A 57,671-nucleotide genomic window follows, 5' to 3' on the forward strand; every position below is an offset into this window, starting at 1 on the left:
AAAACACCTTTAGTGGCAGCCTGCAAAAACAGCTACCAACGACCAGTCTGAGTGGCAGTGCATCGCGCAGCCCGGGTTACTGGCAAGGTTCAGCCAGTGCTCGTGGCTCGGTCGCATTTCATAGTGGCGGCGCCACATTAGGCCCATACCTGAGTGATACTTTTGCGCTGGTAGAAGCCAAAGGGGCCAGTGGTGCCAAAGTGATGTATGGACAAGGGGCGAAGATTGACGGCAATGGTTATGCCTTGGTGCCGACGCTGACCCCTTACCGCTACAACACCATTACCCTCGATCCTGATGGCATGGATTTCAATACCGAGCTTCAAGATGGTGAGCGGCAAATTGCCCCCTATGCTGGCTCTGCGGTGAAAGTGACCTTTAGAACCCTTAGCGGATATCCGCTATTAATTAGCGTCAAACTGGCTGATGGCAGCCAACTGCCGATGGGAACCTTGGTTTATAACCCCGAAAGCAAAGCGGATAACGAGAGTGGTGATAGTCACCAAAATCGCGAGGTTGGTATGGTCGGCCAAGCCAGTCAGGCGTATTTACGCGCTGAAAAACCGCGCGGCACCCTTCTTTTAGTTTGGGGGGATGCGGCCAACGAACGTTGCCATTTGGATTACGATTTAGGCAAGCCCAATAACGATAGAGAGCTCTATAAACTCGATGCCTTGTGTGTCGTTACCCAGCATTGAATCAGAGAAAAAGTATGAATTCGATTACTCACCACAGCGCTAATCTATCCCCTCGCCGACCCCTGCTCTGGCGAGGATTACAACTATTTTTATCCCTCGGATTGCTCGCTATTGCTTTACCCAGCTATGCACAATGTGTTTGGAAAGGTGCCAATATTGGTGGTGATAACTATGGTGCCTCATTGCAACTGGGCAATATCAATATAACTAGCGATTACATTCAGCCGGTTGATTCAATTCTGGCCTCCAGCATGATTAGTTTGGTCCCTGCCCGCTTTTGGTCAGATCCTGAAGCCGTCATCTATGAATGCGACTTGGCTGATAAAGACAGCTTATTCGAAGTCTTCGCCACGAACGGTGACAGCAATGTCGGCGGCTATACCAATATGGGCGATAACTTTTTTCAGACTTTCTTTCCTTTTACCGCGCTGAAACTGATTCATGTTGATTCAGGTATCGAATTCACCCGTATTTGGCAGCAAGTTCCGCTACGGAAATACGACGTCGCCGGCAATAAAATTCAGATTAAAGGCAAGCACTTCAGCCAGATTCGTGCCGAATTGAAAAAAGTGGGCTCAGTCGATCGCACCCCTGGCCCTGCGACTTGGGGCTGCCCTGGGCCGGCAGCTGATAACTACTCCGGCAGCTATACCTGCAATCAACCTAATGGCTATGTGGTTTTCAAAGGCCCCGGCATGCCCGTGCCCGAAACCGGCTATGACTCCGCCACCAATTACCAAACCTGGGGAACAGGCCGCTATATGGCATTTGGCATGAATACCTCGCCAGTTTCCATCCTGACGCGTAAAAATACCTGCGTCGTTCGCAATGTCACGCCCTATGTCGTTTTCCCGATTATCACTGTTAATGAACTTATTGATAATCAAACCCGTAGCGTCAATATCACTGTCGATATCGAATGCCAGGCAGGTGCGGAATCAGGGGTTAATAGTGGACAAACCGCCCTCGGCATCCAAACCTCATTACCCGGATACCTAAAAGCTCAAGGTTTAGGGCTGGTCAATTCTGCTGGCGGCGTGAGCTACTTACTTTCTGACCATTATGGGACTGACAGCCGTATTGCCACCGGCGTCGGCATCAGCTTGAGTGATAGCAGCGGAGGTGCCATGAACTTTGTTGGCTGGGGTGGGTGTGTCAAGGATTGTGCTTCCACCGCCAGTGCCGGTTGGTATCCTGTGCTCACCGGGGCTACTGGTACAGGCAGCAGTGCCGCGGGCTTCAACAACTATTCACACAACTTCACCGCTACATTAAAAAAGCTGCCTAATGGCACACCTACCGCTGGCAAGGTGGATGCCACTGCTTATGTTCTGGTGAAAATACAATGAGATATCTTTGCCTATTGTTACTGATGTTCAGCATCCATCAACAGGCCATCGCCGGTCTGGTCGCCGGAGCAACACGGATGATTTATCAGCCTGAGTCGAGGGAGCGCACTCTGATGCTGGCGAATACCAATGATTACCCGGTAGTGGTACAAACCTGGGTTGATGATGGTGATGTCGACAGCACACCGGATCAAGCCAAAGCCCCTTTTATGGTATTACCAGCGGTATTTAAGATGCAACCGGGAGCCGCTCAGGGGCTGCGGATCATCAATAAAGGTGACAATCTGCCCACCGACCGAGAGTCGGTCTATTGGCTTAACCTTTATGAAATCCCACCCAAATCGCGGCGCAATGACGATGCCTATGCGCAAGTTGCCATGGCGATGAATACGCAGATGAAAATTTTCTATCGCCCTGCGGGTCTGACGCCAAAACCATTGGAAGCGATGAAAAAAGTGAGTTTTACCCTACACAAACAAGATAAAAAATATGTTCTCGTCGCTAAAAATCCCTCGCCATACCATGTTTCATTCGGCCAAATTCAACTACAAAACCGACAACAAAACCATCCACCGCAAAACTATGCCATCGCCCAACAAATGGACATGATGGTTTCTCCATTCTCAGAACGCCAATATCAATTTGAACAGCAGCCAACATCACTCAGTGGCGAACTGACAGTGGATTACGTCTACTTTGACGATGCCGGGAATCAAGTTAAAAACAGTCAGTTAGTGAAAGTGACACCGTAACACGCAGCAATCTTTTGCTGCTCAGCCAATAACTTTCTGTCAATGGGTATACAATCAGTGGGATAAATCGCGGGAAAATAGACAAGTTTGCTGAAAAACAAGCCAATAAGCTCATTCTCTCAGCAAACGCGCATTTTTAGTGTTTTTCTACTTTGACAAACACCAGCACCCCCGCTATTATTCGCCTCGTTCACACGATTCCTCTGTAGTTCAGTCGGTAGAACGGCGGACTGTTAATCCGTATGTCACTGGTTCGAGTCCAGTCAGAGGAGCCATATTAGAGAAGCCCGCTCAGGGAAACCTGAGCGGGCTTTTTGCTTCTGGTGGTTTCTGTCCGTTGGCTAAAAACGTGAAACAGGCTGTCATATTGGACTGACCCACCCCGGTAGACGATCCTGTCGTTGGCAGAGAATTAACATGGAATTAGAAACGATTGGCCTTGTGTGCGTAATGTACGCTACGGCGATCTGGGTGTTACTGCATGGTATTAGAGGGTTTCAGACAGGTGTTATTATTGAACCGAGAAAAGGTTCCTCTATAAAAGATTACTATTACCGTGGGGACTTGGGATTCTATGTTAACGTTTTTATGTATATCGTCGCAGGTACCTGGATGATCGGTTTTGCTACTTGGTTTCTTATGACTGCCTTGGGTTATTGGTAATTTCGCCCGCTCTTAACGTGCAGATAATTCATTCAATCACTCAGCCCCTTAATAAATAGCCTCAGGCTGCTTATCCGTTTGACTATTTTAACCCTGCCTCCCTTGTGATTATCCTTACCAATGTCCGCTGCTGACATGAACTCATCGACAGAAATCCACCTCGTCAGCTATGAGCGAAAAACGGACATTTCTCAGCCATTCATTTCAATGATCAACTCTCTCACCCAGCGATGCCCAGCGTGACTGTGGCTGCGTTCGTGCCAGATCAGACAAATATCAAATTGTTCGGCAAGCCAAGGTAGTTCTGTGACACTGAGTAGTCCCGAGTGTGCTTGCACTAAACGTCGGGGAATAAGCGCAACAAGGTCACTTTTCTTAACAATTTCAGGAAGAAATAAAAATGAAGCTGCCGACATCACCACGTTACGTTTATGCCCGAATGCTTTAAGTGCGTCGTCAATCGGCGTAGTAAAACTGCCCCCTGAGGGTGAGACGATGACGTGCTCCAGTTTCACAAATTCTTCCAGTGACAGATTAGTTTTAAGTGCAGGGTGGTCATGTCGTCCAATCAGTACATAACTTTCATCAAACAGGTAGCGGGTTCGTAGCTGCGTGTGAAAGGAATCATGAGAAGCAAAGACAAGATCCACCTCGCTGCGAGCTAACTGCTGGTCTAACTGTGCCATATCGAGATGCCGGACAGCGATACGCACTCCCGGCGCTTTTTTTCGCAGAGCAAGCACCAGCGGCATGATCACAGCTGCCTGGATGTAGTCAGTGCAGGCAATAGTCACTGTCAGGTTGGCCCGTTCAGGATAAAAATTCTGATGTGAATATAGCGTGTGGCGTAGTTTCTCCAGTGATTCGCGCAGCGGAATCAACAGCTCAAGGGCTTTATCTGTTGGCGTCATTCCTCGCCTTGCAGGGAGCAATAATGGGTCATCAAACATTTCTCGCAGACGATTTAACTGGGCGCTGACAGCAGGCTGGCTAAGGTGCAATCGCACTGCCGCTTTTGTCACATTTTGTTCAGCAAGCAATGCTTCAAGTGTGAGTAACAGGTTTAGATCAAGCTTTGTGGTATCCATATGGTGGATTCCTAAATATAAAACAATCGATTTTACTTATCCCTCACCGCTTCTGATAATTCAAGCTCAATATCAAAAAAGTCAGGAATAAAATTATGCAAGTGAATACCAAACCTCTCATCACCGTGGTCGGCGCACTCAGCAAACAGGGGCGCAGCGTTGTACGCTCATTGCTGGAAAGCCATCGTTATCGTGTTCGCGGATTAACTCGTCGTGTCAGCTCACCGGAAGCGAAAGAACTGATAAATTTGGGCGCGGAACTGATTCAGGTCCCCCTTTCACTCGGCCACAAAGCGGAGTTCATTGAGGCTTTTAAAGGCGCTAACGGGGTATTTATGATGACTCCAGGTATCACGCCAGACGCGCCACTCGCCCTAACGCACGAAAGAGAATTAGGACAGGAGATTGCCGATGCTGCGGTGGAAGCGGGTGTGCAGCATCTGGTTTTTACCAGCCTTGAGAATGTGGATAAAATTACCGAAGGCAAAAAATGGGTGCCACATTTCACGGATAAAGCGCAAGTTGAGGAATATATTCGCACGCTGCCAATCAAGAGTTCGTTTGTTTATATGGGGTTCTTTTATACGAATTTAATGGAGTATTATCCGCCGTATCAGGAGGGTGACACATTAATTTTCCCTCTCTATTTACCCGAAGATTTCTGTGCGCCTTTTGTTGACCCGCTGACGGCAACCGGCCCGGCAGTGCTGAAAATTTTTGATAATCAAGATAAATACGCAGGTTGTTCGTTGCCGGTTATTGGCGAAATTCTTTCGCCTCGAGAAATGGTCGAAACATTCACTCGTGTGACGGGGATAAAAGCGCAGTACCGTCCAGCCATCACCCTCCAGGAATTATTGCACCATTTCCCGTCATACTCAGGCATAGATGGCTTAACGGCAGAAATTGTGGGCATGGCTGAATACGCATTTGAATATGGTTATTACCATAAAAATCGTGATTTGCTATGGAGCCGGAAAATTAACCCCCAGACTTTGACCTGGGAGCAATTTCTGCGTACTACAGGCTGGCAAGGACAGTCAAAATCTTTCAGTAACTAGGTACATGTATGGTGGGTAGATTACCCGCCATTGTTTCACTTACCAAATCAATGAATCTTACAATGTTGCTCTTTACGCACCACTTACCTCGACCGGATGACGATAGCACCAACTTCTGTTTTTGGCACAAAGGCGCTCGCAGCCGCGATTGTTGGCAGCTAAGAACGAAATCTTGATGGTTTACAAACCCGAATGTTAATCAGCGGGGATAATTACCCACCGCGCGATTTACTGCCGCCCATGCCGTCATGACATCTCGTTGGCTCATGGCCAACGCCTGCCTTGCCTGGATATTGCTGCGCTGCGCATCCAGCACATCGATAAAATTGCTGAGTCCGCCATCGTAGCGTGCCTGGATTAGCTTCAGTGCTTGTCCGGCACTGTCTGCGCGGGTTTGTTGCTCAATGAGTTTTTGCTGCGCCGCTGCATAACGACTCAAGGCATCATCAATTTCCTGCCACGCCTTTAGAACTGTTTTGTGATAATCGACTGCAGCCTGCTGCTGATCAGTTTCCCGTAAAACCACCGTCGCTTTACGGCGACCTCGGTCAAACAGCGGCAGATTCAGACTAGGCCCTACTGACCAACTGCGGCTGCCCCACTCCGTGAAATTATCCGCGCTGTAAGTATCCATACCAATACGAGCGCCCAATGTGATGCTCGGATAAAGCTCAGCCTCGGCGACACCAATACGTGCCGTTGCCGAATGCAGCTTTGCTTCTGCTGCTCGAATATCAGGTCGGTTACGCGCCACTTCGGACGGGATCCCCATTTGCAGTGGCGGCAATTTGTCTGATTTAAGGGTATCTGCGTGATATTGCAACTGTTGTTGTAGCGCGCCAGGACGTTCGTCCAACAGCAACAGGAGCTGGTTCATCGCCACACCTTCCTGCGCCTGAAGGTCGATCAGATTCGCCCGGGTAGCAGCCAGTTCGCTGCGTTGTCTTTCCTGACTGATTTCATCCAGTTCTCCGCCTTCTGTGCGCGCCTGAATCAGAGACAGGCGTTCATCCAGTGCTTTTTCATCCTGTTTGGCGAGCACGATTTGCTGCTGAATGCCGCGTAGATTGAAGTAGTTATTCACCACATCACCGACAATACTTAGCCTTGCCATCTCCAGCATCGCTTGCTGGGATTGGACATCGGCGTCAGAGGCTTCTATCGCGCGACGCACGTGCCCCCACAAATCGATCTCCCATGAGAAATCCAGTCCGCCCTGATACCAGTTCGATGGTGCTGCCATCAGAGTGATAAGTTCATCCGGGTTCGGCAGCGCTTCTTTCAGTGCGCGTGTCGAGGGAGCGTTTTCGCTTTGCTGGGTTCGGGTGGCACTGCCCGTGGCGTTCACCGTTGGCGTTTGCTGCGACGAGGTTATCTGCTGCTGGGCACGGGCGCTGGCAAACCGCAACGTTGCTGTACGGATATCGGGGCTTGCCGATAAGGCTTTCGTCACCAGTGCGTCAAGTACGGGGTCGTTATAGCGTTTCCACCACTGGTTATCTGAAACGGCGCTCCCTCCCGGTAGCGAGTGCAACTCGGCATCACCGCTGCGCCAGGTTGTCCAGTCTGTTGGTGCATCTGCCTTTGGTTTTTTGAAATCCGGACCGACTGTACAACCACTGATGAGGGTCAGTGCAGTCATTGCCGCCAGCGCGGATAATGCATGACGATTGAAAAAGGAAAAACGGTTATTCATCTGGATTCCTGCATCAGTAAAGTCGGTTGCGAAACAGCCACGCGGCCAACGGCATGGTGATGACTGCCATCGCTATCATGGGAATAAAATCAAAGGCGACGTCGCTAAACCCGGCACCTTCGAGATAGACCCGCCGCACGAGGTCAATGGCAAAACGCAGTGGGTTGGCATATGTCAGGGTATCAAGTACCGCTGGCATGGTTTGCACCGGCGTCAGTAATCCGGAAAGCAACATCAACGGCATGATGAGTAAGAAGGTGTAGAGCATGGCCTGCTGCATGTTGATGGAAACGGCTGAAATCGACAGCCCCAAGCCGACCGCGGCAATATTGAAACTGAGCAGCCCGAAATAGAGAAGAAACAGCGACCCGTTCATTGGGATCTGGAACCAGAATAATATGACCAACAGGATGATGGTCGACTGTACCAGTCCAACCAACACTGGCGGAATGGCTTTGCCAATCAGCAACTGCATGGGTGTAAAAGGTGTGACCAGTAGTTGGTCAAAGGTCCCCTGCTCCCGTTCTCTTGCGACCGAAAGTGCCGACAACAACAGCGTTTGCATCATACTGATTGCCGCAATCAGTGTGGGCATCAGTCCCCATCTGGATTCAAGATTGGGGTTATACCAGGCGCGAACCTCAACATTTATCGGTGAAAGGTTGCCTGTCCTGCGCTGGTTAAAGTCGTTGACCACCGCGCTGATATATCCTGCTGCCGCACCTGCGGTGGAGGAATTACGGCCATCGAGGATCACCTGCAACGGTGACGTCTGTCCCTGGTTTAGCTTACTTTCAAAATCAGGCGGGAATGTCAGCACCATCAGGGCTTTTCCGTCCATCACTACCTGCTGAATTTGCGACGCCGACGTCAACGTGGCGGTTCGATTAAATACGCCAGTCCCGTCCAGATGCGAAATAATTTGTGTTGAGGCCTGACCACGGCTTTGATCCAGTACGGCATAATCAACGTGGTTAACATCGTATGTGGCGGCATAGCCGAACAGTAATGCCTGCATAAAAACGGGAGCAATCAGGATCACTCTGTTGGCGGGTTCTTTAACGATGGTCAGGATTTCTTTTCTTATCAGAAAGCTGATGTGCCGCAGCCATTGTTGGAGTTCAGATATCATGCGCTACCTCAGCCGTTTGCGAAGGGAAAGCCGTGAGGCATTAATCAGGATAACCGCATAGATTAGCAGGATGCCGCACTGGCGGAAAAACATCGACCAATCGTCGCCGCCAAGAAACAGCGTCTTGATAAGTGACATGAAATGGGTAGCGGGTAAAATCTGGCTAACAACCTGAACGACTATCGGTAAGTTGCGGATATCAAACACAAAACCAGAGAGCATCATCGCAGGCATAAAGCTCGCAATCAGTGCAATCTGGCTTGCTAAAAACTGGCTTGGCGCGAAGCCCGATATGGCCAGCCCCATCCCCAGCGAAACCAGCAAATACAGTAGTGAAGATGTAATAATGGCAAAGAGAGAGCCTCTGATTGGGATCGCAAACAGATAATGCGCGGCAAGCAGGCAAATAACGAGATCGACCGCGCCAATCACCATATACGGGGCAAGTTTGGCCAGCACCAGTTCCAGCGGGCGAACGGGTGTGACAAACAAGGCCTCCAGCGTTCCCCGCTCGCGTTCACGAGCAATCAGTAATCCGGTCAGGAAAGCGCCAATCAGTGTCAGAATAAGCACAAGGATCCCTGGCACAATAAACCAGGTACTGATACCCGCTTCGTTGAACCACATGCGTTGTTCAATGGATACCGTTCCCGTCGTTGACGCGAGGTTTTGTCTGTCAGAGTCAATCGCCGCCTGAATACCTAATGCGCCGGTGATATAACTCTGTGCCGCAGAGGCGACGCTGGTGACGGCTCCGTTGAGCAGTACCTGCAACTTGCCCTTTCCCGACGCTGCGTTTTCGGCATAATCGGAAGGAATACGCACGATCGCATCCGTCTCACCCTTTTGAAGCGCTGCCAGCGCCGCAACGAGGCTCGGATACTCCTGCACGGAGAGATAACGGCTGCCCTGCAATGCGATAATCACCTGATGACTCTGGGCGGTATGTTGCTCCTGCACCACCGCGACACGCGCTGTGCTCAGGTCAAAAGATACGCCGTAACCAAACAACAGAATCAGTATAATGGGCAGCAGAAACCCGACCGCGAGGTTGCTTTTATCGCGTACCAACTGGCGGGTTTCTTTGCGGGTCAGCGAGATCAAACGACGAAGGAACGTAGACTCATTCATTGCTGTGCTCCTTTTTCGCCGCCTGCGCGCGGGAATTTTCGACGATGGCAATGAAAGCGGTATTCATATCTGCGGTATGATCCAGCCCTGCGAGCTGGCGGACTTCTTTCGGGGTTCCCAGCGCCAGCAATTTTCCCGCATCCTGAATCGCTATCCTGTCGCAATATTCGGCTTCTTCCATAAAGTGCGTGGTGACGATAATGGTGATGCCCTTATTCGCCAGCTCACCGATGGTGTACCAGAACAGACGCCGCGCCAGTGGATCGATACCGCTGGTTGGCTCATCGAGAAAAACAATTTCCGGTTCATGCAACAAAGCTACTGCCATGGATAAACGCTGTTTGAATCCTCCAGGTAGTTCGCCGCTAATGGCATCCGGGCTCAGTTCAAATTGCTTCAGAGAAGCCTCTATCTGGCGGTTGAGCTTTTCACCGGATAAGCCATACGCCCCACCAAAGAACGTCAGGTTGTCCCGCACACTGAGATTGCCGTAAAGGGCAAACTTCTGCGAGACGTAGCCAATACGGGCGCGCGCTTTCGCCCGTGCCGTACGCAGGTTCATCCCGGCGACTTCCAGTTGCCCGCTGGTCGCAGGCAGCAATCCACACAGCATACGGAAGGTGGTTGTTTTCCCCGCGCCATTCGGGCCCAACAGACCGAAAATTTCGCCGCGTTTGACGTCAAAAGAGGTGTTCGCCACCGCGGTGAAATCACCAAATTTTCGCACTAGGTCTTTCACGACGATGACAGGTTTGTCACTATCATTGCTACTGCTTTGTGCTGAGACCATTTCCGCCTTTACCGGCCCAGCAGGCGTAGTCGAATCATGCTGTTGCGCCTGATGCAGCAGCAACATGAAACCATCTTCCAGTTCTGCCTCCCTGGGAGTGGCATTGACCTCATGCGGCGTAGCTTTATCATCGGGTGACAGGCAGATAAAGCGGACGGCATCACCTTTTGGTACGGCGTCAGCAATGGCATCGCGCTTTTCGAGCAGATGGGCCTGTAAAATACGTGATTTCGTGCCTTGCGCAGGAACGGCCAGCCATGTCCTGCCTGCGGCCTTCTGACGCAGCATTTCAGGTTTACCCGCGGCGAGGACTTTGCCGTGATTCATAACGTAAATTTGCGCGCAGCGCTCGGCTTCATCCATGTAGGCAGTGCTGATGATCACGCTCAGCTTTTCATCCTGAACCAGCTGTTCGATGATTTTCCACAAGTCACGACGAGACAGCGGATCAACCCCGACACTCGGCTCATCAAGCAGCAGCAACTCAGGTGAACGCACCAGCGTGCAGGCCAGCCCCAGCTTTTGCTTCATACCGCCAGACAGCTTTCCGGCTGGACGTGCCGTAAAGCGGGACAAATCGGTTATCGACAGCAGTCGCTCGAAGCGTTCCTGCCTGACCTGCGAGGGAACACCATGCAAATCAGCGTACAAATCGAGATTTTCCTGCACGCTGAGATCCTCATACAACCCAAATCGCTGTGGCATGTAGCTGATGCGATTTTGCACTGATTGAGGATCGGCGGTCACATCTGTACCCAACACGGTCAGGCTACCGGAACTGGGTTCATAGAGACCGGCAATAAGCCGCTGAAAAGTGGTTTTACCCGCACCATCGGGGCCAACCAACGCAGTTAACTCACCCGCGCGGATATTGAGGCTCAGTCCATCAAGTGCTCGCGTTTCGGGAGCCTTTTTGGTGACACCAGGAAACAGGCGCACCAAGTCACGGGCAATGACGACATCCTGATTATCAGTTACCGGCATCGCGCTGATTCTCTGGCTGAGTATTGATGGTTACCGTGGCGGGTTGACCCATACGCAAAACGTTAGTCGGGTCGTCAACGACGATACGGACTTCATACACCAGGTTGGTTCGCAGATCCTCGGTCTGGACGGATTTTGGCGTGAACTCTGCCACCGAGGAGATAAACCCGATTTTGCCGGTGACCGGTTTATCTGGAAACGTATCGGTGAAAACCTTTGCTGGCATACCCGATTTCACACGGCCCAAATTGCTCTCGTTCAACCACACGCGCACCCATTTCGGCTGGCTAAGCGCCAGAGTGTACACCGCTTTTTGTGGGCCAGTTATATCACCTGGCTCCTGAAGGCGTGCCCGTACAATGGCATCAACGGGAGAGCGTAATTCTGCCTGTGAGAGATGATATTGCATCAATGCCAGCTGTGCCTCGGTAGCACGAACCTGCGCAATTGATGCTTCACGTTGCTCTGAGCGTACCCCTTTCTCCATCAGCGTCAGGCTTGCCTGACGCTCTTTCACGCTGGCCTCGGCAATACGAAGATTGCTACGAGCCGTGTCCAGTTCCTGTTTACTGACCCCCTTTCCACCTGTACTGGCGGAAATACGCTGAATGCGACTGAAGTCTTCGCTCGCTTTCTGTAACTGCGCTTGTGCCGAAGACAACTGCGCCCGGGCCTGTGCCAATTCTTCAGGACGCGCCCCAGCCTGCTGTTCACGCACCGTTTGCTTCTGGGCATCGAGCTGTGCCAGAGCCTGTTGCTCCTGAATTTTGAGCGCCCGGGTATCCAGTGTTGCGACAACCTGTCCGGCGCGAACCTGATCGCCTTCATCGACAGTGAGCGTGCTGATACGGCCGCTATCTTCAAATGCCAGTGATACCTGGCGAATATCGACATTTCCATGTAGCGTTAACTGACTCTTATCTCCATCGTTTCGACTAATCAGCCAAAAAGCGACCGCAGCAATGATGAGAGCGACCACGACAGCCCCAGCGATGATTTTTTTATTCATAAGAGTAGTGTCCTGATGTCCCTGAGAGTCTTAGTTTAAATTAAATTTAAACTTTAGTTGTGTAATAATAAACCCTTCTTATCGAATTATCTTATCTGGACGTTGTGAATTATGAGCAGAGCACGCCGAAGCGATGGGGATATCACCCGGGAAAGCATCCTTGAAGCAGCAGGAGAGCTGATCGCAGAAAAAGGATTCGCGCAAACGAGCAACAAAGAGATTGCCAAAAAAGCCAGTGTTGACCTGGCCGCGATCAACTATCACTTTGGTGGTCGCGACGGGTTATATCTCGCTGTTCTGACGCTTGCTCATCACCATTACCTAGATGGAGATCAACTTGCCCAACTGGCTGCATCAGAGCTATCCGCAGAAGATAAATTAGGCACTTTCTTAGAAACGTTTCTGGCAAAACTGAGCAACCCAGATGACTGGCACGGAAGAGTGTTTGCGCGTGAGATGCTGTCTCCTTCTGCGCAACTCTCGGATTTTATTAATGTTGAAGGCACAAGAAAGATTCAGTCGGTAAGACAGATCGTCGGTGAAGCCGCTGGACTTTCAGAAGATGATCCCCGCCTGCTCCCCTGCATGCTGAGTGTAGTTGCACCGTGCATGATGCTGATGGTGGCGGGTAATCGTATGCCTGGACCGGTACAGGAAATCGTCGCGATGCAAACGAAAGCGCTGACAGCGCATTTTAAACTTTTTTCTCTTGCCGGATTAAAGGCTATACGTGAAAACAACCTTAGCTGAGTGGATCAGCTGCAGTTGATCGCGATGGGGTTGGCTGGAAGTGATAGCATCATTTCAGCAGGCCGTGAGTAACAGTGTAGCACTGACCATCGCCAGATATTTCGGTAAGAGAGTGTTCATCTATGCATCCCAGTTGCCTTTGTTTTGAAAAAGAAGTATCGACAGCACGTGACAATTATTTAACTGGCAAACGTTATTCACGCGGATAACTCTACTCCACACTATTGATACATCATGAGGTTAGAAACGTCTGCCTATAGCACCAAGTCGCCGAAGGAAAGGCTGAAGGGTCAGCTATGAGCGAAGAGCGGACCTTATTGTACAAAGCATGTAGCCAGATTACAGTGAAGCCACTGATTGACAAGTGAGTCAAACCAGACAAGCAGCCAATGAAACAAAACTTCGCCAACTTAACCAAATCTGGATAACTGATCGGTTCATGAGGACAACAAATAATGTCATTCAATAATAAAAAACTGTTAATTACTCTCTTATCCCTCTGCACATTTCAGGCTTATGCAGCACAATGCACTGCGGAAATCTTTGCTAAAAACAAACTGAACAACTTCATCCTTCTGAGCCAGCCGACAAGAACTGAAATTCCCAAATCTGTATCAATCACTATTGATAGTCCTGATGGGTATCTTCGCACATCAGTTCAAAGCAACTTCAGTCAATGCGGTGAGTTAATTGGCGGCCGTATGAAAGAGGTCAAAACCTCAACAGGCCAGAAAGCAGTTTTCACTGCAACCTCTGAAATTCAGTTGAATAAAACGGAATTTGGCTGGCGCATCCAGATGGACTCAAACGGGGTCATAGCCGATAAAAACAGTCAGAAAACCACGCAGGCATATCGGCAGACTCTTGAGGGAATTTACCTGCTTAACGATAAAGGAATTATCAGCCGTGCAGTTAATCGTTCGGTTATCGAGGCCACAAAACCGGAAGATAAAGATAAAACCGTAGTAGGCACAATCGGCTACGACTTCAATTCATCAGGATTACTGGTAAGCGCGGCAAGCAAAGGAAGTATGGCGATAGATAATAATACGATTGTATATAGTTATGATGGTAATCATCGCCTGATCAAAACCCAATCACCCTCAACCATAGAAGAGTATGGCTATGATAACGAGGGCCGTGAGTTGACCCTGAGCAAGACCCAGACGTATTTCACCATCGAAAAAAATCTGACCACTTGCGAGGAGTGGAACTCACATGGAGAATGCACACGCGCCAATATGGATATCACAATCACCCCAACTGATCGGACAGGTAAACAGTATGTGGACAAACATAACGCCGTAATGACGGCGAAATATGAATACTGGAACTGACCATTTCACCTGCTACATAGGAAGTCAAAATGGTATTGGATCCGCATCTGGATCCTTTACTTCATCCAGATTCTGAGCTTAACCGCCCCGGTATAGCTTGGTCGAGAGCCTACTTGAGCCAGTACGGCTGTATGTATCCCTGCAAACGAACCATCAATTTTTAGAGGGCCTCTGGCACTCCAGCTTCCGCTCTTGGCACAAAGCTGCCAGCAACCGTGCTTTTGGACTGCTATGAGCGAGGAGCGGAAGTTCGCAGTTTTCCACAACTGACGACGGTATATTTAATCCTCGTGTTCTAAAATACGGGAAACAAGCCACTGTTTTCGTTTACAAAAATTACACTGTCAGATCAAAGAAGTAGTTAAGCGCTTTTTCCCCGCTGTTGGTGAACACAACTTCCCTATAACCGCTTACTCTGGATATCCATTTTTTTTGCTCGAATGTTTCCAGCAACACCGCACCAGCGCTTCCGCCAAGATGATACCTACGCTCACTCCAGTCCAGACAGCCACATGCACACTTGCGCCTGGTTTGAGGAATACAATTTATGCCAAGCTCCTGAAACTTCCTGATTCCAATGGACGACAACGAATCACGATCAGTGAGTAACCACTTCTGCTCGACCATAAAATCATATATTCCTACAGCGACTTCACCCGCCAGGTGATCATAACAAGTTCTCGCCTTGCGCAAATGTGCCGGAGTTCTGGTATTCAACTTTGGCTCTGATTTCATTGAAACCCCCATCAAGGTTTCAAGTAATGCAGCAATGTCTTGTCCTGAGAGTCTGTAATAACGATGACGCCCCTGAGACAAACAACTCACCAGCTTGTTTTGTAGGAGTTTTGCCAAATGAGCACTTGCTGTTGAGGGCGCAATGTCAGCAACAGCGCTTAATTCCGTTGCCGTCCATGCCCTGCCATCCATCAGGGCGCAAAGAATACTGACCCGGGAAGGGTCAGCAATTGCAGTCGCTATATTGGACATAGATTGTTCGAGACAATCTGCGTCATCGGAAGGCAGGGGCGCCTTAAGAAGCCTCACTGTGTGGAAACATCCCATTTGTGGGTGACCTGAGCTGCCAGTTCATCATTGTCAGTTAAAAGAATCAATTGATTACTATGATCACTGTATTGCACAACAATATTGATGTTGTGACGTGCGAGCACATCAGCTATCTCGCCTAACTCACCAGGGCGTTCTTGCTTGAGCTTTCTGATAAGTGGTTTCGTGACCTTTTCAACATGTAAGCCAACCTTAGCCAGAGCCGTACAAGCCCCTTCTCCATCTTCAACCAGAAAATGAGCGTGGCTTTGTTGGTCTATAGCAAAGACTCCGCCTCCTTCAAGCCCAATTCCGTACTGACCAAGCGTAGTCCCCAACAACGCAAGGCCACCCGGCAAGTTGTTAAAAACGACATGAATATCATACATTCGGGCCACTCCTGTTTTCTGATGAATATTCGCGCAAGACATGTGCGACTCTTATTCTGTAATGGGCAAAGATTGTTTGCTGTCCCTCTTTTTGCGCCGCCTGATGCCGCATGTTTTTTTTCCATTCGAGTACTGCTTCTTCGTTTTCCCACCATGAAAGTGAGAGAATTTTGCCCTCGGTACTCAGGCTCTGAAAGCGTTCGATTGAAATGAATCCTTTTACATTATCGAGCTCAGGTCGAAGTTCACCCGCAAGTTGTAAATACCTTGCCTGATGTTTTGGAACAGCATCTGCTTCAAAAAGTACTGCAATCATGACTATCTCCTCATAGTGAACGAACCCACTATAATGAGAGAAATAATGAATGCTTCGTTGTGGAACGAAATGTTGAAGACTATTACCTGGCTTGTGTTCCCACCATAAGAAATGTACTGAGGCGGTGGTTGGCGGATTTGTAACGTCCGCTTCACGCCCCCAACCAGCAGGCACAGAGTGTCAGCTCAGAGTGAAAGTACAGTAAATGATGTGAAGCTTCCCTGAGACTATTGCAGTAATGTCAAGCTCATCAATTGGCTTACACTTTTTATTCACACCTAAATAGAAATGTTCTTTTATAAAAGATGCATAACCAAGGGTAACCTTGACACTTCCGTGCTGCTAATCATTATCGTGTTTCGTGGTAAACCGCTTCAATATTGTACCCGTCAGGATCAAGGATAAACGCGGCGTAATATCCGTGGTGATACTGAGGCCGGTATCCCGGCGCACCATTATCTTTTCCACCGACCCGGAGGGCGGTAGAGTGAAATGCGTCCACTTCCTCTTTGTTTTTTGCACTGAAGGCAAGATGCATCCGGGGCGTGGAGGGCGTGCCCCGAGTGATCCAGAACGCACCTCCCGGATCTGCCCCTTCATCGGGCCTTGCAGGACCAAAACCTACCGCTTTATCCGGGATTTCAAGCCGGGCAATATGACCAAGGCTTGCCAGAACACGCGTGTAAAACAGTTTACTGTCTTCAAGATTGGTGACGCTGAATCCGGTGTGATCAATCATTCTTGTACTCCTGTCAGCAAAGAAGAGTATGCAGTAAAACATTCAATCACCGGACGATGTTTGATTTGGCATAAGAACAAGCAATTATGTCAGTGCTATTCCTGCGTGAAATTATTCATGCAGGTCCAGTTGAGCTGCTCCCTGTTATTTAATACACCGCGATGCTCGCAATGTCCGGTATTGGCACTGACCAGCCTGCAGTATGGAACGACGTCTCCTATGAGCGAGGAGCAGACGTTAGATCTGTCGATAAATTGCCAAGATAGTTTTGATCAGGGTGTCGTTCCAGACGTTGTTAGCCAACAGGGTATAGGTTAGTGGCTGTTGGCTATTTAAAAACACTAATTTAGAGTTCACCGACGGACCAACAATCTTACCTGCTTACTACGATAGGAAGCATAAGTTTGAAACTGGAAACCAAAACGCTCTGCCAAATAATTTGAACGCTCATTTTCATCATCAATAATGCAGCATATTGGAGAAGAAAAATTATTGTCGGCCCAAAGTAAAATTTCGGCCAGTGCTTCAGTTGCATAACCTTTGCCACGGGCTTTCGAAATTAAAGACCATCCAGCTTCAGGATATTTCAGTTCAGGTGTGCAATCGCGATGTGCATTCTGAAAACCAAACGAACCAACATAACGATTTGTAGCTTTCTCAAATACTGCCCAGTACCCATAACCTAACGCATGCCAATGTCCGATGTAACGGAGTAAACGGGTCCAGACCATTTCAGCTGAAGGATTTTCGCCACCATTAATTTTTGCCATTTCAGGTGTGTCCCAGGATGCCTTCAGTGCAGGAAAATCATCGAGTGTAAACTGCTTCAATATCAAGCGATCTGTTTGAAGTTGAGGTGCTTGTTCAAAAGACATTATTTCTCCTACATCAATAGATGATTAGTCTAATTTATCACTATACGCTGAGCTGCTGCTGACAAATCAACCGTAGGGAGCCTTCACTTCACCTACCTCAGGATAATTCTTACGTACCATTTTACTCATGCCGAAAGCCTTTTTTGAAAGGGAACAAACTTCAACCTTATAATTCCCCTCAAAATGTTCAATTTTGATTAGCATAACGTGAAGTAGGCAACGTCGGCTCCTGCACCAAGCGAGGTGCTGGGTCAGCTAAGAGCGAGGAGCGGACATTCTTGTGCAAAATATGTCGCTAAATTACAGTGAAGTTATTTTCGACCAACGCTATAGCCAACTGAACAAGCAGGAAGTTAAAAAATATGAGCAGGCGATTATGTAGGGATAACCGCACTAAAATACGAAACATTCCCCGTCGTATAAAATCACTTAACCGTTGGTCTGAAACTTCTCATAACCCAGCTCGTGCCGTTTTTCCGGAAGAGCAACATTACTGGAATTACAAGATACCTGTAGAAATTAATATTGTTCAAGGAAAATACAGCAAGCAGAAAGTTAAGGCAGAGTGTGCGCAAGCCATGATCAATGCCTGTTCCAACTTGATGCTCGCCACAGCAGATTGCGATGATATCCCTCGAATTACTGCCGTAATTTGCCTCCCGGATATGTTTACAAGTGAGGTCTGTTTATTTCGTTCAGAGGAATACTTTCAAAGCTTCATTACAGAGGGGAGTTCTGAAAATGGTTCATCGGTACTCCTCAGGGAACGAGGCCTTGCCCGGGAGTGGGAGCTTATTCTTCCAGATGGGGTTCAGGAATTAGGTATTACACTTGACTATTATAGTGGTGACGACCCGGATGAGTGGTTTTCAGGCGAACGCTGGTATTATGGGCAATTATAGTGACCTGGCCATTTAGCGATATAAATGCAAGAGTAACTGAGTACATCTGGAAACTCACCAGACATACTGTCATTACTAGGTTTATCAATTGTCTTAGCAGATGTGTAGCCAATGAAAAAAAAGCTTCGCCAACGTAACCAAACCTGGATCTCACGGCAATTGCGACGTGCACAAAAAGAAGGAATGCCGTTAAGTTTCTTTATTAACTTTCCTTCAATACGCGCAGTTGCATGTAATGGTGAGCGCCTTAAACGACGTGGTCGTCTCAAGCCGGACTGGGATCGCGCATTGTTTCATCCGGGTTGGGGGGAAGTGCCGATTGTTGGGCCAAAAGGAACAGTTTACTGGTTTGAGGGATTTGATAAGGAGCAACTTCCTGTTGAATTGGAGCCGCTGTGGGAAGATACCTGACTGTATTTACTTTGATTTGATAGCTTTCAGTGCAACACTTAATCCACGCTCTAGTCAGCGAGGAGCGGAAGTTAATTTTACGGCTATAGGATATAACCATTAAACTATGTCGGTCGTATTTACCATAACAGATCTATGGCTAATCGACTGCAAAGATATTAAAAGCACATAGAATGTGCCGTGCTCAAGGGGTTACACGACAGGGGTTGCTGGAGGTCATAACTGCAAGGGCAGTTTTTTTAACATGCCAGATAAGGGAATTAAAGACGAAAGCGTAAAGTATCATTATAGAGTGCCGATAAAAATTGCGTCTTTTTTATTATATGGATATTACATGCATAAAATTATCTGCTCCATTGTGCTCATGCTAGGAATGACAGGGGCTACGTTACCTGTTTATGCCAATACGTTGACGCAAAGCCTGACGCGTTGCGACACAACATTTTTCAGTGAGATCTATCATCAGCGAACCACACTCAGCCGCGTAGCACCTTTAACGGTTGACCAGCAATTTCACGCCTGGTTCAAAGCGCCGGTTGACGGTAATGGCATCGTCTGGTTTGCTCAACCTCTACATGAATTAAATCTGACGCTAGCGGGATATTTTCTGCAAACCAGCAACCTCAATGAAATCAATTATGGTAAGTACTATTACTGGGGGCTGATTTTCAAAGAATCGCCTGAAGAGGTCATGTCCAAGCTTGATCATTTAACCTGGGGCAAGGCCGGAGATGATTATCTCTCTCAGGCGATGATTAAAGTAGACCCCAACAGTGCCTGGAGAGAAAATGCGCAAGCGGTGTCAGGTATTGCTCCGGCAAAAGAAAGCACCGAAAAGCTGTTAATGCTCAGCAAAGGTAAAGAAGGGACATTATTGCTCTGTTCCGTTCAGGGAAATGTAACGCCTGATATGCTCGCGACATTACGACCTGATTTAACCGGCGGGGTAGCGAAATGAAAAAGCTGATATGGCTGGCATTACTTATGCTGGCGGGCTGTACTGGGATCAGTAAACCACAGCCGCAAGCGCCCGCCCAAGCACCGGCTGGTTTAATAAAAATTCTTGCAGATGATAGAGTGACTTCGTATGTCGATTTCAGGGTGATTTCAACTTACCAGGGTAACAGTCACTTGCGCCGGTTTTATTTCATCAATAACTACGCGAAGCAGACACTGATTATAAAAAACCCACCCGTCTACGTTTCCAGTTCCCGGGCAATAGATGTGATTAACTGCGACAAAAACCAGCGTGCGGTTATGGGACGTACGCTTTTTTCCAAACCGTTTACGGAAGGCGATCTTATACATGCGGAGCTGGATGTGGGGCAATGGGAAACCTTCCCGAAAGACTCTCTTTTTGGGATAATAGCTGAAACCATGTGCAGTATTCCCGTTGAAAAACTCAAGCCAGAGCCGGCGAAAGAAAACCGCAAGCCGCTACTGGATTAATTAGCATTAATCGGAACCCGACGGTCCACGCTGAAGCAGAAGGCCTGTATTGGTAACGGGCTATCTGCAATAAGTAAAAGGACAGAGCGCTTCTCTGGCGCGCCCGCTTACGCTTAAATTGGCATCCACCCAGAATGGAAACATTGCGAGTCATCAGGATAACAAAGCCAAAAAGCTCTATCGCAGAGTCAATACGACCACACGCTACTATTCGGACAAGCCGGGCGGTGAATATAGCCAGCAGGGAAATCAAAAAAAGAGATACGGCCAATATTTTGCCGCAGCGTGAATCTATGTACGTTAAACAGCAACTCCGGCTGGATTATTCTCCGTTGTTGTGTATGAGCAAACAACAGACGCTTAACTTGTGGCATGGAAGCATCTCGATTATTCGTGGCTATTTGCAAAGCATTGGATAACTTGAGTCCCACGTCACCTTAGAGTGTGATCCTACTGATAAAGGAATGATTAATGAAAGCAAGGGTGCTTTTAAGTCTATTATCTTTGGCAATATCATTTAATGTCGCTGCATTTACTCAATTCAAACCGGCGGTCTTAAATGCTGCTCTTTTGTTCGAGCATGATGCAACTACCGGGAACGTAAAACATAGCATCCAGTGGATCCGAGATGTTTACGGTAAACTTCAGGCTATGACAGAAGTTAGATACGATCAAAGCGGGTGCTTTACTAAGATCAACATGGTTGATAAGGCAAATGATCGAGAGTTCCATTTGGTAAACAAAGATGGTGCACTGACCTCTTTTAAAGGCCTGCGTATTACCGGAAAAATCAATGAACTTTGCGAAATCACTGAGCTTGAGAATGAAAAGGGCAAATATGTGCTCAGCTACAATGTACGTGGGTTGCTTGAAACAATCGTGGACAAAGACACGGGCGAAGTTGTAGAGCGATATGAATATCACAATAACCAATTCCCTGTGCGTGTAAGAAACTATAAAGATCAAAAGGATACTCGCATCCTTTACCCATCCGGAAGCGCGCAATTCCTTGACTTAGAGAGTGTATCAAAAAGAGGAGAGTTAACTGTCCGGGTAAAGCAAAGTTGTGCTTACACCGCTGATGGTAATGCAGATAAATGCTCGTTGATAGCCTCCACTAATGACGACTATCGTGGCTCAATCCTCATCTGGATTTCTAATCATGAAACGGAATATTTCTGAATCTATTAAAAATGGCCGAGCCAACACAACCTCACTCGTGAGGTTGACCTGCTTCCTAATTTTTAACGCAATGTAATATTATCAATGTCCGTTTCTGGCACGAAGCAGACAGCTATGGGCTGCTGAAGGTTCGCTATGAGCGAGGAACGGACATAGTTGCCCCACTGCTAAGGGAGGCTTGTCACAGTGATCAATGTAATGGACAAAAAAGTTATGCATATCAATTACCGAATAAAAATACTGGCGTATGGCATTAATCTGTAAGGACGGGATAGGCATCATTTTCATTGAAAAGAGTGATAAGCTAACAGCAGTTAAAAAATTTGGGTTGTATGGGAGATGGAGGTAAATATGATTTTCGGTGACCCATATCGCTTCGCTATCTGGGCGGAATATATTCCGCAGTGGGGCGAATCTATTAAGAATGGTTTTTTTTATTTTTTTGTAAATGGGAATATGTACCCAAATGACATCCGCACATCAACATTGTTTGTTGATTTTTATGATGTTATCGATCCTGAGAATGCTCTCGTGACTCTACCATGTGATGATGCAATTTTTAATGCATCGACAGATGAGGCTTTTGATACTCTATTTACACTGGCCTATCCACAGTTAACAAAAGATAATGAATATCCTGATCAGGTGTTTGATTTTCGTGCATCACCCACGATTATTAACGAGTCTGGAGCATGTTTTTTTGCCGTTTCTAACAAAGATTTCGTTAGAATTTTAGGTGGGAAAGTATCTAAGTTAGTTGATTATGATGAGAGGCGCGTTTGGGAAAATATAGAGCATCCTGTTATTGAGGATATAATTATTGAAAAAAATGAGATAAATACGATAATTTCAAAGTTGAAGGAATATTCTGCTTCTTTATTTTAATTATCGTATGACTGGCTCCTGTCAATAGGATGAGGTTCCTGAAGTTAAGTCACTAATCCCCCAACTCTTACCACAACAACCGAAGCACAATGAGTGCGTTTGTGGCGTCCAGCTTTTCAACATCGATGATGCGTGAATTGCTCCTAATTGACTGACATTAGTTATGTTAGTAATGTCCGCCTCTGGCACCAAGCTAACTTTCAGAGCGGGAGTAGCCCAGTCTCTGGATTGCCGCCATAGCTGTATGAATAATGACTCCTTACAGCGAGGGCGATATCTTCGATTATTTTTGGCCTAACGTCACCTAGATGATGATGTGAAGAGTTCTGCTTTAATGAGCGTTTCTGCACCTTTCCGCAAAAAGCTGCGGTAAGTGATAGATTGCTACTTTACCCAATCAAGTGACACAATTGTGTTAAGTCATTCTTTGAGAATAGCAACATCACTAGCCTCATCTCTAGTTTTAAGCCATCATATTACCCAAGCACAAACAGATAACGATGCACTACAAGCTTCCAATAGCGCGCTCGCTAGTCGCACGATTTAGCTTGATTCCGATACTTTATGATTACTTAAGGACTCGATGTGAGCGATTATGATGTCTTCCCCGAACAGCGGCAGTCTATTATCCATCAGATGCTGACTGAAACAGGTCGGGTTGTCTGCGCGGATGCGGCTCGCAAACTTGGCGTTTCGGAACACACCATACGTCGGGATTTGCAGGAACTGGCCAGAAAAGGCTTATGTAAAAAAGTCTATGGCGGGGCTGTCAGTCAACTAAAACAGTCGGCCAGTTTCGATACTCGCATGTCACAAAACGTGCACGAGAAATCACAACTGGCGCAAAAGTGTGCCCAGTTGATAAGACCAGATACGTGCCTTTTCATTGATGCGGGTTCTACCTACCTGGCCATGGTGGAGTTCATCCCTGATGACCTGGAACTGACTATCGTCACAAACTCCCCGCAAATTGCGGCGGCGGCTTGTGGGCGAACAAAAGGTGAGCTGATCCTGCTTGGCGGGAAGGTCAATGCACTAACAGGTAGTACACTTGGCTCAGAACCGGTTAACCAAATCCGGGGCATGGTTTTCGATCAGACATTTATTGGCGTCTGTGGGCTTGACCCTCAAGCCGGGCTGAGTGCGGTTTACTATGAAGATGCCTGCTTTAAAAAAGAAGTGCTGGCGCAAAGTAATGAAGTCATCGCCGCAGCCACAGAAGACAAAATCTCACAGGTGGCAAGATATAAAGTCGCGACTTGTGAAGATATTGATATTGCGGTGGTGATCAAAGGGGCGAAGATTCAGAATTTCTCCGGTGTCAGCATGCATATTGAATTTGCGGAATAAGCCGTTGTATTTCGTTGCCATCATGCTTCAAGAAGGCATGCTTAATTCTGCCTTCTTGAACACAAATTTACTGACGAAATAGCTCTTGCTACCGAAACCGATTAGGATTGCAGTGAGATCAATCTGCAAATGGTTTTTTGCACCGCACTCTCGTCATTTGTCCCCGTAATGTAATTGGCAGCAGCTTTTGTCTCTTCAAATGCATTTCGCATAGCAAAGCTATACTCCGCTTCGGCCAACAATTCGATATCGTTATAACCATCACCAAAGGCCATGGTTTCATGCGGGCCAACTTGCAGAAGTTCTTGAAGTTTCTGTACCGTCGTTCCTTTATGCACGCCATAATCCGCAATGTCGATCCAGGAAGCTTCCGATACAACGATGTAAACATCATTGTCAAAAGGAACTAAGCCCAAACGTGTCTCAGGACAATTGCCTTCTTCATCATAGACGGTGATTTTGACGAAATCACTTTGCAGGGAACCCAGATCCTCAACCTGCGTAAGATTAGTATAAGAATTCCTGATTTTATCTTTCAGTCGCGCGGGAACACTGGCAGAGATGACCGCCCCTTCTGGGGTGCAGGCGATGACCACATGGTGCGGATTGATTTCTTGCAGCCGGTTAATAATGCGCAGACCTAGCTCATTGCGGATCAAAGACTGAAATATATATTCACCGTTATATTTAATCCGGGTGGCGCTATCACCCACAATCCAGATATCTCGGCTGAATTCGCCAAATAACTCTTCAACTCTTTCACACTGCTTCCCTGTGCAGGCTGCAAACTGAACGCCTTTTTCGGCCATCAGCATTCTGACGTTGGCAAATAATTCTCTATCATAGTCTCCCTGACTATTCAGGAAAGTGCCATCAAGGTCTGTGATAATTAGCTTTATCATTCTGTCACCGTGAACATGGTTAGGTTAATGTTCTACTACCGTTACCAGAGGCATGATGACCAGAAGATTCGACAAATGGCCAAGCCACGCTCGATATTGCATCATTGTGCAATATGATGATAATTCTGTCGACAAAAAGTGCCGAAAAAATTCTCAAAAACCTTAAATTAACATTTAATCAATTGGTTATAGCTAGCAATCATTAGATCTCGCATCAAACATTGCACAATCGAGCACAAAAAAGCATAATTACTGTCCGATTATCGACCTCTGAAGGATTTCACATGAGTGCTTCCTTGCCCGATGCAGACTTTTTGCATGAACTCGCTGATATTGCCGCAACCAGAACGCTGCAAAGTTATTTAAGTCCAAAGCTGATTGATATTGATACCAAAGTTAAAGAGGGATTTCGTTTTGATCCGGTGACCAATGTCGATCGTGAAACCGAGCTATTACTCAGAGGCATTATTAGCGAGCGCTACCCTGACCACGCCATCATGGGCGAGGAGTTTGGCCGCACAGGTGAGTCTGAGTACCAATGGGTAATCGACCCCATTGACGGCACGCGGCCATTTCTCTGTGGACTGCCGGTCTGGGGATGTTTGATTGGATTATTGCACAATGGCAAAGCAGTCATGGGAATGATGAGCCAACCTTATACCGGCGATAAATTCTGGTCTGATGGCCAAATCTCTCGGTTTTCAGGGCGACTGGGTGACACTCGCATGGCAACCAGAAGAAATATTCCACTGGAACAGGCAATCCTCCATACCACATCGCCAGAATCGGTAAACCTGTATCAGGGTAATAATTTTGATTTACTTCAGAAGAAAGTACTGATGACTCGGTATGGCGGGGAGTGCTATGCCATGGCAATGTTAGCTGCGGGTAATATTGATATATGTGTCGAATATTCACTGCAACCCTACGATATTGTTGCCTTTATTCCTATTATTGAGCATGCCGGTGGTGTGGTGACCACGATCAATGGCAAAAGAGCGGAAAAAGGCGGGGCTATTGTCGCCAGTGCTAATCCAACATTGCATCAAGAAGTGCTTAACATCCTAAATAGCGGAAAACCATGATTATGGCGGCATAGGGATTAAATACCAAACCCCCTTCCCGATATTTTTATTTTATATCTGTAGCAGCGCTAATGCCTTGTTGTTAACTATATTCAGTATCATCAAGCGGAGGTTTAGGAATGAAAGTTGCTCATATTGCGTTATGGACTTCTGATCTGGAAAAGCAGGCTATTTTCTGGCGAGATTTCTTCGGCGGTATAGCGAATGAAAAATATAGCAGTACAAATAACCCGGGTTTTGAATCCTATTTTATTCAATTAGACCAAGGGCCAACTATTGAGTTGATGACAAAACCGGGCCTCGAAAAACAACCACAAACCAATAATATGTGCGGCTGGGCGCATCTGGCTATCTCAGTAGGAAGTCAAGAAGCAGTAGATAAACTGGCGTTAATTGCCAAAGAAAAAGGAATTTTAGTCGGAGCACCGAGATTTACCGGCGATGGCTATTATGAAGCTGTCATCGAAGATCCGGATGGCAACCTAATAGAAATCGTATCTTAATTATTAATATTAAGAAACTCAGCAGCTTTTTTGCTTTTAGCGCTCACGTCAGTCAAAAAGACGCGAGCGCTCTGTTTATCGTCTCAAATCACTATAACCCACGTTTTTCCATCAGTACCGCAAGATCAACCAGACGGTTAGAGAACCCCCACTCGTTGTCATACCATGCCAGGATCTTAACCAAGTTACCGCCAATCACTAAAGTTGAAAGTCCATCAATAATCGATGACCGAGGGTCACCTTTGTAGTCGCTCGACACCAAAGGTTCGTCGCTGTAACCCAAAATTCCCTTGAGAGGACCAGATTCTGCCGCCTTACGGAAGGCGGCATTCACTTCATCCGCAGTGACTTCGCGCTTCAGCGTCACGGTTAAGTCCACGATAGAAACCACCGGAACCGGGACTCGCAGTGAATAACCGGTCAAACGACCATCCAATTCTGGGATAACTTTACCGAGCGCTTTGGCCGCCCCACTGGAATAAGGAACAATCGAGAGCGCCGCAGCTCGAGCACCGCGTAAATCTTTTTCAGGTTGGTCGTGTAAAGCCTGACTATTAGTGTAGGCATGGGTCGTATTCATCAGACCATATTCAATGCCGAAAGCTTGATGAAGAACCTGAGCCGCAGGAGCCAGGCCGTTGGTGGTGCAGCTGCCGTTACTGACGACTTTGTGAATGGCGGGATCGTACTTATCGTGGTTAACGCCCATCACGAGGGTAATATCGTCGTTCTTGCCGGGCGCGGAGATAATAACTCGCTTCGCTCCGCCTTTGGTGATGTGTACTTCAGCTTTAGCTTTATCGGTAAAGAAGCCGGTGGCTTCGATGACCACGTCAACCCCCACGCTTTTCCATGGGATCGCGCCCGGGTCTCTTTCTGAGAAAACATGAATAGGCTTGCCATCAAGTAGCAATTGGTTTTCACCGGCTTCAACACTGGCGGCTAATGTTCCTGATAGGGAATCATATTTTAGGAGATGCGCCAAGGTTTTGCTGTCGGTCAAATCGTTGATCGCCACCACCTCAAAGTCATTGCGACCTAACGCCGCACGCAAAACATTTCGTCCGATCCTACCGAATCCATTGATGCCTACTTTGACCATGATCTACTCCTTAGTTATTTGCTCTGCTTTAAATCTAGCCTGAGAAATAAATGGCGTAAATGACATTGATAGATCAATTTACGCCAACTTACGAGAATGAAAACGGGCACGATACTCAGTCGGAGTGAGTTGCAGATTCCTTTCGAAAACTCGCCGTAGGTTAAGGCTATTACCGAAACCCGTGGTGGTGGCGATTTGCTCAATACTTTCAGAACTCTGTTCCAGATACTGTCTGGCCATGTGCAGGCGAGCATCTTCTACGAATTTGGCAGGAGAAATACCCGTCTCGCGGGTGAACACCCGGGTAAAGTTACGCGGGCTCATGGCAACTCGTTCTGCAAGTTTCTCAACAGAAAGGTCACAGGCGAGGTTTTCAAGAATCCATGACTGGAGATCGCTAATGGGGCCAAGTGTTTTGGCCTGATTCAAAGGATAGCGGCTGAACTGAGTCTGTCCACCGGGTCGACGAAGAAACATCACCAGGTCTTGCGCCACATCGCGCGCCTGAGTAAAGCCGTAGTCCTCTTCAACCAGCGCCAGAGTGAGGTCAAAACCGGAGCTGACACCACCAGAGCTCCAGACTGAGCCATCTTGAACATAAAGTGGCCCACTTTCGACTTTCACTTTAGGGAAGCGAGATTGCAAAGTATCCAGCAATCGCCAGTGTGTGGTCGCCCGCCGCCCATCCAGTAAGCCCGCCTCTGCCAACACCAAAGCACCGCCACAAACGGATGCAACACGCTGTGCATGGGGGGCAGCACGGTGAATCCAATCGGCAATATACGAACTTTCTGCGTCGGTCGCACCTCTGCCCGTGACCATGATAGTGTCACGCGGCTGCTCTGGGTCGAGATCGGCGAGGCGATGGTCGGCTAACAGATTCAGCCCTGACAGCCCATGCACCACTCGGTGAGATTGCGTAGTGGCAATTGCCACCTGATAAAGCGGAGCATCAGTAGACCCCAAGCGGCTGGCCTGCATCAGGATGTCGGCGATTCCCGCCGCTTCAAATAACATGCCCCCATCGGGGACGATAATCAGAAATGTGTGCATGTCCTTAAAGTACAAAATGAGCAAAATAAGTCAAGCGCAATGAGCTTGCACCCAGCATGCTACCCACCCATACACTTTGCTCGGTTTTATATAGAGCTCAGCGGAATTAGCAATTATCACGAATGGCGCAAATAACAACCAATAAAGGAAATATCCTACATTGATCTGGCTCCTTATCTTATATCCCACCCTATATTCATCCTGTATTTTGAGACAGAATCACCACATTAATAATTAAAATGATAATCACTTGCATTAATGAGGGAGTATTAATACTCACAGCGTTACTTTTCATGATTATTATTGAAACATTCAAATAACATATCAGAAGCAATAAGCATTAAATAAAAATGACTTTCATTAATTAATATTAACTTAACACCAGGTCGCAACCTTATATGGCAAAACGTCAAGCAGTGAGGTTCATATTCCGTCAAACATGCTATTTCGCCGCTCTTTCAGGATTCATTCTGAATGGGCCATATTATTTTTCTGAAATAAATCATAGCACTGACATTACTATTTATTCTGTATCTCAAGTTTCATCCTGTAATACCAGTAGTTTCTTGGACGACGAACATAAAGTTACCAATATGTAAAATAAAGAACTAAATAATTAAAAAAATGAATTTTTCCATTTAGTTAAATTCAATGACGCTAAATAAATAACTTTATTGATTGCGCCATAGATCTATCAACATCAGTAAGGAATTTTAATATGGCACATCAGAGGCACTATTTTAGTTTTCCGCAAAAATCACCAGTAAGAAATACATTATCGTTACTGATCTCCATCGCTATTCTAGCAAATGCTGGCGTGTCTAATGTACATGCTGCCACTAATGAATGGCTTGGCACCCTTTCGTCCGAATGGAGTAATACGAATAACTGGAGTCTTGCTACTTTACCTGACAGTAATACTAATGTTCTGGTTGATAACGGCAATCTGTTATTAGACATAAACGGCGAAAGTTGGAGTTTGGCAATGGGGGTCTCTTCAGGGAGCGACGCCTCAATCACGGTTAATAATGGCAATGAATGGACTCTCGGTAAACCCTTATCCGGCTCCAGTGCCAATGGATTTAAACAATATATTGGCGATCAGGGAAAAGCCACACTGACGATTGAAGATGGCGGCAAAGTCTTGTATGCCGCTAACTCACCGACAGTTTTAGGCAATCAAGTCGGTTCTGAAGGTGAAGTGATTGTCAGTGGTACCGGCTCGCTCTGGAGCAGTGTTTATCTTGATGCTTCCCACGCCAGTAATCAGACCAACGTACAAATCGGTAACTACGGAACCGGTAAACTCTCAGTACTCGACGGCGCGAGCGTCGTCACCCCGAGAGGGATTTCTCTGGCTCAACAAGAGGGTTCTTCCGGCTCTGTTTTAGTCAGCGGCGCGGGCTCAAGCATGCTATTGGGCAACAGTTCGTTAGGTGATACCGGTTGGGCCGGGATATTTATGTTGGCTGGCGCAGCCGATGTAACTGTCGAAAATGGCGGCGAGTTAACATTATATGGCGGAGTCTATTTTGGCCGCGGGAAAAATGGTGCGGCACAAAACCTCACTATCAGCGGTGCGGGTTCAACCATCACCAGCTACGGCGATATTAATAATGTCGAAAGCGGCATTATTCGAATTGAAGACGGCGCTAAATTATATTCACTACATACTCCGGGAACCGGCTTTGCCGCTCAAGGACAGGGGGTAATCGGCAGAGGTGGCGGCAGTAATATCGGTGATGCCTATGCCTATGTTACAGGCAACAACTCTTTATGGCATATGGATCAGGATGCCATTGTCGGTTATTTGGCTAATGGCCATTTAATTATCACTGACGGCGCTAGCGTTGAAAATGATCGCGGCCGTATTGCGTTAAAAGCCGGTTATACCGGCACAGTCGCAGTAAGTGATGTCGGTTCCGTATGGAATAACAGTGGTGATGTCACTGTCGGTAGTGCTGGCGATGGAGCGCTCACTGTTTCTAATGGTGGCGTGGTGAATGTCGGCAATAGTCTGTTAATTGCTGAGCTTGCCGGTTCAACTGGCGCACTGAATTTCGGTTCAGCTGAAAATCAGGCAGCAACAGCAACCGGGACAATAAATGCCAATCAGATTAGTTTTGGTGCCGGAGAGGGGCGCGTGGTATTTAACCACACCGATACTAATTACCAATTTGACCATTTATTGAGTGGCACAGGCACTGTCGTTGCTGATAATGGCATGACGCAATTTAGTAATCATCAAACTTATGCTGGTCAGACTGAAGTCCATAACGGCGGCATATTAAAAGCTGGCGTTAATAATGCCTTTAGCGCCAATTCAAGCTACAACATCAGCAGCGGCGGCATATTAGATTTAGCTGGCTATCAGCAAACTATTGGTACGACGACCAATGCTGGCTTCATCAAATTTCATACCGCTGAAGTTACCGGCGCACAGGCAAATAATCTGCTAACCATTAATGGAGACCTGCATTCCAATGGCGGAGAAATTATCTTTAACACCGTATTAGGTGATGATAATTCCGCTACCGATAAATTAGTGGTAAACGGCAATACTTCAGGGACGACATGGGTGAGTGTACTCAATGCCGGTGGCAGCGGGGCTGCAGCCATAAATGGTATTGAGTTGGTACGAGTTAACGGCAGTTCTGACGGCGTATTTGTTAATTACGGTCGTATTGTTGCCGGTGCATTTGATTACTCTCTAGTGCGCGGCTTAGATGCTAATGCCAGCAATTGGTATCTGATCAATACCATTTACTCAGATCCCGAGCCAGAGCCAATCGGAGTGCTAACCCCCGCCCCAGTCATGATTGAACGGCCTGAAGCCAGCTCTTACAGCGCCAACCTGGCTGCGGCCAACAATATGTTTGTCACTCGCCTGCATGACCGTCTGGGGGAAACCCAATACATCGACGCGCTGACTGGCGAGCAAAAAGTGACCAGCATGTGGTTGCGCAGTGAAGGGGGACACAACCGCTCACACGATGCACAAGATCAGTTAGGCACGCAATCGAACCGCTATGTGGTGCAGTTGGGCGGCGATATTGCGCAGTGGAGTCATAATGATTTGGACCGCCTGCACTTAGGTGTGATGGCCGGTTACGGCAACAGTAAGAGTAAAACCGAGTCGCGGATTTCCGGCTATAGCGCGCGTGCAGCTGTCGATGGCTATAGTTTGGGTATGTACGGCACTTGGTATGCCAATGAAGTCGATAAATCAGGTTTATATGTAGATAGCTGGGCGCAATACAGCTGGTTTAATAACAGCGTTGACGGCCAGTATTTGAATACCGAAGAGTATAAATCCAAAGGGGTTACCGCATCAATCGAGAGCGGATATACCTTTAAAGTCGGTGAAAACCCGGCTAAAAACGCTACTTACTTTATTCAACCCAAAGCGCAGGTCACCTGGATGGGCGTGAAAGCAGATGACCATCAAGAAGCTAACGGCACCCGCGTTTCTGGTGTTGGCGAGGGTAATATCCAAACCCGTTTAGGGGTGAAAGCCTTTATGAATGGTTTCCATGAAAGTGATAAAGGCAAAGACCGGGTATTCCAACCCTTTATTGAGGCTAACTGGCTCCACAATACCAAGGACTTTGGTACGCAAATGGATGGTATTACCGTGAAACAAGCTGGAGCTCGCAATATCGGCGAACTGAAAACCGGGGTAGAAGGCCAAATTAAAAAGCAGCTGAATGTTTGGGGGAATGTAAGTCAACAAATAGGTGGCAAAGGTTACAGTGATACCGCCGTAATGTTAGGGGTTAAATATAACTTCTAGCTTCACCATAGCAAGCCCGTTCCTGCCAATGCCACACTCAGGAACGGGTCTGCAGAAAGTCTCAGGCGACTACGAATTAATGGCTTTCTTAGCATCCAGCGCACTGTGAATCGCGGCTTCTAATTCGTTGGCTTCAAATTTTGCCACGTACGCATCGGCCCCAACTTTGCGCACATGATCTTCATTGGCACTGCCAGATAACGAAGAGTGAATAATAACCGGAATATTCTTCAAGAACTCATCGCGCTTAATATTCAATGTGAGTGTGAAACCATCCATTTCTGGCATTTCCAAATCGGTTAACACAAAGGCGATTTTATCCGAAATAGGTCGGCCTTCGGCTCTCGCTTCATCCGCTATCTTTCTGATTTTATTCCAAGCCTCTAGGCCGGTGATATGCATCACGGCTGGAATATCCATCATCTTCATTGCTTGTTCCAGCATTGAACGGGCAACTTTTGAATCTTCGGCCACAATGGCCACTGCGCCCGGTTTCAGATCAAAAGCTTTGCTCTTCTCGCTGTCTATTTTGACATCGCGGTTAGCTGGAATAATGTCATATAAAATCTGCTCAACATCCAAAACCAGTGCCAGCCGGTTACTGGCTTTATCATTGTCGAGGCGAGCAATGCTGGTGATATTGCGGCTCTTCACCCCCGCGTCAGCTGCCAGTACCTGACTCCACTCAAGGCGCACAATGTCATCCACCGATTCCACCGCAAATGCTTGAGTGCTGCGGGCATATTCCGTCACCAGCAAAATATTTAATCCGGTTTTAGGCACACAACCGACAATAGCCGGAAGGTCAATCACAGGAATGATTTCTCCGCGGATATTCGCCATCCCCATCATTGGTGATGCCATGCCCGCAGCCTTGGTTAGCGGCGGCATCGGGACTATTTCGCGTAATTTAAAGACGTTAATACCATACAACTCAGATTGTTGTTCTTCTTGGGATTCCCCCAGACGGAACAGCAACAGTTCAAATCTGTTTGACGAGGTGAGATTGGTTCTCTCCTCAATCTCTTTTTGAAAATTATCCATACTTTCCCCAGTGCAAATAATGATTGATGTGCAGTAATAAGGCGATATCAGCCAGTCGGAAAATAAGGAATAACATTCTGCTCAATGGCAATTAATGCTTCACCCTTTCAATCGGGAACAGAAAAGTCCAATACCCTTGAAATCTTCTCGTCCCACGTCTTCCCATTGCCTTTTCTCGTTCTCACGATGGAGTCACTACTCTCTATATCGGCAATCGGTGAGAAATGATTAATAATTCAGCTTAAGCAGCAGAGAAAATTTTTAGCGTTGGGGCTTTCCTGCAAACATCCGCTCACTGAGGAAATCAATAAACACCCGCAATTTGGGGGTAATAAAGCGCCCAGAGGGCCACACTACATGTAAATCCACCCTACGCTTTACTGCGTCATTGAGTATCACCCGCAGCTTGCCATCCGCCAGCGCACTGCCGAGAGAAAAATCAGGCAGACAGGCGATACCCAGCCCCCGCAGAGCAAAACACAACCGCGTTTCGATGTTATTGCACACCATTGAAATAGGTATCCGTAAATCAGACTCATTGGGTAACGGCCAGGTTTCTAATTTGCCACTATTGGGAAAGCGGTAATGTAGGCAGATATGATGCGCCAAATCAGTGGGGTACAGCGGCTCGCCATGCTGCTCTAGATAGGCGGGAGAGGCTACCAGCAGCATGACAGACTGCCCCAATTTGCGCGTCGATAAACGAGAATCTGTCAGCTCGCCGGTACGGACCACCGCATCAAACCCCTCCTCCACGACATCAACTATCCGATCGCTAAAATCAAGATCCAGCTCAATATCTGGGTACGCGAGCATAAAATCAGCCAAAACGGGCAGTAGCAATGTGCTCACTAATGGCAAGCTCACCCGCAACCTACCGCGCGGCTTATCAGTCAGTTGCGACATTTCAAGCTCGGCGGCTTCGACTTCAGCCAAAATCCGCCGACTGCGTTCTAGAAAAAGTGCGCCCTCGGAGGTCAAGGTGATACTGCGCGTGCTACGATGAAATAACCTGACACCCAAGCGAGTCTCAAGCCGGGCAATGCTCTTGCCCACCGCCGATGCAGAAACGCCCAATATACGCCCTGCGATCACAAAGCTGCGACTTTCGGCCACTTGCACAAAAACAGTCAGGCTGCTCAGGCTATCCATCTTATCTCCTCATTGCGGATATTTTTGTCCGCTAATACAGGAAATCTACCCCACTTTATCCTGATTGCGTAGTTATCTATTGTTGCATTACCCATTAGAGCTACATCATATTCATCCAAATTAAGGAATCACCATGTCCGCGAGTTCGTCAACCGCTATACAGCCAGCAGATCTGGCAACCAGAATAAATACTGTGATTGATAGCGCACTCAGTGAACAACGGCTGGTCGGCGCGGTGGTCATGGTCGCCGTTAATGGCGAAATACCTTTCAGCCGGGCTGCCGGATGGGCTGACCGCGAAACTCAGCAACCCATGATGACCGACTCGTTGTTCCGCCTCGCGTCTATCAGCAAGCCCATTGTATCCACTGCGGCCATGGCTCTTGTCGCACAAGGTAAACTGGAGCTTGATGGTGATATACGCCGCTGGCTACCTGATTTTCAACCTCAGCTAGCCGCTGGGGAACTAGCAACCATAACAGTACGGCAATTACTCAGCCACACTGCCGGTTTGGGCTATCGCTTTGTTGAAGCTGACGAAAATGGCCCCTATGCTCGCGCAGGTATTTCTGATGGCATGGATCAATCCGCCATCACGCTCAGTGAGAATGTGCGCCGACTGGCAGCTGAGCCACTCTACTATGCGCCGGGCACTTCATGGGCTTATTCATTAGCCATTGATGTATTAGGTGCGGTGATTGAAAAAATCTGTGACCAGCCATTGGACGAAACCGTACGTTGCCTGGTCACTGGGCCGCTGCAGATGAATGATACCGATTTTTTCACCTCTAATATCAACCGATTAGCCACCCCTTATGTCAGCGATTCCCCTGCCCCACATCCGCTACAGGAAGGTGAGTTGGTTGCTGTATTCCCCGATACCGTCGGTATTCAATTTTCGCCTGCCCGTGCACTCAATCGCCAGGCATTTCCTTCCGGTGGTGCCGGAATGGTGGGCAGCGCTGGCGATCTGTTGCGCTTGCTGGAAACACTGCGCCAAGGGGGTTCACCACTGCTTCCGGCCAGTTTGGTCGATGAAATGGGCCGAGATCAAACTGAGGGTATGACGTTGCCAGACTCTCCCGGCTTAGGCTTTGGTCTGGGCTTTTCCGTGTTGCGTGACCCACTAGCAGCGGCTTCGCCGGAGTCGGTGGGCACTTGGCGTTGGGGTGGGGCTTATGGTCATTCATGGTTTGTCGATAGAAAACAAGGCATCAGTGTTGTCGCCTTAACCAATACCTTGTATGAAGGTATGTCTGGGCAATTCGTCAATGACCTACGTGATGCTGTTTACGGCGGTGGTGCCCAATGATCCGTGTTGAAGCTGCTGCTCGGCCTTTTCCTCTGGCGGCGCTGCTGGCGCTGGCCATGACCGGCTTTATTGCTATTATGACCGAGACATTGCCCGCCGGATTATTGCCACAAATTAGTCAGGGTTTGGCGGTCTCGCCAGCACTGGCGGGCCAATTGGTGACACTCTATGCCTTGGGTTCTTTACTGGCGGCGATCCCACTGATTGCCCTGACACGCAGTTGGGGACGACGTAAAGTATTACTCAGCGCCATTGTTGGCTTTTTCTTATTCAATACTCTGACAGCCATTTCCCCTTGGTTTAGTTTAACCTTGCTGGCCCGCTTTATGGCCGGAGCCGCAGCAGGTCTGGCTTGGGGGCTAATCGCCGGTTATGCTCGGCGGATGGTGCAGCCACACCAACAAGGGCGCGCTATGGCGATTGCCATGACGGGAACCCCAACAGCACTGGCGCTGGGGGTGCCGCTGGGAGCATGGTTGGGCACGGTACTCAGTTGGCGCAGTACATTTGCCATTATGTCGGGGTTAACCTTGTTGCTGATTATCTGGGTCATCGCCAAAGTTCCTGATTTCCCGGGGCAATCATCCCAACAGCAGCAACCGGTGCGCAAAGTATTTACCACACCGGGCGTCCGGCCCATTCTCTTGGTCATTGTATTGTGGATGCTAGCTCACAATATTCTTTACACCTACATTGCCCCTTTTATCGTCCCTGCCGGGTTGGGGAATCAGGTCGATAAAGTATTGTTAGTATTCGGAATCAGTGCACTCGCCGGCATAGGGTTTACCGGTCTGGTTGTGGACCGCTGGTTGCGTGGCGCAGTGTTACTCAGCCTCACTGCGTTTGCTGTAGCGGCGCTGGTTTTAGCTATCGTTGGGAACTCCCCGGCAGCGGTTTATAGCTGTATGGTGCTGTGGGGATTAAGTTTTGGCGGCGCGCCCACCTTACTGCAAACCGCCTCGGCGGACGCCGCAAAACAAGATGCTGATGTTGCACAATCAATGATTGTGGTGGCATGGAATCTGGCTATTGCCGGGGGCGGGATCACTGGCGGCTTGCTGTTACAAAGCGCCGGTGCGGTGAGCTTCCCATGGGCGGTACTGGGATTATTAATTATCGGATTAGCAATTGTCTGGCAAGCGCAGCGACATGGATTCAAGCCGGGAGTTCGTACCGCGATGGGTTCAGCTAAGTGTTGAAATAATCCGATTTCTTACTATTCGGCGGAAGATTTCTTTATATCAACGCGGCCATAGAAAATAAGATTAATTAGCGTAAATAATTTTATCCGCATAGACGGCTTCAATCGCCTGTTTATGCGGGTTTTTCTTTTTATCCGTGACAATAATATCAATGTCATTGATGTTGCTTATTTTCATTAATCCACTTTGACCGAATTTACTGGTATCACACAGAATGACTTTCTGCCGCCCCATCGCCAACATTTTCTTGGCAATGCGCCCTTCATCCAGATTTTTCACCATCACACCAAAGTCACTGTCTATCCCACCCACCCCCACAAAGGAGAAGTCAGTGTGAATATCATTCATTTGTTCAATTGTCTGAATACCTAAATTAGCTTTATAAGTATGGTTATATTCACCGCCCAGAACATGCACGATTGCCATATTATTTTTACTTTTAATTTGGTCAGCAATTAATGAGGAGTTGGTAAAAACAGTGAATTTAACTAATGGCAAGAATGACGCAAAAATAAGCGTCGTGGTGCAAGAGTCAATAAATAAAGTATCGTTTTCTGTTACCAATGAGGCGGCATATTGACCAATCACCATTTTTTCCTGGCGATTTAAATCCATGCGCTGAGCAAAACTGCCCTCTTGTATATTTTGAACTTTTATCGCACCGCCATGGACTTTAGTGACCTCACCGCTCTTTTCCAAATAGGAAAGATCTCTGCGGATCGTTTCAGACGTCACCCCCAGTTCCTCGGAAAGACCAATAACAGAAACCTCACCAAGGCTATCCAGCTTTTCCAAAATAAACTGTTTACGTTTGATCTGATTCATAAGAATAGCGGCCCGACTGCGATGCATTTGTGTGTCATTCTACTCAATAATTTTCTGAAACAAAAGGCTATTTAGTCACATTGGCCAGAGCTGATTAATAGTAAAAGCCACGCCATGCTGGTTATTATCCAGACTCACTCTATCCGCGTGAGATTTGACAAAATCACTGGCATTTCCCATCGCGATACCCAGCGCGGAAAACTGGAACATGCTGATATCGTTCTCCTGATCCCCCATACTGACCACGGATTCAGCATTGATATTTAGGTGCTGGCACAAGTAATGCAGCCCACGGCCTTTACTGATGTTCTGGCTCATTATTTCATAGTAATGATTGCTGGTCTTACTGAGTGAATATTGCTGATGAAATTTTTGATCTATTTTATCGGCAATACTAGCAATAAAATCAGTTGAGCCAACAATAGAGACTTTAACAATATCATCTCGCTGAGAAATATTGACAGGATCAGATATCAATATCTCCATATCAAAGAGCTCAGACTCATATTTTGTATAATCACTGATATGGCTTGATGATGAAATAATATTATTGCGGGTAAAAAAGTGATGAGGAAATTGATGTTCTGCTAATAGCGAGATAATCACTTTCACATCATGGCCGGAGAGCGGCGTAAAGCAAAGGTCTTGTTCCTCAACCCGGTCATATATCCATGCACCATTGAACGAAATAAAATAGCGAATCAGATACGCTAATTCAGTATTGCGAATGACTGCTATCATGGCATTAACCGGCCGGGCTGAACATAGAACGACAATACCATTACCATTGATAACCTGCTTTATCGCGCTAATATTCTGTGCTGATATTTTATTTTCCTTATTGAGTAAGGTGCCATCAAGATCAAGGGCCAGTAATTTATACATAATTTTACTCCAATAAAAAAAGGGAGAAAATACTCTCCCTCCCTGCTTGCTGACTGCAATTAATGAGTAATAAACTGCGCAACAACATCTTTGGCAGCATTACAAACAACATTATCAATGGCGGTGCCCACCACCAGAATATTTACCCCGGTATCTTTAAATGCCTTCGCATTTTCCAGATTGATACCGCCTTCAGCTAATGTTGGCACTGAAACCGCCGCCACCAGTGCCAGAAGCCGCTGTTTAATCGCCTCTGGAATATCACCGGCGGTGACCCCTTCATAACTCATACCCGTCATTAAACCAATCATATCGACACCCAGTGCTTCCATCTTTTTTGCCACTGCGGCAACATCTGCCGGTGTTTCAGCTGCAATACCGAAGGTGTGTAAATCACTGGGATGACCAATATAAGCATCTACTGTCAGGCCATATTTATGGGCCAAATCGACTAATTCCTTTAAATCCTCAAAGCTGGATTTATGAGTATGCAAACCATCAGCACCTGATTGAGCTATCAATAAAATATCCTGCTCAGTGACGGGCGTAGGGACAGTTTCAGTAAAACCGCCAGCAATTCCGACAGTAATAAAAATATCGTCGGCAACCACATTGCGCACCCCCTGCACCGCCTCAGCCATTTGACCAATAGTTATCTCATGACGGATACGCTCTGCGGCATGCATATTAGTCACGCCATTATGGCCGCGTGCTAATGCCAATGCCGGGTGATTCGGCTCCAATAATTTAACCCCTGAATCGCATACAGCCTTCGCTAAGCGAGCATCATCTCCAGTTATTCCGGTACTCAGAATAGTTTGACCGCCATGTAACTCAATTGCATTGCGTACTTTATCCATGGCGACGGAACGTTTCTTACTCATATCAGCGTGGAACATATTTACCTCTACTTGATTTATATAAAACTGCTTTTTTAATTGTTAACTCTTAGCCGAGATCCCTGGTGTTGTGGATTCGGGTACTGCCTTTTTAATTGCAACAAACTTATTGGCTAACAGTGTGATAATGCAGGTCAACACTAAGGTTACGGTCATCACCACTGCCATATAAAATGCGTTATTCGACAAGAATGGCGAGGCAAACGCCGGCACATAAGCCACACCTTTAATATTTAATAGTCCCAACAACATGCCACCGACACCGGCCGAGAATATGGCACCGGCAAAGACGACTTTATTAGAGAACATGAAGGGATAAGCTGATTCGACGAAAGTCCCAAAGCCCAGGTTAATTAACAACCCCGGCGCTGCCACTGCCGCCTCACTTTTTTCTCGTGGAGCGATGACGTTAGCCAAGTTAATTCCTGCTGCCACCATGACCAGGCCAACCATATCTACCGCACCTAGGAAGCTGACACCGGACTTTTCCATTTCCAGCAAGACCAAAGGCAATATAACCGCGTGATAGACCCCCCCCAGAATAGCGGGCCAAATAACCAAACCTGCCAATAATCCCGCTAAAATTGGGCTAAAAGCCAGAGTCGCTTCGATAGCTAATTTAATATAATCACCTGCGGCCAGTGCGAGTGGACTGAGCAGGTAATACATCACCAAACCGGAAGATAAGCCGGATAACCCACCAGCCACGATATTGATGGTGGTCATCGGGAATTGCCATCTCAAGCACAGCCCAAACAGATAGCGCACCATAATACCGGCCCCTATCCCACCTAAAATGCCACCAATTAATCCCCCTTCTACCGACAGCACGCCAGCCACCACACCGGCCACAATCGACACTTCGTCCAGCTCAGACACCTGTTTTGCCGCAATAACCGCGACAATCACCGGCAGCCCTTTCAGTAACAGTTCAAAGATTGCATTCAGTGATTGCAGCCCGGGGATGTGGCTTAATGCCAGCACAATTGCCATGGCAATAAAGCCGGGTAAAGCTGGGATCATGATGCTGCGAATATTGATTCTTTTTAGCAGGCTCTTGTCGCTCCCTGGTGCACTGACATCGCCGCTGCCCAGCACTGGGGTATATTTTATCTGCCAGTGTTTGCATAATGAGGCAGTAAAAGAGATGGCACGAGTGCGGCTATTGGTTCCTGTGGTGCCCGAGGTGGCAATCACATTCGCCCCTTTGGAGGTGATAATCGCCATTGAAGTACCGCCGGTACCTACAATAGGGATTTTCTTTTCTATCGCGGCCAGAATGGCTTCTTTATTACTGCGGTCGGGGTCTGCACTCATGATAATGATGCCATCAATATCACCAGCACGAATTTGTGCCGCGATGGCTGCATCTGACGATTTTACCGCATCATTAACCTCGGACAGTTTCCCCTGAAAGCTGATACGAGGTTTATCATCATCTTCAGCAGTGATGGAATAAACGGCGGCGGCGGTTGTGGGCTTAGCCACATCCATTGACTCTTCCGCGGCAATAAATTGTACGGCGCTGACAGCTAAACCGGCAGAATGGAGTTGGGTATAAATCTCTTGTAACAGCCTTTCGGGGTATGCACCACCAAGATTGAACAGATTTCCCCCGCTGCTTCCGAGTATTGCTACATTTTTCATGTCGGGCCTCAAAAGATAAGAAATGTTAGAAAGTGTTATTATGTTTTTAACTGCAATTCACAATCACAGAAACAGCCATGCAAAGCAACATTAAACAACATAATGACATCAATTAGCCCCACTAACATGACAGCAATTAATTCCACTAATTAAATTTTAAATTCATAAAGTTAAACTAATATTCTTTAAAATTAAGATAGTGAGAAATTAAAAACCACAAAAGACCATTTTGTGGTTTTATTTTGTTTTATTGTTTTCGTGATGAAGTTCAAACTATTGCAGAATGATGCTTTTGGCGAGAAAGAGAACCGGGAGAGTGATTTATTTGGCATCTACTCCCCCCAGCATCGGGCGCTGCCAAGGGGCTATCAGAAAGTGATAGGGACAATAGATGTGGAGTACGACAGATTGTTTATGGGTTCAGCATTACCCGTGTCGCTGCCCCCTTTATTCATTCTGCTGACCGGTATCTGGCGACGAAAATCCTGGTACTATTCGCCGGATAAGCACGGAAAATATTGCGCTATTACGCTGCGGGTCGATAACGCCACAACCAGCGGCCGGTAGACATTCGCCGGTAAAACAGCACGCCGCGCACTATCCAATCGAGGAACATCCCCATCCACACGCCCGTGACACCGAACCCCAGAGTAACCCCCAGAATATAACCGGCGATAATACGACAGCCCCACATTCCGGCCAGTGCCACCCACATGGTGTAACTGGCATCCTTCGCGCCTTTCAAACCTGAGGGCAGCACCCAAGCGGCGGTCCAAATTGGCATAAACAGCGCATTAATCCAGATTAAGTGCTTCACAACATCAATAACACCCGGCTCATTGGTATACAGCGACGCCAGAAAACCAGCACTGGGAATTGATAATAAAGCAATAAAGCAGACCCCAAGGGTGGATAACCAGAATATATGCTTGATCTGGCGGATAGGTTGCAAAATCTGCCCTTTCCCCAAGCGAGTGCCAATAATAATGGTCGAGGTATATCCCAGTGCATTACCGGGTAAGTTAATCAACCCAACAATTGAGAAAGCGATAAAGTTACCGGCAATCACTTCCGTCCCCATTCCGGCAACAAAACGCTGAGTAATCAGTTTACCGACGCTAAACATCACCGACTCAACACTGGCAGGAATACCAATACTCAACACCTCAAACATGATGGCTGCGGTAAAGGGCATAAAATAGGCTTTAAAGGGGATTCTCAGTGTATTATTCGTGCCAAAAATCAACACCAAAATCACCACCAATGCCCCAATATAGCGGGAAAGTGTGATACCAATCCCCGCGCCAACAAAGCCCAACCCCTGCCAGTTGAACAGGCCGTAAATCAGCACGCTGCTGATAACAATATTGAGAATATTCATACCAATATTGATAAACATCGGCAGCCGCGTATTACCGGCACCACGCAGTGCGCCGCAGCCCACCAGCGCGATCGCCATTGCAGGATAATTCCAGACCGTCAGATGCAGGTAGGTCAAGGCCATCGCCTTCACCGCAGGATCCGCCTGACTGGCCATCAGATTGATAATGGTTTCACCGGAAAAATGTACCAGCAACACCAATAATAGTGAAATTAGCACTAGCAGAGAGATCGACTCACGGGCGGCGGTTTGCGCCTGTTTGCGTTTACGTTGCCCCAAACTGAATGACACTACCACCGAGGTGCCGAGCGCGACTGCAGCAAAAAAAGCAGCAATCAGCATATTGAAGCTGTCGGCCAATCCCACCGCGGCCATTGCCTCTTTACCCAACCAGCTCACCAACAGGGTACTGAACACCCCCATCAGCAACACACACAGTCCTTCAATAAACAGCGGAATAGCCAACGGTGTTATTTCACGCCAAAACAACACTCGGTAGGATTTTCGCTTTTTATACCACGCACTTTCGCGAAAGATTTTCAACGTAACAGTCCCTGAAACCATGTCTATTTGCATACATCCGCGCTTTCCACCACTATGGTGAAATATCCCTATGCGCTGATTTACAAAGGCGATTTACCACTTTAAATTTTAGCTGGTTATAGGTGATAAAAAGTTGATGCAAACACCATAACAGAACGGTAAATTAATTTAAATGAAACATCATTTCGACGAAATGATAATGAAATAGTTATGCAATGAAACACACATAAATATGCAAAATCTCTTTGACCAGGCTCGGGTTTTGCGATATCAATGTAGGCATTGAAACCTTTGCCAGACCGACCTAATTCATACAGGATTTAATTGATGACAACTATTCTCAAACACCTTCCTATTAATCAGCGTGTTGGTATTGCTTTTTCCGGTGGTTTAGACACCAGCGCAGCACTGCTGTGGATGCAGAAAAAAGGCGCAATTCCTTATGCCTACACTGCTAATTTGGGTCAACCTGACGAAGAAGATTACGATGCCATTCCGCGTAAAGCGATGGAATATGGTGCAGAGAAAGCTCGCCTGATTGATTGTCGTAAACAGCTGGTTGCCGAAGGGATTGCCGCAATTCAATGTGGCGCATTCCATAACACCACCGCCGGTGTCACCTACTTCAACACTACCCCACTGGGCCGCGCCGTAACCGGTACTATGTTGGTTGCCGCCATGAAAGAAGATGGCGTGAATATCTGGGGTGATGGCAGTACGTATAAAGGTAACGATATAGAACGTTTCTATCGTTACGGCCTGCTGACCAATGCTGAATTGAAAATTTATAAACCTTGGCTGGATACCGACTTTATCGATGAACTCGGTGGCCGTCATGAAATGTCTGAATTTATGATTCAATCCGGTTTCGATTATAAAATGTCGACCGAGAAAGCCTATTCCACTGACTCTAATATGTTAGGGGCGACTCACGAAGCCAAAGATCTGGAATTCCTGAACTCTAGCGTCAAAATCGTTAACCCGATTATGGGCGTGAAATTCTGGGACGAAAATGTCGTAGTGAAAGCGGAACAAGTTTCTGTCCGTTTTGAGCGCGGTTATCCAGTGGCCTTGAATGGCGTCGTTTTTGATGACAGCGTCGAGCTGATGATGGAAGCCAACCGCATTGGTGGCCGTCACGGTCTGGGCATGAGCGACCAAATCGAAAACCGTATTATTGAAGCCAAGAGCCGCGGCATCTATGAAGCCCCGGGGATGGCCTTACTGCACATCGCTTACGAGCGCCTGCTGACCGGTATTCATAACGAAGACACCATTGAGCAATATCATGCTAATGGCCGGGTTCTGGGCCGCTTGCTGTATCAAGGCCGTTGGTTTGATCCACAAGCACTGATGCTGCGTGATTCAGTCCAGCGTTGGGTTGCCAGCGAGATTACCGGTGAAGTGACACTGGAACTGCGTCGCGGTAATGATTACTCCATCCTGAATACTGTTTCTGACAATCTGACTTATAAACCAGAGCGTCTGACCATGGAAAAAGGCGATTCTGTCTTCTCACCAGATGACCGTATCGGTCAGTTAACCATGCGCAATCTGGATATTACCGATACCCGTGAGAAGCTGTTTAACTATGTTGAGACCGGGCTGTTATCCTCTTCTGCGGCCACAGGTTTGCCGCAGGTAGATAATAACAATCTGAGTGCCCGTGGCTTGCAGGATAAGAGTAAATAATTATTCTCTTAAGCCAATGCAAAAAGACAAAACCGCCTTCAGGGCGGTTTCGTCTTTTCAACTACCAGAATCTTGGATGAATGACCAGAAGCATTCAGCCCAGTGAGGGATCAATGAGATAACTGCCGATCTTTTAGCTCAACCGGATCATGTTTATATTGAAAAACGAAAACAAAAACGATGACCAGTACCACGGTATAAGCTGCAAAAGATAGCCAAATACTGTTCCAGTCTTTTACACCGTCGACAGTAAAGAAATCGACCACATGCCCGCTACTTATTGCGCCGACATAAGCCCCAACACCGTTTACCATTGTCATAAACAGGCCCTGTGCGCTGCCTCGAATATTACGATCTACTTCTTTCTCAACATAAATTGCGCCAGAGATATTAAAGAAGTCAAAGGCACAACCGTATACCACCATTGATAACAGTAATAAAACGATGCCAGTGGCAGACGGGTCACCATAAGCAAATAAGGTGAAGCGCAGCGTCCAGGCAATCATGCTGATCATCATGACGCGTTTAATACCAAAGCGAGATAAGAAGAAAGGAATGGTCAGAATGAAAAACACTTCTGCAATTTGTGCCATCGACAATAAAATTGACGGGTATTGCACCACCAGACTGTCATGATAAATAGGATTTTTTGCAAAATCATGCAGGAATGGGCTGCTGAAAGTATGGCTAATCTGTAATGAAGCACCAAGCAACATGGCAAACAGGAAGAAAATAGCCATCTTCTTTTGTTTAAATAATACAAAGGCATCAAGCCCTAACATATTAACCCAAGTACGGTCTTTTTTAACATTAGACGTCGGGCAACTGGGTAATGAAAATGCGTACATCGCCAACACCAGTGCCGCAGCTGAAGCAATATAGAGTTGAATATTACTCAATTCGAACCCGGACAAACTGATCGCCCACATAGCGAAAATAAAACCAATCGTGCCAAACACTCGCACCGCCGGGAAATCTTTAATCGTATCCAATCCGGCTTTTTCTAAACAGATATAAGAAATGGTGTTGGCTAATGCAATCGTCGGCATATAAACCATCGCATTAAATAGCATGACAAGGAACATGATATTTGGGTCGGTAATATTGGCCGCAATCAATAATGCAATGGCACCTAACAGGTGACAGCAAGCATAGAGAATATTGGCTTTAACCCAACGGTCAGCAATAATACCGACAATACTTGGCATTAAAATACAGGCAATACCCTTGGCCCCATAAACTAGCCCGACCTGCGCACCAGTGAAGTTCAGTGTATTCATCATGTAAGCTCCCAGCGTAACCAGCCAGGCTCCCCAGATAAAGAACTGAAGGAAGAACATCACTTTAAGCCGTTTTTTTATTATCATTTTTATTCTCCGTGATACTAAACGCGTCGAGGGAATATATTTGCTTATGGAGTTTGTAGGGTACTTCCCTCTTCAGAGGCGGCCCCCTAATTGCTGGCGATTCGCACGTTAGCAACCAGGGGACTAACAACAACTTTTATAATTTTCTCTTGATCAATGCGCAGCTTTGCTTTTCAAGAAAGCTTCAATCAGCTTGGTGAAATTCACTGAAGCCAGTTTTGCGCATTTTAAGGTTTGCTCGTGAGACAGAACCACATCAGAAAGGCCTTCAGCCAAGTTAGTAATTGCAGTTAATGCAATCACTTTTAAACCACAATGAGCCGCAGACAGAACCTCCGGCACCACCGACATTCCCACCACATCACCGCCAATAATCTGCATCATGCGAATTTCGGCTGGGGTTTCAAAGCAAGGACCAGGATAAGAGACAAACACACCTTCGGTCAGCGGAATATCAAGCTGTTGGGCAATTTTGGCCATATCAGCACGCAGACCTTTATCATAGGCATTCGCCAAACTGAAGAAACGCGGACCAAAACGATCATCATTAGGCCCAACCAGTGGCGTCCCCGGCATGGTGTTAATGTGATCTTTCAGCATCACCACTGAACCCGGTAAAACTTCTGGGCGTAATGAGCCGGCGGCATTGGTACAAAAGAGGAATTCGCACCCCATCAACTTGAATGTGCGCACCGGGTTGGTCATGATACTCATGCCTTTGCCTTCGTAGAAGTGACCACGGCCTTTCATGCACATCACTGGAACACCAAACAGAGTACCTAATACCAGTTCTCCGGCATGACCATGGACGGAACTTACCGGGAAGCCAGGAATATCTGCATAACTAATGGTGGTTTCATTGCTAATTTGCGCGACCAAGTCGCCTAGTCCTGAACCTAAAATGAATGCAATCTGAGGCTTAAATCCGGGCTTTATTTTCTGAATATATTCGACAGCTTGAAATGGTAATTCACTAAAATCAGTATCAATATTTGAATTTACGATTGTCATAATAAAACCCTTAATTATTTTAATTTAGTATCGATTAAATAAACCTGTTAAATAATAAATACAGTAGAGTTGTCGGTAATCTATACCCAAGATCATTGAAGCTATATCGCGACCTCGGGTACGAAGGGGATAACTCATCATATGTAGTGGGTTATTACACAACCAATACTAAAATCCCGTTCATCCATACTTAAAATGTAATGGTTGAGAATGTGTTTCCACGTAATTATCGTTGATCACAAGATGGTAATAGGTATGCACATGACAACCAGAATACTTAAAGCACATTTGCAGATGCTGGGATTTACTGCACTACTTGGCGGTTCTTTTATTGCCAGCGCCACCATCAGCAATGCCTTGCCACCCATGGTTATCACCTGGTTGAGATATGCGATTGCCAGCCTATTTTTTATGGTGTTGCTGGTCAGTCAAGGGCTACTGAAATTACCCCACTATCGCGACTTAGGCCGTTATACTTTGATTAGCCTGCCACCTCTGCTCTATTTCGCCTGCATGATATTTTCACTTCAGACCACCAGCGCATTAAATTCGAGCGCGTTATACACCACAGTGCCGTTGATGAGCATGATCATGAGCATGGTGTTATTGAACTCAAAATCTACCTGGTCGGTGCTCGCTGCACTATTAATCGGTATTTTGGGCGCATTATTAATCATTTTTAAAGGTGATTTATCCCAGCTTTTACAATTGTCGCTAATTCCCTCTGATTATCTCTTTCTGTTTGGTTGCTTAGGTATGGCGCTGAATCCTATCCTAGTAAAAAAATTGCATCGCGGTGAACAAGCGCTAGTGTTGACGGGCTGGAGTTTAATTTGTGCCACGTTATTACTGACCTGCGTGGTCGCCTACCAACTGCCAGAAATTAAATGGCGCAATATCAGCCTAATCACCTGGAGTGGTATTTTCTATCTTGCCACCTTTGCCACTGCATTGAGCTTCTTCTTGTTCCAAAAAGCCTGCATGGTGCTATCCCCAGCCAAAGTATCGGGCTATGTGTATCTCATTCCATTGTCGGTTATTGCGACTAATGCAATGTTAGGGCAGACCATAAATTGGCAAGAAATAGCCAGTGGTGTGGCGTTAGTGGTTGTCGCAATGGCTATTTTGGTTAAAGCGAAGTGATATTAGCTAGCACGGCACATTTAAAATAACTCGAGCAGGCGCTCTAATGCCTGAGTCATGCTACTGGGATGATAAACGGCAAATAAATCGGCAGAGAGATCTTCTTTGAGCGGGATAAACTTGATATTTGGCCAAGGAATTTCCTGCATACTTTCAGGAACCAAGGCGATACCAAGATTACTGTTTACAAATGCTAATTGGGTTTGAGGCTCATCAAATTGATAAATAGTCTGCGGCTTACAACCCGCACTCAGGCAGCTATTATATAAACTTTTAGAGTAGCCGGAGTTAGCGAAGGTGAGGAATATCAGGTTCTGGCCAGATAACTCTTGCAGAGAGAGTATCTCACGGTCAGCCAACACGCTTTCATGAGATACCGCGACGGCGACGCGTTGTTTTTCCACTCGTTTATACACCAACGCGGGATTCTGCTCCAAAGAGGCACAGCGCCAAAACCCAATATCAAGCTTCTTATTTAATAACGCGTCATACTGCTTGCTGGGTGGGAACTCATGTAACGACCAAGTGGTATTAGGATTAAGCTCCTTAAAATTCTTGAACTTCTCTAATAGTTGATGCCAAAGGGCTGAGCCAATAATACCTATATTAAGGTGGCTTTGTTCATGACGCGCAATATAGGAGACACGGCTTAATGAGTTTTCTATATTCTCGAAAACCTCTTTCATTTCTGCCTGCATCATTTCGCCAGCTAAGGTTAGCACCACGTTACGGCTATCCCGTATAAATAAAGGGAATCCTAAGGCATCTTCTAACTCTTTAATTTGCAAGCTTAGTGGGGGCTGGGAGATATGAAGACGTTCAGCGGCTTTTCCGAAGTGCAGTTCTTCCGAAACAACGAGAAAATAGCGAATCATCTTCAAATTGATGCGCCCGGAGAAAAGAAGCTTTTGCATACCCGACATCCAATTATTTTAATGCTTAATCTGAGTTATTATTTTAATAGTAACATCATCTGATAATTCAATGAGTAAAAACCAATATATATGTCAAAGTTGCAGGTTTGAGCAGCTAACACCCCTGCAACTTCAAGGATAAAGGGAGTTCCCCACAATCATTGGAGTTGCAGGTAGGCAGCAAACAAGCGAGTCCCGATGAACTTACTCAAGTAAGTGATTCGGGCAAGTGAGTGCGGCTAACACCCCTGCAACTTCAAGGATAAAGGGGATTATGAGCCTGATACTGGCAACTCAATATTACTCTCTGCCAACGACCCCATATTGTTATACATCGCGCAGGCGGCATCCACCAGATGCATGGCAAGTGCCGCGCCACTGCCCTCGCCTAATCTCATGCCCATTTGCAAATAAGGCTCAAGTTGCAAGTGGTTCAGTGCAATAACCGCACCTTTTTCTGCCGATAAATGAGAAGGAATCAGATAGTCACGCACGCCTGGTGCAATACGGCAAGCAGCCAGCGCCGAAGCATAAGAGAGAAAACCATCCAAAATAACCGGTAACCCAGCAGCCGCGGCACCAAGCATCACCCCGGTCATACCCACCAGATCAAAGCCCCCTACTTTAGCCAGCACGTCAATACCGTCACTGCCATCCGGCTGGTTGGTCTCAATGGCTCGCCGTACCACCGCCACTTTGTGATGCAACTGATCACTGGGGAAATTAGCGCCAATACCAACCACCAGTTGCGGGTCACTGTCGGTAAAGACACTGACCATCGCCGCTGCGGGTGTGGTGTTTGCCATACCCAACTCGCCCACGGCGAAGACTTTCACCCCATCTGCAGCTTGTTTTAGAGTGAGCATGGCACTGGCCAGCAGTAGCTCTTCCGCCTGTTGACGGGTCATTGCCGCTTCACGGGCAATATTGCCGCTGCCGCGCGCCACTTTCATATTCAGTACACCGGGTAACTCGTCGCTATCGATCCCGACATCAACGATTTTCACTTCGGCACCGGCATTGGCCGCCAACACACAAACTCCAGTAATGCCTTTCACCATATTCAGTGCCTGAACCATCGTCACTACCCGTGGCGAGACCGCAACACCTTCATCATAAACGCCGTGATCCGCCGCCATAACAATGACTTGTTTACGATCAACCTGATGACCGTACAGACCGCGCATCCCCGCCAATTGAACAGCTAACTGCTCCAGACGGCCTAAGCTACCAGGGGGTTTAAGCAGGCCATCGAGCCGTTGTTGGGCGCGGGTCATGGCTCGATTATCGAGCGGTGCAATGGTACGTAAGACGGATGAAAGTGTTTGCATGGGTTTAATCTCTGGTTGCAGGCTGCCAAACAGCCCGACTGTTAAACGCACGCAGCGTGACAAATCCATCATGGATATCCAACACGCTGTATGCCCCCTGTTCAAAATGGAAATGCCACATAGCCGCCGCAGGCATAGCCAGCAAACGCGCTAACATCAGGCTTAAAACCCCCTGATGAGCAACCAGTAACTGATTATTATCTGGCTGTTGTTGTAAGTGAGTCGATGTTGACAGCAGAGGCTGAACCACCGCTTCCACCCGGGCTGAAAATTGTGAAAAAGATTCCCCACCGGTGGGGCTGGCTTGCTGCCAATCTGCCACCCATGCAGCCCAGGCATCAGGGTCTTCACGTTGTAAATCATGGTGATGGCGCATTTCCCACTCACCAAAATGCATTTCATTCAATTGGCTATCAGTGTGAGCATCAACTTGATGACCTGCCAGCACGATATCGGCGGTATGGCGCGCACGCAGGAGTTGGCTACTGACACCCTGCGCGAAATCCACATTGGCTAACCAGCCCGCAACCTCTCCGGCCTGTTCCACCCCCTGCGGGGTAAGAGCCAAATCAGTCAGACCGCAAAAAACACCGCGCAAATTGGCTTCAGTTTGCCCATGGCGCAGCAAAAAAAGTCGCATACACACCCCATCAATAGTGATTACAACAGTGCCAGCAAGAACACTAACTCACCCATTTCAGCCGCTGCACCCAGTGTGTCACCGGTTTGCCCGCCTAAACGACGGCGTAGATAGGTCGCCAATAGCAGCACGACCACCATGGTTATCACTAATGCCCACACCGCCGCACTGTGACCCAATAACAGCGTTAATATTGCCCCGCCAGCCAAGGTCACCGCTGTTTGTCGGCCAGTGACTTTACCGATATAAATATTGCCCAGCCCATTACCTTCACGGGCATAGCGCTGGCGGTACATCAGCAAGACAATCACCGTGCGCCCGACTACCGAGGCCGCCGTCAGCATGGCAAACATCGACACATCACGCAGCGCCAGTTCACTGACCACTAAAACTTTTGCTACTACGATAAAGATGAGTGCTAAACCGCCGTTAGTACCGAGCCGACTGTCGCGCATAATCTCTAACATCTGCTCGCGCTTACGGGCTGAAAATACCCCATCACACGTATCTGCCAACCCATCAAGGTGAAAAGCACCGGTAATCAATGCCAGCGCCAAGACATAGCCCAGTGCCGCCAGCGGCACACCGCACCAAGGTGCCAACAAGGTAAAAACGCCCCCGCCTATTACACCGACAATCAGGCCAATAAAGGGGAATCCCACAATACCGCGCTCGTAATTATCCATCGCCAGCCCTTGAGTCCAGCGCTCAGGCACCGGAATACGGGTCATAAACTGCAATGTTGCAAGAAATAGCCGCAGACTCATTTAATCTTTACCTCAATACCAGAAATCACTAAGTACACTTCATCGGCCGCCGCCGCCAAACGCTGATTGATCCGGCCGGCAATATCACGAAAGTGCCGCGCCAGACGGTTATCCGGCACAATCCCCATACCCAATTCATTGGTGACGAGATAAACAGGCGCACGGCTGCGCGCGCAGGCCGCCAGTAGATGCGTAATTTGCTGCCCAATCCCCACTTCGAGTGCGGCAAAATCCATCTGCTCCGGCGGAGTATCGCCCGCCAACTCAAACAGCAGATTGGTGATGAGTGTGGTAATACACTCCAGCATGACCACCTCACCGGGTTCGACGTGCTTATCTAGCACTGCACCGAGATCGCGATACCCTTCCCAAGTGCGCCAGTGTGCCGGACGGCTCGCACGATGCAGTACCACTCGCTCAGCCATTTCAGCATCAGTGACCACCGAGGTGGCGATATAAAATACCCGTTCACCCGCTTGTGCTGCCAGACGCTCCGCCAGAGAGCTCTTGCCACTGCGCGCCCCTCCAGTAATCAAAATCACTGTGCGCGCTCCTGTTGATGTGTTTTCATTAAGGTTAAAATCTTATCAATATCAATATGCTGCCGCATCTGTTCGGCCAGAATATCGAACTGCTGTTGCTTGTGCTCAGCATAATCTAGCGTCACACCGTCAAAAGCAGGCAGCCCTTTACGTTGCCGCAAATTATCCAGCAGTGCCCGAGTAAAATGGTGGCGGTCAAACAAACCATGAATATAGCTCCCCAATACGGAGCCCGCAGTATTCACCGCGCCATCCACCCACTGCTCCGCCTGCCCATTGCGTAATGTCAAACATGCAAATGGCGTGGCACCAGTCCCCAGATGGGATACCCCCATGTGGATTTCATAACCTTCCAGTTGTTGCTCACTACAGTTGGCTAGCATCCCCGGCAAGTCAGTCTGACAATAACCACTCACCCGGGTGGTAACTTTCTCATGGGCAAACTGAGTTTCAACATCCAGTAAACCCAAGCCATCCATCTGATCCAGCCCTGACTCCACGCCATCAATAATCCGTTTGCCCAGCATCTGATAGCCGCCGCAAATACCAATAACCGGCACATTTTCTTGATGCTGTGCCAGCAGTGCAGCCGCCAGCCCGCATTGATGCAGCCATTGCAAATCACCCAGCGTATTTTTGCTACCCGGCAAGATGATCAGATCCGGCTGGCCCAAAGCCGAAGGGTGAGAAACATAGCGCAGGCGCACATCAGGCTGGGCGGCCAACGCATTAAAATCGGTAAAATTGGCAATATGTGGCAGGCGGATCACCGCAATATCCAGCGCCTTTTCCGCCGCGCCCTGATATTTCCCGTTTTGCAGCGCTACGCCGTCTTCATCTTCCAAATCAATATCCAGCCACGGCATCACACCTAAAACGGGCACATCGGTCAGGGCTTCAATCTGCTCTAAGCCGGGTTTTAGTAGCGCGATATCACCGCGAAACTTGTTGATGATGACCCCTTTGACTCGCGCTTTCTCATGAGGATGTAACAGTGCCAATGTGCCATAAATTGAAGCAAATACACCGCCGCGATCGATATCAGCCACTAATAAAACCGGGGCATCGGCTAGTGCGGCCATGCCCATATTGACGATATCACGGTCGCGCAGATTAATTTCTGCCGGGCTGCCTGCCCCTTCCAGCACCATAACGTCATACTCACTGGCCAGACTGTGGTAAACCTCGCTGATTTGCTGCTGCAACTGCGGTTTGTATTGATGGTATTCCACCGCATCCATATTACAGGCGACTTTGCCCATCAATACTACCTGCGCCTTGCGGTCACTGGTGGGTTTGAGCAGCACCGGATTCATGCGGACATCCGGCGCAATTCCTGCGGCTTCCGCTTGAAAAATCTGCGCACGCCCCATCTCTTCACCTTGCGGCGTAATTCCCGAATTGAGTGCCATATTCTGCGATTTAAAGGGTGCGCAACGATAACCATCTTGCATAAAAATGCGGCATAGCCCCGCCACTAACACACTTTTACCGACATCCGATGCCGTGCCTTGCACCATTATCGATAAATTCATCGCAGACTGACTCATTGCACTTCCTCCGCTTTGCGCTGACGCATCAACGCAAATAGTTGCTCTTCGGTTTTGCACAGTGGTAAACCCAGCTCACTGTGCATTTTCACCAACCACGGCTGAACCAGCCCGGCGGCTTGCAGTTTATCCTGTTGCAGAAAAACCTCGGTTGTTTCACCCGCAATCATCAGATGACCATGCGATAAGACATAAAGATAGTCACAAACCTTATAAATCAAATCGATATCATGGCTGGAGAGAATAACCCGTTTTCCCTCTGCGACAATACGTTCAATGATAGTAATCATGTGCTGCCGCCCCGCCGGGTCTAGTCCGGCGGTGGGTTCATCCAGCAGCAGATACTCCGCTTCCATCACTAACGCCCCGGCAATCGCCACCCGCTTTTTCTGACCATGGCTCAGGTGTTGAATAGATTTATGGCGAAAGCTTTGTGCGTCGACCAAGGTCAGCGCCCGATCAACGCGCTCGGCAATCACCGCTTCCGGCATGCCAAGATTGCGCAAACTGAAAGCAATATCGCTGTCTATGTCGGTATAAAAAATCTGCTGTTCTGGATCTTGAAATACCGTGGTCACCCGCTGGCGAAGCTCACGAAGATGAGGTTTTTTGTAACTCAGCGGCTCACCTTGCCACATCACCGCTCCCTGCTGGGGTTGCAGTATGCCGGTCAGATTCATAAACAACGTCGATTTGCCACAGCCATTGGCACCTAAGACACCGGTGACCGCATGCTGACTGAAATCCAGGGTCAAATCATGCAATACCTGCTCATCTTGATAGCTGAAACCTAACTGTTGGGTGGCTAACATCAAATCCTGCCTTACAAGTGGAAATCGCCCTGATAAAGTTTCATATCCAGCGAAATGACCATCTGTTGATAACGAATCATCACGCGGGTAAATAGCATGCCGACCAGCATTGCCAGCGAGTGGTAGCCAGTTCGCAGTGAGATATAACCAAATCTCAGAGATTGCGCATGGTGAATAGCCGCCGCCTCTTCAATCAAGATAAAGATAAAACGCCAAGTCAGCAGGATTTGCTCAGTCAGCAACCGCGGTGCATGGCAACGTTTCAGTATCTGAATAAGTTGTGGAAATGGCGTATTCAGCACAAACCAGAAAGTTGCCGCCAATGCCGCCAGACTGCGCCACAGAGTTTGATTGGCGGTATCTAATCCAACCCTATCAATCCCCAACCACCAATTGCCAATATGTACTCCCCACCACAGGCTCTCCGGCTGGCGGGCGAGGGATAACACGATGGTGACCAAGCCCACCATCAGAAAAGAGAGTGGTATCGCCAGCCAGCGCAGATAGCGGCGCGGGCCAACCCGCAGCAGATAACATGTCAGTCCGGCGATAAATACCAGCAGCAGAGCCTGATACATCGGCGGGCTGAGCATGGCCAACAGCAGGAAAACCCCATACAGCACCAGTTTCCCCATCGGGTCGGCCTGCCGCCAGCGACTTTGATAACTTAGTTTATCAATCCCCAGCATGCTCACCGCGTTTCCCCCGGTAATAACCCAAGATATAGAAGATCACCGCCGCACCAATACTGCCTTGCAAGGTGAACAACAGACTTTCAATTTCACCACTGGCCGGTTCATACAAGGGCTGGAACCAAGGTTTATAATGTGGCGCGGTCAATTGAATCAGGGTTTCGGCTTCGCCGTCAGAGCCACCATATTCACCACCATGATTGATAAAGAATGGCAATATAACCAGAGCGATAACCATCGCCAGCAGAATAAGCGTCTTTTTCATGTTAGTGAGTCTCCGCAGTGATGAGTTTGCGTTTGGTTAACTGGTCGTAAATCATCACCGTCAGCAAACCTTCGGCAATGGCAATCGGGATCTGGGTAATGCAGAACACGCCCATAAATTTGACAATTGAGCCGCTAACACCAAATTGCGGATCGGGGAAAGCCAAACCGAGCTGTACCGAGGTGACAAAGTAAGTGGTTAAATCTGCTAACATGGCACACAGAAATACCCCGACATCACGGCGTAATCCTGCTTTACAGGCCATTTTCCATACCAGATAGCCGACGACTGGCCCAATGACCGCCATCGACATGCCATTCGCCCCCAACGTCGTCAACCCGCCGTGTGCCAGTAACAGAGCCTGGAACAACAGCACAATGGCCCCCAAGACCGCCACCACTACCGGTCCAAACAGGATAACCGCCAGCCCAACACCGGTTGGATGAGAGCAACTGCCGGTGACTGAAGGTATTTTTAGCGCGGACAGCACGAAAATAAAGGCACCACACAATGCCAGCAGGACTTTTTGATTGCTGTCTTCAGCGACAATTTGTTTCAAACGTACCAGCCCCATAAACAGACAGGGTAAGAACAGTATCCACCAGGCCAGTGCCCACATCGGTGGCAAAAAGCCTTCCATAATGTGCATAGCAAAAACATCATTCGGTGCCAGCGTTAACAAGATTGCCATGGCAACCCCAGTTAACGAGAGTTTCTTTAGCTGCTTTTCCATTTCCATCGGTGACCCCTTATCCCCTTCTTATTTGATGTCGTGACGAGATAAACTCGTGGCTGACAATGCCAATTAATCTGGGAATGTATTGTTAAGTTAATTAACCCAGCCTTTAACTAATAACCTGTTGTTTATTCACTAAAATAGTCGAGAAATAGGGCAGTGACTGGTCAGGAGCAACGGTATCCAGTTGTCGCCAGCACACTTCCCCTGGTAATGAGGCTTCCGACATCAACAATGCATGCGGGAACAGATTCAACCGCGCCAACAGTGCTTGTATTTGGGCAAAGCGGCCATAAACCTTCATCAATACCACGCAGTCGTGGTCACGCAATGCTCGCTCCAGCTCCGCTTCCGGTGCCGTGCAAGACATAATGGCCAGCGATTGCTGTTCCATTGCCAGCGGTAAAGCTGCACGCGAGGCTATTGCCGCAAAGGAGGTCACGCCCGGTACGATTTCCAACCAATCAGGCCGACCAATGCGTTCCAGTAAAAATACCCAAGTGCTAAATAACATGGCGTCGCCGAGGGTGATAAATCCGACCTGACGTCCGTTAGCGACTTCCGCCTGTAACTGCTGCGCCACCTCATCCCAAACCGCTTGTTTTTCACTATCATCAGCACTCATCGGGAAATGGCAGGTGCGTATTTCGGTGTTTGGCGAGAGATACTCGCGCACAATAGACAATGCCAGGCTGTCACCGCCTTTACGCCCGGCGGGGGCATACAGCACATCAAGTTGGGCGACGAGCCGCGCGGCTCGAACAGTAATCAAATCACTGGCTCCGGGCCCCACACCCAATGCATAAAGTCTGCCGCTCATTACGCCGCCTCCTGCTGTTTTTGTTGCAAAGCATGGTCTAAATGCTCAACAAACATCTGGCGAATCAATGGGTTTTCCC

Annotated in this window: 58 protein-coding genes and 1 tRNA gene (2 of these 59 running past the window's edge); 23 read left to right on the plus strand and 36 right to left on the minus strand. The window is 47.8% G+C overall.

The window, feature by feature from the left end; translation table 11 throughout:
* From FTA96_RS07795 to FTA96_RS07815, 5 genes are all read left to right on the plus strand, one after another.
* Positions 1-698, plus strand: the end of a protein-coding gene (locus FTA96_RS07795; RefSeq protein WP_145573537.1) for a fimbria/pilus outer membrane usher protein. Its footprint begins 1,906 nt before the window's first position; the window shows 698 of its 2,604 coding nt (coding positions 1,907-2,604); its start codon lies off the left edge, out of view; the stop codon is at positions 696-698.
* A gap of 14 nt (positions 699-712) precedes the next feature.
* Complete coding sequence (locus FTA96_RS07800; protein ID WP_235897445.1) at positions 713-2,047, plus strand: fimbrial protein; 1,335 nt, start codon at positions 713-715, stop codon at positions 2,045-2,047.
* Positions 2,044-2,799 (plus strand): fimbrial biogenesis chaperone, encoded by a 756-nt coding sequence (locus FTA96_RS07805; RefSeq protein ID WP_145573539.1) that lies wholly within the window; start codon positions 2,044-2,046, stop codon positions 2,797-2,799. Before FTA96_RS07800 ends, FTA96_RS07805 begins: the two co-directional genes overlap by 4 nt.
* Before the next feature lie 199 nt (positions 2,800-2,998).
* Positions 2,999-3,074, plus strand: a tRNA-Asn gene (locus tag FTA96_RS07810).
* Positions 3,075-3,216: 142 nt separating this feature from the next.
* Entirely contained in the window at positions 3,217-3,462 is a 246-nt protein-coding gene (locus FTA96_RS07815; RefSeq protein WP_050134684.1) for a hypothetical protein, read from the plus strand.
* Between the two features lie 191 nt (positions 3,463-3,653).
* Here FTA96_RS07815 and FTA96_RS07820 read toward each other — a convergent pair whose 3' ends face one another.
* Positions 3,654-4,550, minus strand: coding sequence for a LysR family transcriptional regulator (locus FTA96_RS07820; RefSeq protein ID WP_050145226.1), 897 nt, complete (start codon positions 4,548-4,550; stop codon positions 3,654-3,656).
* A 95-nt stretch (positions 4,551-4,645) separates the two neighbouring features.
* Between FTA96_RS07820 and FTA96_RS07825 the strand changes: the two genes are divergently transcribed.
* A complete protein-coding gene (locus FTA96_RS07825) occupies positions 4,646-5,611 on the plus strand; it encodes an NmrA/HSCARG family protein (protein ID WP_145573541.1) in 966 nt (321 codons plus the stop codon).
* A gap of 199 nt (positions 5,612-5,810) precedes the next feature.
* Here FTA96_RS07825 and FTA96_RS07830 read toward each other — a convergent pair whose 3' ends face one another.
* The 5 genes from FTA96_RS07830 to FTA96_RS07850 are packed head-to-tail and all read right to left on the minus strand — an operon-like array spanning position 5,811 to position 12,353.
* Positions 5,811-7,307, minus strand: a complete 1,497-nt coding sequence (locus FTA96_RS07830; RefSeq protein WP_050106749.1) for an efflux transporter outer membrane subunit — start codon at positions 7,305-7,307, stop codon at positions 5,811-5,813.
* A 13-nt stretch (positions 7,308-7,320) separates the two neighbouring features.
* The gene (locus tag FTA96_RS07835; RefSeq protein ID WP_050106750.1) at positions 7,321-8,439 is read right to left on the minus strand and encodes an ABC transporter permease; all 1,119 of its coding nucleotides are present in this window, start codon (positions 8,437-8,439) and stop codon (positions 7,321-7,323) included.
* A 3-nt stretch (positions 8,440-8,442) separates the two neighbouring features.
* Entirely contained in the window at positions 8,443-9,570 is a 1,128-nt protein-coding gene (locus FTA96_RS07840) for an ABC transporter permease (RefSeq protein WP_145573543.1), read from the minus strand.
* Entirely contained in the window at positions 9,563-11,344 is a 1,782-nt protein-coding gene (locus tag FTA96_RS07845; RefSeq protein ID WP_145573545.1) for an ATP-binding cassette domain-containing protein, read from the minus strand. The genes FTA96_RS07840 and FTA96_RS07845 overlap by 8 nt, the downstream gene beginning before the upstream one ends.
* Positions 11,331-12,353, minus strand: a complete 1,023-nt coding sequence (locus FTA96_RS07850) for an HlyD family efflux transporter periplasmic adaptor subunit (protein WP_050121850.1) — start codon at positions 12,351-12,353, stop codon at positions 11,331-11,333. Before FTA96_RS07850 ends, FTA96_RS07845 begins: the two co-directional genes overlap by 14 nt.
* 111 nt (positions 12,354-12,464) lie before the next feature.
* Here FTA96_RS07850 and FTA96_RS23685 point away from each other — a divergent pair, with 111 nt between their 5' ends.
* On the plus strand, positions 12,465-13,103 hold the full coding sequence (locus FTA96_RS23685; protein ID WP_050121849.1) for a TetR/AcrR family transcriptional regulator: 639 nt from the start codon (positions 12,465-12,467) through the stop codon (positions 13,101-13,103).
* 455 nt (positions 13,104-13,558) lie between these two features.
* Positions 13,559-14,440: a hypothetical protein gene (locus FTA96_RS07860; protein WP_134957943.1), complete on the plus strand. Its 882-nt coding sequence runs from the start codon at positions 13,559-13,561 to the stop codon at positions 14,438-14,440.
* 336 nt (positions 14,441-14,776) lie between these two features.
* Here the strand turns inward: FTA96_RS07860 and FTA96_RS07865 are convergent, their stop codons facing one another.
* From FTA96_RS07865 to FTA96_RS07885, 5 genes are all read right to left on the minus strand, one after another.
* A complete protein-coding gene (locus tag FTA96_RS07865) occupies positions 14,777-15,427 on the minus strand; it encodes an ArsR/SmtB family transcription factor (RefSeq protein ID WP_145573547.1) in 651 nt (216 codons plus the stop codon).
* A 53-nt stretch (positions 15,428-15,480) separates the two neighbouring features.
* A complete protein-coding gene (locus tag FTA96_RS07870; protein ID WP_046050479.1) occupies positions 15,481-15,873 on the minus strand; it encodes an amino acid-binding protein in 393 nt (130 codons plus the stop codon).
* Entirely contained in the window at positions 15,866-16,189 is a 324-nt protein-coding gene (locus tag FTA96_RS07875; protein WP_050121846.1) for an antibiotic biosynthesis monooxygenase family protein, read from the minus strand. Before FTA96_RS07875 ends, FTA96_RS07870 begins: the two co-directional genes overlap by 8 nt.
* Before the next feature lie 349 nt (positions 16,190-16,538).
* Positions 16,539-16,928, minus strand: a complete 390-nt coding sequence (locus tag FTA96_RS07880; protein WP_050106755.1) for a VOC family protein — start codon at positions 16,926-16,928, stop codon at positions 16,539-16,541.
* 353 nt (positions 16,929-17,281) lie between these two features.
* On the minus strand, positions 17,282-17,803 hold the full coding sequence (locus tag FTA96_RS07885) for a GNAT family N-acetyltransferase (protein WP_050098439.1): 522 nt from the start codon (positions 17,801-17,803) through the stop codon (positions 17,282-17,284).
* Between the two features lie 362 nt (positions 17,804-18,165).
* Between FTA96_RS07885 and FTA96_RS07890 the strand changes: the two genes are divergently transcribed.
* From FTA96_RS07890 to FTA96_RS07905, 4 genes are all read left to right on the plus strand, one after another.
* Positions 18,166-18,705, plus strand: a complete 540-nt coding sequence (locus FTA96_RS07890; RefSeq protein WP_145573549.1) for a DUF3916 domain-containing protein — start codon at positions 18,166-18,168, stop codon at positions 18,703-18,705.
* A 111-nt stretch (positions 18,706-18,816) separates the two neighbouring features.
* Positions 18,817-19,116: a hypothetical protein gene (locus FTA96_RS07895; RefSeq protein ID WP_050106758.1), complete on the plus strand. Its 300-nt coding sequence runs from the start codon at positions 18,817-18,819 to the stop codon at positions 19,114-19,116.
* Between the two features lie 334 nt (positions 19,117-19,450).
* A complete protein-coding gene (locus FTA96_RS07900; protein WP_049615939.1) occupies positions 19,451-20,074 on the plus strand; it encodes a hypothetical protein in 624 nt (207 codons plus the stop codon).
* Positions 20,071-20,565 (plus strand): surface-adhesin E family protein, encoded by a 495-nt coding sequence (locus tag FTA96_RS07905; protein WP_235897448.1) that lies wholly within the window; start codon positions 20,071-20,073, stop codon positions 20,563-20,565. The genes FTA96_RS07900 and FTA96_RS07905 overlap by 4 nt, the downstream gene beginning before the upstream one ends.
* Positions 20,566-20,753: 188 nt before the next feature.
* Here FTA96_RS07905 and FTA96_RS07910 read toward each other — a convergent pair whose 3' ends face one another.
* Positions 20,754-20,939, minus strand: coding sequence for a hypothetical protein (locus FTA96_RS07910; RefSeq protein WP_145573551.1), 186 nt, complete (start codon positions 20,937-20,939; stop codon positions 20,754-20,756).
* Positions 20,940-21,036: 97 nt separating this feature from the next.
* On the opposite strand from FTA96_RS07910, the gene FTA96_RS07915 reads away from it, so the two are divergent.
* From FTA96_RS07915 to FTA96_RS07925, 3 genes are all read left to right on the plus strand, one after another.
* Positions 21,037-21,747, plus strand: a complete 711-nt coding sequence (locus FTA96_RS07915) for a YnfC family lipoprotein (RefSeq protein WP_134957687.1) — start codon at positions 21,037-21,039, stop codon at positions 21,745-21,747.
* A gap of 351 nt (positions 21,748-22,098) precedes the next feature.
* Positions 22,099-22,632: an immunity 42 family protein gene (locus FTA96_RS07920; protein WP_050106760.1), complete on the plus strand. Its 534-nt coding sequence runs from the start codon at positions 22,099-22,101 to the stop codon at positions 22,630-22,632.
* A gap of 585 nt (positions 22,633-23,217) precedes the next feature.
* A complete protein-coding gene (locus tag FTA96_RS07925; RefSeq protein WP_080987039.1) occupies positions 23,218-23,982 on the plus strand; it encodes a DeoR/GlpR family DNA-binding transcription regulator in 765 nt (254 codons plus the stop codon).
* Positions 23,983-24,083: 101 nt separating this feature from the next.
* On the opposite strand, the gene FTA96_RS07930 is transcribed toward FTA96_RS07925, so the two are convergent.
* A complete protein-coding gene (locus tag FTA96_RS07930) occupies positions 24,084-24,884 on the minus strand; it encodes an HAD-IIB family hydrolase (protein WP_050134660.1) in 801 nt (266 codons plus the stop codon).
* Positions 24,885-25,168: 284 nt separating this feature from the next.
* Between FTA96_RS07930 and FTA96_RS07935 the strand changes: the two genes are divergently transcribed.
* Together FTA96_RS07935 and FTA96_RS07940 are read left to right on the plus strand one after the other, a co-directional pair.
* Positions 25,169-25,969 (plus strand): inositol monophosphatase family protein, encoded by an 801-nt coding sequence (locus tag FTA96_RS07935; protein ID WP_050134658.1) that lies wholly within the window; start codon positions 25,169-25,171, stop codon positions 25,967-25,969.
* Between the two features lie 119 nt (positions 25,970-26,088).
* Positions 26,089-26,472 (plus strand): VOC family protein, encoded by a 384-nt coding sequence (locus FTA96_RS07940; protein WP_050106763.1) that lies wholly within the window; start codon positions 26,089-26,091, stop codon positions 26,470-26,472.
* Positions 26,473-26,563: 91 nt separating this feature from the next.
* Here FTA96_RS07940 and gap read toward each other — a convergent pair whose 3' ends face one another.
* Both gap and FTA96_RS07950 read right to left on the minus strand, forming a co-directional pair.
* A complete protein-coding gene (gap, locus tag FTA96_RS07945; RefSeq protein WP_050106764.1) occupies positions 26,564-27,574 on the minus strand; it encodes a type I glyceraldehyde-3-phosphate dehydrogenase in 1,011 nt (336 codons plus the stop codon).
* Between the two features lie 78 nt (positions 27,575-27,652).
* Complete coding sequence (locus FTA96_RS07950) at positions 27,653-28,627, minus strand: GlxA family transcriptional regulator (RefSeq protein ID WP_050122232.1); 975 nt, start codon at positions 28,625-28,627, stop codon at positions 27,653-27,655.
* 718 nt (positions 28,628-29,345) lie between these two features.
* On the opposite strand from FTA96_RS07950, the gene FTA96_RS07955 reads away from it, so the two are divergent.
* Positions 29,346-32,420, plus strand: coding sequence for an autotransporter outer membrane beta-barrel domain-containing protein (locus tag FTA96_RS07955; protein WP_145573553.1), 3,075 nt, complete (start codon positions 29,346-29,348; stop codon positions 32,418-32,420).
* Positions 32,421-32,489: 69 nt separating this feature from the next.
* On the opposite strand, the gene FTA96_RS07960 is transcribed toward FTA96_RS07955, so the two are convergent.
* Together FTA96_RS07960 and FTA96_RS07965 are read right to left on the minus strand one after the other, a co-directional pair.
* Positions 32,490-33,464 carry a chemotaxis protein gene (locus FTA96_RS07960; RefSeq protein ID WP_050106767.1) on the minus strand — a complete coding sequence of 325 codons (975 nt, stop codon included), beginning with the start codon at positions 33,462-33,464 and terminating at the stop codon, positions 32,490-32,492.
* Between the two features lie 261 nt (positions 33,465-33,725).
* Positions 33,726-34,616: a LysR family transcriptional regulator gene (locus tag FTA96_RS07965; protein WP_050106768.1), complete on the minus strand. Its 891-nt coding sequence runs from the start codon at positions 34,614-34,616 to the stop codon at positions 33,726-33,728.
* Between the two features lie 133 nt (positions 34,617-34,749).
* On the opposite strand from FTA96_RS07965, the gene FTA96_RS07970 reads away from it, so the two are divergent.
* Together FTA96_RS07970 and FTA96_RS07975 are read left to right on the plus strand one after the other, a co-directional pair.
* On the plus strand, positions 34,750-35,928 hold the full coding sequence (locus FTA96_RS07970) for a serine hydrolase domain-containing protein (protein WP_145507306.1): 1,179 nt from the start codon (positions 34,750-34,752) through the stop codon (positions 35,926-35,928).
* Positions 35,925-37,127 carry an MFS transporter gene (locus tag FTA96_RS07975; RefSeq protein WP_050122237.1) on the plus strand — a complete coding sequence of 401 codons (1,203 nt, stop codon included), beginning with the start codon at positions 35,925-35,927 and terminating at the stop codon, positions 37,125-37,127. Before FTA96_RS07970 ends, FTA96_RS07975 begins: the two co-directional genes overlap by 4 nt.
* A 66-nt stretch (positions 37,128-37,193) precedes the next feature.
* On the opposite strand, the gene FTA96_RS07980 is transcribed toward FTA96_RS07975, so the two are convergent.
* The 4 genes from FTA96_RS07980 to FTA96_RS07995 form a co-directional block, all read right to left on the minus strand.
* On the minus strand, positions 37,194-37,955 hold the full coding sequence (locus FTA96_RS07980) for a DeoR/GlpR family DNA-binding transcription regulator (RefSeq protein ID WP_050106876.1): 762 nt from the start codon (positions 37,953-37,955) through the stop codon (positions 37,194-37,196).
* Positions 37,956-38,030: 75 nt separating this feature from the next.
* A complete protein-coding gene (locus FTA96_RS07985; protein ID WP_050145195.1) occupies positions 38,031-38,840 on the minus strand; it encodes a Cof-type HAD-IIB family hydrolase in 810 nt (269 codons plus the stop codon).
* 59 nt (positions 38,841-38,899) lie between these two features.
* Positions 38,900-39,739, minus strand: coding sequence for a beta/alpha barrel domain-containing protein (locus FTA96_RS07990; protein ID WP_050106772.1), 840 nt, complete (start codon positions 39,737-39,739; stop codon positions 38,900-38,902).
* Positions 39,740-39,781: 42 nt separating this feature from the next.
* On the minus strand, positions 39,782-41,386 hold the full coding sequence (locus tag FTA96_RS07995; protein ID WP_050317470.1) for a hypothetical protein: 1,605 nt from the start codon (positions 41,384-41,386) through the stop codon (positions 39,782-39,784).
* A gap of 261 nt (positions 41,387-41,647) precedes the next feature.
* Between FTA96_RS07995 and FTA96_RS08000 the strand changes: the two genes are divergently transcribed.
* Positions 41,648-41,953 (plus strand): hypothetical protein, encoded by a 306-nt coding sequence (locus FTA96_RS08000; RefSeq protein ID WP_145573555.1) that lies wholly within the window; start codon positions 41,648-41,650, stop codon positions 41,951-41,953.
* Here FTA96_RS08000 and FTA96_RS08005 read toward each other — a convergent pair.
* Complete coding sequence (locus tag FTA96_RS08005) at positions 41,913-43,310, minus strand: EmmdR/YeeO family multidrug/toxin efflux MATE transporter (RefSeq protein ID WP_050106877.1); 1,398 nt, start codon at positions 43,308-43,310, stop codon at positions 41,913-41,915. The genes FTA96_RS08000 and FTA96_RS08005 overlap by 41 nt on opposite strands.
* 327 nt (positions 43,311-43,637) lie before the next feature.
* On the opposite strand from FTA96_RS08005, the gene argG reads away from it, so the two are divergent.
* Entirely contained in the window at positions 43,638-45,002 is a 1,365-nt protein-coding gene (gene argG / locus FTA96_RS08010; protein ID WP_050106774.1) for an argininosuccinate synthase, read from the plus strand.
* A gap of 110 nt (positions 45,003-45,112) precedes the next feature.
* Here the strand turns inward: argG and FTA96_RS08015 are convergent, their stop codons facing one another.
* The gene (locus FTA96_RS08015) at positions 45,113-46,369 is read right to left on the minus strand and encodes a nucleoside permease (protein ID WP_145573557.1); all 1,257 of its coding nucleotides are present in this window, start codon (positions 46,367-46,369) and stop codon (positions 45,113-45,115) included.
* Positions 46,370-46,522: 153 nt separating this feature from the next.
* Complete coding sequence (gene xapA, locus FTA96_RS08020) at positions 46,523-47,380, minus strand: xanthosine phosphorylase (protein WP_050134640.1); 858 nt, start codon at positions 47,378-47,380, stop codon at positions 46,523-46,525.
* A gap of 294 nt (positions 47,381-47,674) precedes the next feature.
* Here xapA and FTA96_RS08025 point away from each other — a divergent pair, with 294 nt between their 5' ends.
* A complete protein-coding gene (locus FTA96_RS08025) occupies positions 47,675-48,523 on the plus strand; it encodes a DMT family transporter (protein WP_186372865.1) in 849 nt (282 codons plus the stop codon).
* A 20-nt stretch (positions 48,524-48,543) separates the two neighbouring features.
* Here FTA96_RS08025 and FTA96_RS08030 read toward each other — a convergent pair whose 3' ends face one another.
* From FTA96_RS08030 to cbiK, 12 genes are all read right to left on the minus strand, one after another.
* Entirely contained in the window at positions 48,544-49,437 is an 894-nt protein-coding gene (locus FTA96_RS08030) for a LysR family transcriptional regulator (protein ID WP_145507302.1), read from the minus strand.
* A 272-nt stretch (positions 49,438-49,709) separates the two neighbouring features.
* Positions 49,710-50,768: a nicotinate-nucleotide--dimethylbenzimidazole phosphoribosyltransferase gene (cobT, locus tag FTA96_RS08035; protein ID WP_050106879.1), complete on the minus strand. Its 1,059-nt coding sequence runs from the start codon at positions 50,766-50,768 to the stop codon at positions 49,710-49,712.
* Between the two features lie 4 nt (positions 50,769-50,772).
* Positions 50,773-51,408, minus strand: coding sequence for an adenosylcobalamin/alpha-ribazole phosphatase (locus tag FTA96_RS08040; RefSeq protein ID WP_050151352.1), 636 nt, complete (start codon positions 51,406-51,408; stop codon positions 50,773-50,775).
* A 20-nt stretch (positions 51,409-51,428) separates the two neighbouring features.
* Positions 51,429-52,175: an adenosylcobinamide-GDP ribazoletransferase gene (cobS, locus tag FTA96_RS08045; RefSeq protein ID WP_050134634.1), complete on the minus strand. Its 747-nt coding sequence runs from the start codon at positions 52,173-52,175 to the stop codon at positions 51,429-51,431.
* On the minus strand, positions 52,172-52,717 hold the full coding sequence (cobU, locus tag FTA96_RS08050) for a bifunctional adenosylcobinamide kinase/adenosylcobinamide-phosphate guanylyltransferase (RefSeq protein ID WP_145573561.1): 546 nt from the start codon (positions 52,715-52,717) through the stop codon (positions 52,172-52,174). The genes cobS and cobU overlap by 4 nt, the downstream gene beginning before the upstream one ends.
* On the minus strand, positions 52,714-54,252 hold the full coding sequence (locus tag FTA96_RS08055; protein WP_145573655.1) for a cobyric acid synthase: 1,539 nt from the start codon (positions 54,250-54,252) through the stop codon (positions 52,714-52,716). The genes cobU and FTA96_RS08055 overlap by 4 nt, the downstream gene beginning before the upstream one ends.
* Before the next feature lie 11 nt (positions 54,253-54,263).
* Entirely contained in the window at positions 54,264-55,079 is an 816-nt protein-coding gene (locus FTA96_RS08060) for an ATP-binding cassette domain-containing protein (RefSeq protein ID WP_050122245.1), read from the minus strand.
* A gap of 11 nt (positions 55,080-55,090) precedes the next feature.
* Complete coding sequence (locus FTA96_RS08065) at positions 55,091-55,768, minus strand: energy-coupling factor ABC transporter transmembrane protein (protein WP_050106781.1); 678 nt, start codon at positions 55,766-55,768, stop codon at positions 55,091-55,093.
* Positions 55,755-56,036: an energy-coupling factor ABC transporter substrate-binding protein gene (locus FTA96_RS08070; RefSeq protein ID WP_050106782.1), complete on the minus strand. Its 282-nt coding sequence runs from the start codon at positions 56,034-56,036 to the stop codon at positions 55,755-55,757. Before FTA96_RS08070 ends, FTA96_RS08065 begins: the two co-directional genes overlap by 14 nt.
* 1 nt (position 56,037) lies before the next feature.
* Positions 56,038-56,775: a cobalt ECF transporter S component CbiM gene (gene cbiM / locus FTA96_RS08075; protein WP_050106783.1), complete on the minus strand. Its 738-nt coding sequence runs from the start codon at positions 56,773-56,775 to the stop codon at positions 56,038-56,040.
* Between the two features lie 106 nt (positions 56,776-56,881).
* Positions 56,882-57,592, minus strand: coding sequence for a cobalt-factor II C(20)-methyltransferase (locus FTA96_RS08080; RefSeq protein WP_050122246.1), 711 nt, complete (start codon positions 57,590-57,592; stop codon positions 56,882-56,884).
* Positions 57,592-57,671: the end of a sirohydrochlorin cobaltochelatase gene (gene cbiK, locus FTA96_RS08085; RefSeq protein ID WP_145507300.1), read on the minus strand. The gene runs 715 nt beyond the window's last position; the window shows 80 of its 795 coding nt (coding positions 716-795); its start codon lies off the right edge, out of view; its stop codon occupies positions 57,592-57,594. Before cbiK ends, FTA96_RS08080 begins: the two co-directional genes overlap by 1 nt.

Origin of the sequence: Yersinia alsatica (genome assembly GCF_902170305.1) — a bacterium.
Classification (GTDB): Bacteria; Pseudomonadota; Gammaproteobacteria; order Enterobacterales; family Enterobacteriaceae; genus Yersinia; species Yersinia alsatica.

Coding starts and splice junctions, on each gene's coding strand:
- gap (WP_050106764.1), bottom strand. CDS start 27,574: ATGGTCAAAGTAGGCATCAATGGATTCGGTAGGATCGGACGAAATGTT.
- FTA96_RS07860 (WP_134957943.1), top strand. CDS start 13,559: ATGTCATTCAATAATAAAAAACTGTTAATTACTCTCTTATCCCTCTGC.
- FTA96_RS08065 (WP_050106781.1), bottom strand. CDS start 55,768: ATGCTGGGGATTGATAAACTAAGTTATCAAAGTCGCTGGCGGCAGGCC.
- FTA96_RS08080 (WP_050122246.1), bottom strand. CDS start 57,592: ATGAGCGGCAGACTTTATGCATTGGGTGTGGGGCCCGGAGCCAGTGAT.
- FTA96_RS07985 (WP_050145195.1), bottom strand. CDS start 38,840: ATGTATAAATTACTGGCCCTTGATCTTGATGGCACCTTACTCAATAAG.
- FTA96_RS07870 (WP_046050479.1), bottom strand. CDS start 15,873: ATGTATGATATTCATGTCGTTTTTAACAACTTGCCGGGTGGCCTTGCG.
- FTA96_RS07825 (WP_145573541.1), top strand. CDS start 4,646: ATGCAAGTGAATACCAAACCTCTCATCACCGTGGTCGGCGCACTCAGC.
- FTA96_RS07915 (WP_134957687.1), top strand. CDS start 21,037: ATGAAAGCAAGGGTGCTTTTAAGTCTATTATCTTTGGCAATATCATTT.
- FTA96_RS07920 (WP_050106760.1), top strand. CDS start 22,099: ATGATTTTCGGTGACCCATATCGCTTCGCTATCTGGGCGGAATATATT.
- FTA96_RS08025 (WP_186372865.1), top strand. CDS start 47,675: ATGCTGGGATTTACTGCACTACTTGGCGGTTCTTTTATTGCCAGCGCC.
- FTA96_RS07965 (WP_050106768.1), bottom strand. CDS start 34,616: ATGGATAGCCTGAGCAGCCTGACTGTTTTTGTGCAAGTGGCCGAAAGT.
- FTA96_RS07905 (WP_235897448.1), top strand. CDS start 20,071: ATGAAAAAGCTGATATGGCTGGCATTACTTATGCTGGCGGGCTGTACT.
- FTA96_RS07995 (WP_050317470.1), bottom strand. CDS start 41,386: ATGAAAAATGTAGCAATACTCGGAAGCAGCGGGGGAAATCTGTTCAAT.
- FTA96_RS07960 (WP_050106767.1), bottom strand. CDS start 33,464: ATGGATAATTTTCAAAAAGAGATTGAGGAGAGAACCAATCTCACCTCG.
- FTA96_RS08000 (WP_145573555.1), top strand. CDS start 41,648: ATGAAGTTCAAACTATTGCAGAATGATGCTTTTGGCGAGAAAGAGAAC.
- FTA96_RS07975 (WP_050122237.1), top strand. CDS start 35,925: ATGATCCGTGTTGAAGCTGCTGCTCGGCCTTTTCCTCTGGCGGCGCTG.
- FTA96_RS07900 (WP_049615939.1), top strand. CDS start 19,451: ATGCATAAAATTATCTGCTCCATTGTGCTCATGCTAGGAATGACAGGG.
- FTA96_RS08055 (WP_145573655.1), bottom strand. CDS start 54,252: ATGAATTTATCGATAATGGTGCAAGGCACGGCATCGGATGTCGGTAAA.
- FTA96_RS07885 (WP_050098439.1), bottom strand. CDS start 17,803: ATGTCTTTTGAACAAGCACCTCAACTTCAAACAGATCGCTTGATATTG.
- FTA96_RS07910 (WP_145573551.1), bottom strand. CDS start 20,939: ATGCCACAAGTTAAGCGTCTGTTGTTTGCTCATACACAACAACGGAGA.
- FTA96_RS07875 (WP_050121846.1), bottom strand. CDS start 16,189: ATGATTGCAGTACTTTTTGAAGCAGATGCTGTTCCAAAACATCAGGCA.
- FTA96_RS07820 (WP_050145226.1), bottom strand. CDS start 4,550: ATGGATACCACAAAGCTTGATCTAAACCTGTTACTCACACTTGAAGCA.
- FTA96_RS07940 (WP_050106763.1), top strand. CDS start 26,089: ATGAAAGTTGCTCATATTGCGTTATGGACTTCTGATCTGGAAAAGCAG.
- FTA96_RS07880 (WP_050106755.1), bottom strand. CDS start 16,928: ATGATTGATCACACCGGATTCAGCGTCACCAATCTTGAAGACAGTAAA.
- FTA96_RS08015 (WP_145573557.1), bottom strand. CDS start 46,369: ATGATAATAAAAAAACGGCTTAAAGTGATGTTCTTCCTTCAGTTCTTT.
- FTA96_RS08040 (WP_050151352.1), bottom strand. CDS start 51,408: ATGCGACTTTTTTTGCTGCGCCATGGGCAAACTGAAGCCAATTTGCGC.
- FTA96_RS07970 (WP_145507306.1), top strand. CDS start 34,750: ATGTCCGCGAGTTCGTCAACCGCTATACAGCCAGCAGATCTGGCAACC.
- cbiM (WP_050106783.1), bottom strand. CDS start 56,775: ATGGAAATGGAAAAGCAGCTAAAGAAACTCTCGTTAACTGGGGTTGCC.
- FTA96_RS07980 (WP_050106876.1), bottom strand. CDS start 37,955: ATGAATCAGATCAAACGTAAACAGTTTATTTTGGAAAAGCTGGATAGC.
- FTA96_RS07865 (WP_145573547.1), bottom strand. CDS start 15,427: ATGTCCAATATAGCGACTGCAATTGCTGACCCTTCCCGGGTCAGTATT.
- FTA96_RS07935 (WP_050134658.1), top strand. CDS start 25,169: ATGAGTGCTTCCTTGCCCGATGCAGACTTTTTGCATGAACTCGCTGAT.
- FTA96_RS07930 (WP_050134660.1), bottom strand. CDS start 24,884: ATGATAAAGCTAATTATCACAGACCTTGATGGCACTTTCCTGAATAGT.
- FTA96_RS07845 (WP_145573545.1), bottom strand. CDS start 11,344: ATGCCGGTAACTGATAATCAGGATGTCGTCATTGCCCGTGACTTGGTG.
- FTA96_RS23685 (WP_050121849.1), top strand. CDS start 12,465: ATGAGCAGAGCACGCCGAAGCGATGGGGATATCACCCGGGAAAGCATC.
- FTA96_RS07840 (WP_145573543.1), bottom strand. CDS start 9,570: ATGAATGAGTCTACGTTCCTTCGTCGTTTGATCTCGCTGACCCGCAAA.
- FTA96_RS07835 (WP_050106750.1), bottom strand. CDS start 8,439: ATGATATCTGAACTCCAACAATGGCTGCGGCACATCAGCTTTCTGATA.
- cobS (WP_050134634.1), bottom strand. CDS start 52,175: ATGAGTCTGCGGCTATTTCTTGCAACATTGCAGTTTATGACCCGTATT.
- FTA96_RS08060 (WP_050122245.1), bottom strand. CDS start 55,079: ATGTTAGCCACCCAACAGTTAGGTTTCAGCTATCAAGATGAGCAGGTA.
- cobT (WP_050106879.1), bottom strand. CDS start 50,768: ATGCAAACACTTTCATCCGTCTTACGTACCATTGCACCGCTCGATAAT.
- FTA96_RS07950 (WP_050122232.1), bottom strand. CDS start 28,627: ATGCACACATTTCTGATTATCGTCCCCGATGGGGGCATGTTATTTGAA.
- argG (WP_050106774.1), top strand. CDS start 43,638: ATGACAACTATTCTCAAACACCTTCCTATTAATCAGCGTGTTGGTATT.
- FTA96_RS07890 (WP_145573549.1), top strand. CDS start 18,166: ATGAGCAGGCGATTATGTAGGGATAACCGCACTAAAATACGAAACATT.
- FTA96_RS07830 (WP_050106749.1), bottom strand. CDS start 7,307: ATGAATAACCGTTTTTCCTTTTTCAATCGTCATGCATTATCCGCGCTG.
- FTA96_RS07800 (WP_235897445.1), top strand. CDS start 713: ATGAATTCGATTACTCACCACAGCGCTAATCTATCCCCTCGCCGACCC.
- FTA96_RS07805 (WP_145573539.1), top strand. CDS start 2,044: ATGAGATATCTTTGCCTATTGTTACTGATGTTCAGCATCCATCAACAG.
- FTA96_RS07815 (WP_050134684.1), top strand. CDS start 3,217: ATGGAATTAGAAACGATTGGCCTTGTGTGCGTAATGTACGCTACGGCG.
- FTA96_RS07850 (WP_050121850.1), bottom strand. CDS start 12,353: ATGAATAAAAAAATCATCGCTGGGGCTGTCGTGGTCGCTCTCATCATT.
- xapA (WP_050134640.1), bottom strand. CDS start 47,380: ATGACAATCGTAAATTCAAATATTGATACTGATTTTAGTGAATTACCA.
- FTA96_RS07955 (WP_145573553.1), top strand. CDS start 29,346: ATGGCACATCAGAGGCACTATTTTAGTTTTCCGCAAAAATCACCAGTA.
- FTA96_RS08030 (WP_145507302.1), bottom strand. CDS start 49,437: ATGCAAAAGCTTCTTTTCTCCGGGCGCATCAATTTGAAGATGATTCGC.
- FTA96_RS08070 (WP_050106782.1), bottom strand. CDS start 56,036: ATGAAAAAGACGCTTATTCTGCTGGCGATGGTTATCGCTCTGGTTATA.
- FTA96_RS07990 (WP_050106772.1), bottom strand. CDS start 39,739: ATGTTCCACGCTGATATGAGTAAGAAACGTTCCGTCGCCATGGATAAA.
- FTA96_RS07895 (WP_050106758.1), top strand. CDS start 18,817: ATGAAAAAAAAGCTTCGCCAACGTAACCAAACCTGGATCTCACGGCAA.